Source organism: Rhizobium ecuadorense (assembly GCF_001187535.1).
GTDB lineage: Bacteria > Pseudomonadota > Alphaproteobacteria > Rhizobiales > Rhizobiaceae > Rhizobium > Rhizobium ecuadorense.
Window position 1 is genome coordinate 1 of record NZ_LFIO01000120.1, and the last position, 57,545, is coordinate 57,545.

Here is a 57,545-nt window from a genome sequence, read left to right on the forward strand (position 1 = left end):
GCAGCCGGGTCGTTGCCCTCGTCAGCTCGATTGTCGATGAAGAGATGGAAGAACAGAAGCCGGTTGGTTCATCTGCTGGTTCTTAGCTCCCTACCGGTCGATTTTCTCCGCTGCTTCAAGCGAAAATTCGACGCGCAATACCGCCTTCTGTGCTCGCGAAAAATCGGCGGCGACGTGTTCTGCCCGCTCTTGCGCGGCGCGCCGGGCGGCTTTGTGTTGCGCAAGCGATAGGCCGGCATCGGCTTCATGGCTGCGCAATACGGATTGTCGCATCAGCGCGTCCTGAAGCTCGGCGGCGGCGATGACACCACTCTTGCGCAATACGTCGACGACAGGATTGCCGGCGGCCCGGCTTGCCGCGATGTCGAGCGCTTCGGAGGCTTTCGTTTCCCGCTCCCGCGCGCTTTCGGCATCCGCCCGCGCCTCGGAGAGGCTGCGGGAAAGATTGTCCGCCCGCAGGCTGCGGATCTGCAGCAACTGCCTGAGAGATTTCAACGCCTTCATATCAGCCGCTCAGGCACCGTTGTTCGTCGTCAGGATTTCCAGCTGGCCGCCCTTGATGACCTTGATGCTGTCGGCTTGCTGCCGGCTCAGCACGTCTTCGACGGCCTTGGTGAAGACGGCGGGCCCGCGCACCAGCACCAAGCCGCTGGCGGGATCTTCACGCAGCGCATCGTCCGGCAGCAGCGGGAACAGCGCGCGAATGGCGTTTTGCTCGGTCTTCCAGCTGCGGCCGCCGCGATCGAGGACAACGGTGGAGACCTCCTGCTTCGGCGCGATGATGATGCGGCTGCCGTCATAGGCGACGAAGAGATTGCTGGCATCGCCAAGCTTGACAAAGGCCTTGGCTCCGCTTTCCCGGACGGACCAGTGCTCGACCTTGCCGCTCAGCGTCCCGACTGTCGTGACCGGGATGCCGGACATGAAGGACAGCGTCTGGACGACATCGCCAAGCGGCAGGGAGACGACATCCAGGCGCACCTCCCGCTCGCTGGCGCCGGCCGGTGGAGGAAAGGAGGCCAGCAGTCCGATAGCGGCCATGTAAACAAAACGCGCAAACATCTGAGTTTACCTCACGATCCGGATATCGCCCGACAACTAATGAACGAATGAAGGCAGGGCTGCGAAATCCAATCTATTAATAATTATCTGATCTACTGTTGCAGATCATCGGTCCGCTGGGAACAGGACGGATATCCATTTCGCGCATTTGTTGTACATATCGCGAATTAATAACTTTTTAACATAAGCTATTGAATTCGATCTTGAATTCTGCAAGGCTCTGGCCGCCAAAACCATGCAAGGAGTTCAAGACATGGCTAGTACTTCGACACTTGATGCGGGCATCGGCTCGGCGATTTCCGCCTTCAAGTCGGCCCAGAACGAAGCGACCGAGCAGAGCCTGAAGGTTGCAACCGAAATCACCAAGATCAACGGCGTCGCAAACGCCATCAAGAAGATCGGCCCAGGCTGATTGAAACAATGGCGAGACGGGTTCGCCCGTCTCGCTTCCCCGCTCTCGAAGACAATAAAAGCCGCTCGACGGACGGTTCGGGAACAAGATGGTTATGGATCTAGATTCCTCTTCGCCGACATTCAGAGGTAACGCCGGCAACGCTGCGTCAGGCAGCGGCGGACCGGTCTTGCGCATCACGCGTGCCGGGCGCAGCTCCAATCTGCCGCTGACGGCGGAGCGGCAGGTGGTCGGCGGCAGCGCCGATTGCGACCTGATCATCCTCGGCGCCAAACCAGAACCCGCCTTTGCCATCAGTTTGCAGCGCTCCCGCGGCTCCGACACGGTGTCGTTGACCGCGCTGCGGGATGACGTCGTGATCAACGGTCGTTCCATCCCACGCGATCGGACGATGACCCTTACGAAGAGGCAGACCATCTCCTTCGACGGCACGGCCTGCGAACTCGAAGGTCTCGGCGCCGGGCGCGTGCGGTTCGCGCCACGCCGGATTGCGGCTGCCGGCCTTCTCGGGCTGGCGGCGTTGCTTTTGCTGGCCGGGCTTTACAACAGCGATGCGCCGGCTCACGAAGCCCCGCTCGTCAGGGTTTCCGCCGCGCCGGAACCGGCGCCGTCATCGGCGGCAATTGCTGCCGAAATCCGCCAGGTCATTCGTATGGCTCAGCTTCCCCAAGATCTGAGCATCGTCGCCACCGCCGACGAGATTCGCATCGGCGAAGGATCGCGCCCTCTCTGCCTGCCCGACAAGGCCAAGCTGCGCAGCATCATCGCCTCGATGAGCCGGCGCGGTTCCGTTTCCATCGTCGATCTCACCGCCCTCTCTTCCGGTCTCGACGGCTTCGTCGCCGCCGCCGGCTATACGCCCGTCAGATTCATCATCGGCTCCGACGGCCGCCGCTACGAGGAAGGCGATGTCGTTTCGAGCGGCTGGCGGATCAAGGAGATCGGCAAAGACCAGATGACCGTTTCCCGCGACAGTGAGGACGATACGGTCAATTTCGCCCCCGCCGGCAGTGCCGAGCCGAAGCTCGCCGAAATTTCCAGCAGCGAACAAGAATAGGCGATGGCGTCGGAAGCCGGATCATGAAGGTAAGGTCATCCGCCATCGCCATGCTTGCGCAACGCACCGATATGCTGCTTGCGGTGTTTTTCGCCTCCGTCGTGACGATGCTGGTGCTGCCGCTTCCGACAATCGTTCTGGACGTGCTGATCGCTTTCAATCTCTCCTTCGCTTTCGTGGTGCTGATCACCACGACCTATCTGAAGAGCGTGCTTGAAATCTCGACCTTTCCCGCGGTCATTCTGATCGGCACGCTGTTCCGCCTGGCCTTGACGATTTCCTCGACCCGGCTCGTGCTGGCGGACGCCGATGCCGGCGAGATCATCATGGCCTTCGGCGATTTCGTCGTTGCGGGAAATGTCGTCGTCGGGCTGATCATTTTCCTGATCGTGGCGCTGGTGCAGTTCATCGTGGTGACGAAGGGCGCCGAGCGCATCGCCGAGGTCGGCGCGCGTTTCACGCTCGACGCCATGCCCGGCAAGCAGCTCGCCATCGACAGCGACCTGCGTAACGGCCATATCACCACGGAAGCCGCGCAGAAGCGCCGGTCGCGCCTCGAACAGGAGAGCCAGTTCTTCGGGGCGATGGACGGCGCGATGCGCTTCGTCAAGGGCGATGCGGTCGCAGGATTGGTGATCGTCGCCGTCAATCTCATCGGCGGCCTGGCGATCGGTATCTTCCAGAAGGGCCTGAGCTTCGCCGAGGCCGCCCATCTCTATACGCTGCTGTCGATCGGCGACGGTCTGGTGTCGCAGATTCCGTCCATTCTGATGGCAGTCTCGGCCGGTATCGTCGTGACCCGCGTGTCCGATGACGGCAACGGCAGTCTCGGCAGCGATATCGGCCGCGAACTCTTCCGGGAGCCCCGTGCATTGGCGATTGCGGCGGCGCTGACGATCTGCGCGGGCTTCGTGCCGGGATTTCCCACAGGCGTGCTCGGCGCGATCGGCCTGTGTCTGGCGGGCCTTGCCTTCATGGTGCATCGCCGGCGCGCCGGCCCAGCCGCGGCCGGATCGGCAAATGCCGTGGAAAGCGCCAATTCCTATCCGCTCGACAGGACGAAATATGGCGATCCCGTCATCGCCACCGTCGCGGTGGAAACGCTGGCGCGGCTTGAGGCGATGCGACTCGGCGAAATGCTGGACGGGCGGATCCGCATGGCGGCGCGCGCCGTCGGCGTCTCCGTGACGGTGCCGACGTTCAACGCCGATCCCCGCATGGCCGAGGATCTGATCCACCTTCAGGTCGAAAACGTGCCCGCCGGTCTCGTCAGCTGCGGTCCCGAACGGACGGCCGAACAGATTGCCGACGACATCGTGCGCATCGTCCGCCGCCATATCGGCGCCCTGTTCAGCGTCGACGACGCGGCACAATGGCTGGGCAGCCTCGAACCGCGTCTCGGCAAACTGGCGATCGACGTCGCCACCCAGGTGCCGCTGATGCTGACGGTCGCGGTCGTCAGACGCCTGCTGGATTCCGGCCTGACGCTTTCCCAGCCGCGCGGACTGCTGGAAGTGATGCTGCACGCCGGCACCGATCACGCGCCGGATGCCCTGGCCGAAATGGCGCGCGCCGCGCTGGTCAAGCAGATCGCCTTCGGGCTTCTCGACCGGCGCGGATTGCTGCCGGCGCTGGTGCTTCCCGCCGAATGGGACCACTTCATCCGCTCCTATGACGCCGCTGGAGCGACCGAGAAGATCGAGATAGCCGAAAGGCTGCGCCTGCTGGCCGAGAAAGCCAGGCAGGCTCTCGAGGACGCCAACGAGCGGGGATACGATCCCATCATCATCGTGCCGGGCGAGTGGCGCCTGCTCACCCAGACGCTGATGATCCACCACAACTGCCGCATTCCGGTGCTGGCGGCGGAGGAGATCGACAGGGATATAACGATCGAAACCATCGGAGAGATCGGGCAAATCCGGAACGCTGCCGGCTCCAAACAAAGGCCGGGCTGATAGAGCAAGTGAAGTAGACGAGACCAACTGGGGATGAATGCAATGTGTGGCGTAGATGGACAAAGGCCCATAGACTTCGACAGAACCTCCCGTTTCGACCTTGAGTCCGATTGCCTTGGCGGCAGCAATAGGGCCGACACGGATTTCACCGCCATCCGAACCCGCAAGGTCTCGCCCTTCGAAGATTTCTCCGGCAACCCGCCGACGCTGACCTCCTATGTGCCGAAGTCGCGGGAAACGTCGGAAAACGGCATGGATTCCGACCCCAAGGATCTGCTGCGCAAGCACATCAACTGGCAATCCCACTCCAAGAAGGTGGATCCATCCGACGAGAAACAGGCCACGACTTTGCAGACCACGACGGAAAAACCCGACCTCTCGAAAGAGGGCAGCGTCATCGTCGTCAACGAGCCGATCGTCGTGGATGGCGGCGTGTTCGACGGCAAGGGCGCGACCTATACGGCCTCGTCCAAGCTCGGCGATGGCGGCCAGTCCGAAACCCAATCGCCGCTGTTCATTCTCAAGAACGGCGCGACGCTCAAGAATGTCAATCTCGGCGAGAATGGCGCCGACGGAATCCACGTTTATGGCGGCGCGACGCTCGAAAACGTCAATTGGCAGAATGTCGGCGAGAATGCGCTGACGGTAAAAAGCGCCGGCGACGTCACTATTGTCGGTGGCTCCGCCAAGGGCGCGACCGACAAGATCTTCCAGATCAATGCCGACACGAGGTTCTATCTGAAGGATTTCGTCGCTGACGGCTTTACCACGCTCGTGCGCACCAACGGCGGCAAGCAGATCGACGCCGACGTCACCATCGATGGCGGGGCGTTCTCCCACGGCAGCAACGTCTTCCGCACCGACAGCTCACTTGCCAGTGTGACGTTCCTCTCCGATATCACGCTGGACGATGTGAAGAACTGGACGCGTGTAGGTGACAACCAATCGGGCGTCTGAGACGCCCGACCACCGGAACCGCAAAGCGAAGATCAAGCGGGCGGCTTAGGCTCCCGCTTTTCATTGCCGGCCTGGTCCTTGCCTGCGCGGCGGGCTGCTGCGCATTTCCGCGCCGATTTGCCGGCGCGCCGATTTCAGCTTCGGGTCGCCCTGGGTATCCTTGTATTCGCGCCGCGCCTCGGTCTTGGTCATGCGGTGTTCGTGCCTGAACAACGCGCGCGAAATGCGGATATCGAAAAACGCCGCGGCCACCATGATGCCGGCGGCAATGACGAGGATCGAGCCGAGGAGATGGGCTGTCGCGGAGAGCGTGCATGCTTCTCCGCAAAGAGGCGACCAGAAGATGCTGTTGAGGAAATAGAGGATCGCACCGCCGCCGGCGGTGGCGAGCAGGACAAACTTGACGAGCCCCTTGACGAACTCGGCGATGCTCGCGAGCGAAAAAAGCCTCTTGATGCCCTCGAACGGATTGAGCCGGGTGAAATCGAAGCTCATATGTTTGAACGATACGGGAAACCCCTGCCCGTCGAGGATCGACACCAGGATGGTCGCGGCAAGACCCGTGGCAAGCGGCAGCCAGATGAGATCGAGCAGCGCCACGCCGGTTTCGCTCAAGCCGACAGTGACGGCGTCGGAGAGGTCGGCCCGTCCGGCGGACTGCAGGCCGCTATCGAAACTGCGGGTGAAATCCTCGAGGATAGCAGGCAAGCCCCAGGTGACGTAGACGGCGATGGCAAGGACGGAGATCGCAACCGGGATTTCCTTCGAGCGGGGAACCTGGCCCTCGCGCCGGAGCCGATCGAGCTTCACCCGGCTCGGCGGCAGGGTTTTTTCCTCGGTATCGTCATTTTTGGCCATGGGTCACCTCCAGCATGGCTTTCACCTCGTTGAATCCGTCGATCCAGAGATCGTGGAAATAGCTGGAAATAAAGGCCGTGTAGATGACGAGAATGACCACGACCGCGAAGTTCTTGATGGCCGGCAGGCTATCGTTCAGCGGGAATTGTTTCGACGATCGGCCAACGAAGGCCAGCGACAATTCGAGCGCGCAGGTGACGATCATGAACGGGGCGGCAAGCAATCCGGCCGCTTTGAACAGCCGGCCGAATACACCGAGGATCATGTCGAGCGGATCGTCGGGCATGGCGGGCATGAGCTTGAAGAGCGGCCAGAACTCGAACGACTTGTAGAAAATCGCGACCAGATCGATGATGCCGCCGGCGCTGACGAAAAGCACCAGGGCGATCGACATCATCAGCGAACCGAGCGGCGCGGTTTCCAGCGCGTTGATCTGGTCGAAGAGATTGGCGGCATTGGCGCCGCGATAGACATCGGTCATATCACCCGCCGCCTGGGCCGCCCAAAAGGGAATGCCGAGCCCCATGCCGATAAGCGCCCCGAAGCAAAGTTCCTTCATCGAAAGGGCGGCCAGATCGAACCAGGACGTATCTCCGAGAGCCAGCACCGAATAGGCGAAGGCGACGGAGGGCGCCGAAAGGCCGATTGCCAGGCCGAAACGCAGAATGCCGACGATGCTGAACAGCGAGAAGATCGGGAAGATCAGCAGGATCCCGAGCGCGCGGGCGGCGCCGAGCATCGCCGCGGCCGGTACCGCGACCTCGATGCCGACGAGCGGAAGATGATCCGGCCCCATCCGCCCCGCCTCACTGAACCATGGTCGGGAAGTCGTTCAGGATATGAACGGAATGTTCGATCAGCGGCGTTGCCAGCACCCGGCCGAACAGCAGCAGGGTGATGGAGATCACGAAAATCTTGACGATCTGCGCGATGGTCTGCTCCTGGATTTGCGTTGCCGCCTGGAAAATGGCGATGATCAGCCCGAGAAGCGCGGCCAGGCCTAGAATGGGGCCGGCCAAGGCGAAGGTCGCCATGACGGACATGCCGATTTCGGCTGCGACCTGGTCTTCACCCATGACGGCAGGCCTTTCGCGTGGGCGCGGCAGGCGCTCGAACCGGGGCTTTCGTCAAGGCGCGATGCTCACTGCGCATAGGACAGCACCAGACCTTCCAGCAATCGCCGCCAGCCGTCGATCGAGACGAACAGCAGCAGCTTCAGCGGTGTCGACACCACGGTCGGGGACATCATCTGCATGCCGAGCGCCACCAGAATGGCGGAGACGGCGAAGTCGATCATCAGGAAGGGCAGATAGATCAGAAATCCGATTTCAAAGGCCCGCGTCAGTTCCGAAACGAGGAAGCTCGGCGTCAGCACGGTGATATCGTCGGAGGCAATGGGGGTTGCCGGCGCGTTTGCCCAGATCTTCTGCGACGCCTGCACGAAAGAGTCGCGCACCTCGGCGTCGGAAAATTTCAGCATGAAATCCTTCAGCGGCGCTGCCACTTTGATCATGCCGTCCGCCATGCCACTGACCGTGCCGAAATCGCCGCTATGGGCGAGCAACAATTGCCAGCTGTTTTGCAGCACCGGGTTCATCACGAAGGCCGATAGCACGATGGCAATCGCAAAGACCAGGAGATTCGGCGGCGTCTGCTGGATGCCGATCGCATTGCGCACGATCAGCAGGACGACTGAAATCTTGGTGAAGGAGGTTGCGATCACGGCAATGACCGGCAGCATCGAGATCGCCGCCATTGCCGCGAGGCTCTGGGCAAGAGGAAAGCTCTGTTCCATCAGTCGTGCAGCGCCGTGACGCGAACGGCGCTCAACCCATCCACGGAAATGATTTCGCCCCGTCCGATAATGCGGCCCTGGGCGATGATATCGACGGCGTCCGACAATGGCCTGTCGAGGTTGAACACATAGCCCTCGCCGATCGTCTCGAGTGCGCGCAGCGGCAACTCCAGCCGTCCGGCATCGAAGACCAGCTTGATCGGGATGCTATCGACAGGCGACGGACGCGGCTCGCCCTGCAATTCCTGATCGACGGTGTCATTCGTCATGAAATGCCTCATTGGTCCGGTTGGCGTCGACAGGAGCGGCTCGGTGAGGACCGCGCCTTTGTCCGAGCGCATGCAGGTTGCAAGGTAACGTTCACCCGTGATCGCGACCACGGTCTCCGCTGCCCCCCCATCGATGACGATGCCGTCCCCCAATCGCAGGGATTTGATCTGACCGACCGACAGCACGGCATAACCGCGCCGGATGTTGACCGCCGTCGTCAGGGCATTGAGCGTGCGGCGCGGTAGGCGGCTTGCCCAGCCGACGAGGCCGGCAAGGAAGGTTTCATCGAAACGGCCGCTCAAGGGCAGGCTCATGCCGCTCCAGCCGATTTCGAAGCCGAAATTGCCGCTGAAATCCGGCTGCGGCTCTGCACCGATCTGCAGCAGCGACAGGCTGATGCCGATCTTGTTCTCGATTTCCTCGAAGGCCTCGACGAACTGATGTTCGACCACCGCCGCCTGTTCGTGCGGTGACAGTTTTTCCCAGAGGAGCAGCGGTTCAAGCCTTTCGGCCAGCAACCACAATGCGCCGGCCGACGCAATCAGCATCTGCTCCCGTTCGCCGACGCGGCAGAGAATGCCGACTGGATCGGCAATCCGCGCGGCTGCGATATCGGGGGACAGCGGGCGAACGGAAAGCGTCTGCTCCCGGACCGGAATTTGCCAGGCGGCGCGCATCGTCGTGCCGGAACGGGAAAAGAAGCTCCCGGCCATCGATGAGCGGGGCCATGCGGGCGCGGCGATATTCATCGGACAAGCTCCTCGAGCGCTTCGACGATCGCGCCGAACGGCTGCGGCTTGCCCTGGCCGTCAAACAGGAAGCGCTGGATGAGCCCGTGTTTGGCGACGGCCTCGTCGACGGCGGCGTCGCGCCCCTGGCGATATTCGCCGACGCGGATCAGCAGTTCCACCTCGTCATAGAGGGCAAGCAGGGCGCGCAGCCTGTCGGCTGCCTGGCGATGGCTCTCGCTCACCACTGCGCTCATCGTCCGGCTTCGGCTGGCCAGCACATCGATCGCCGGAAAATTGCCTGCCTTGGCAATCTTGTCGGAGAGCACGATATGGCCGTCCAGCAGCGATCTGGTTTCTTCGGCAATCGGATCGTCTTGCTCTTCGCCTTCGACGAGCACCGTATAGAAAGCCGTCATCATGCCGTTTGCGCTGTTGCCGGCACGCTCGAAGATTTGCGGCAGGACGGCGAATACGGAAGGCGGAAAGCCGCGCCGCACCGGCGGTTCGCCGGCGGCAAGCCCCACTTCGCGCAAGGCGCGGGCCATGCGGGTGACGCTGTCGATGACGAGCAGCACGTGTTTTCCCTGCTCGCGAAAATATTCGGCGATCGCCGTTGCCGTCATCACCGCCTTGAACCGCTCCAGCGCCGGGCGGTCGGATGTGGCGACAACCAGCGTCACATTCGAGGGGACGCCTTCCGGCATGTTGCCGGCAACGAATTCGCCGACCTCGCGTCCGCGTTCGCCCACCAGGGCGCAGACGATCACATCGGCCTTGTTGTTGGCGACGATCTGGGACACCAGCGTCGACTTGCCGGCGCCAGGCGCGCCGAAAATACCGATGCGCTGGCCCTGCCCGCAGGTCAGCAATCCGTCCAGGGCGGCAATTCCCGAGGTGAACGGCTGGCGGATGGGACGGCGCGACAAGGGGTTGACCGGCTGGCCGTAGAGCGGCTGCAGGAAACGCGCGTCCTCGCCGGCCGGATTGGCGGAGGGACGCAGGACGTTGCCGTGCGCATCGACGATCGCGCCGAGCAGGAAGTTGCCGACAGAGATCGCCGGCTCCCGGCCGGTCGGGACGATTTCCGTGCGCTGGGAGATGCCGCGGGTTTCGCCGTGAAGCGAGAGAAGTGCCGTCTCGCCGTCGATACCGACGACATCGGCGAGGCCGATGCGGCCCCTGCCCGGCTCATGCAGTTCGCAGAGCTCGCCGATCCGAACCGAGGGGATGAGCGCCCGCACCAGCAGGCCCGAAACACTCGTCACGCGGCCGCTCTGCCGTCGCACGTCCGTCTGTTCGAGCGTCCGCTCCATGCGAAGCAATGCGTCAGCCATGGACGAGGGCCTCGATTACGGTGGCGAGCTGGTCTTTCAAGCCGATCTGGCTTCGTCCCGCCGATGTCTCCAGGACGATCTCGCCGGCAGACATCAGCGGATCCGTTTCGATAGTGATGCGATGATCGATATCCGCAATTGCCTGGGCGATCATGGCGGCATCCTCGGGGGCGACATGGAGGGCGATCTCCTGGGCCTCTGCGGTCTGGGATATGGCGTGGCGGACCAATCGCCTGGTGCGTTCGTCGGCCTCCATCGATCCGAGGATCAATCCGACCGATTTCAGAACCACCGCCTCGACCCAGCTGTCGAGATTGGCAATCTCCTGTTCGGCTTTTCCGAGCGAGGCGGCAAGCCGTGCGGCGGCATCACGAACGCCCTGTTCGAACCCGTCGCGATAGCCGTTTTGGGCGGCCTGCTCGCTGGCGGCTGCAAGTGTGGCCTGGGATTGGGCGGCGTCCTGGCGGGCAGCCGCCAGAATTTGCGCCGCCTCCCTGATCTGGCCGAAGTTTTCCGCCGGAATGATGCGGTCGTGGCGTGCAAATCCCGAGCTCATCGTCCGGCGCCTTCCTGTGTGGAGGCGACCTCGTCGACGGCGGCCGTCGCCAGAACGAGCGCCGGGCTCTTCAACAGGGAAGCCGAGCCGTTTTCGGCCATGTCGCGCCAGCCCGCCCACCGCCATGCCGCAGAGATCCGATATTCGTCTGCCAGAAGCGCCAGCATCGACCAGCCATCGGCCTCGACGACATGCCTTGCCTGCTCGCTCAACAGATCAAGCGGCGGCGTTGCCGTGGAAAGATTGATGTGGCCGAGGGCGAATGCGACCGCTTCCTCGCCGTAGGCGGCCCTGAGCCTCGCAAGGGTCGGGCGATCGACCGCGGGGCAGAAGGCTGCGAGATGATAGGCGAAGCCCGCCCGGAACGCGGCCTTTGCGAGTCCGTCCGCGTCCATGGAAATCAGGCGGCGGGCGCCGTCGGCAAATGTGGCGGGGTCGCCATGGGCTTCTGCGATCTCCGTGAAAAGCCGCCGGTGCAGCCGCCGCGACAGGGTAGACCCATCGGCAAGGAGCGGCGCGGTCCCATCCCATCGGGCGGCCGTCAGCATATCCGCGGAAAGCAGCGCTGCCCTGCGGATCCTCGCCGCATCCGAGATCGCCTCGCCGTCCGAACGCGGCGTGCGCATGCTCAGCGCTCCTTCCGCTGCGGCAACAGCAGCAGCAGGCATGCCCCGATGGCGAGGATAATTGCGCCGATCACGGCCAGATTGGGGGCCTTGAAAGCCGAGAGAGCGCTTTGCACCATCGAGAATGGCGCTGCGGCGGGTGCCGGCGTCACGGTTGCCGCCGGGGCCGATGCTGCCGTTGCCGGCGGGGCCGCCGGCGCGCCGACCTCCGACCAGGGGCTGACCACCACCGAGACATCTTCGTAAGAGAGATCACGGATGCTGTTGACCAGAACGGACCGGCTTTTCATGTCGATCTCGTTGAGATTGGCGCCGGGGCGATATTGCAACACGGCCGCCGCCCTCGCCTTTTCCTTGATGAGCCCGCGGCCGTTTTCCTCCGGCAGCACCACATGGACGCGCGCCGTCGCCACGCCGTCAAGCCCCGAAAGCGTTTCGGCAAGCTGCTGCTCGATGGCGTAGCTCATCCGGGCTTTTTGTTCGTAAGGCGTCACAAGGAAGCCGTTGCCGGGAAAGAGTTCGGCGACATTTCCGAACGACTGACGCGGCAGACCGGCGTCCGCCAGCAACTCGATCGCCCGGGCATGATCGGCTGATTCAGCGGCGATCGCATAGGTCCCGCCCTTTTCGCTCTTCATGGTGACGGAGATGCCGGCGCGTTCGAGCAGGACCTGAGCATCCAACGCATCGCGCTGATCGAGTCCCGTCAGCACGTCCTGGCTGCAGGCGGCGAGGAACAGGCAGAGGGCGAGCATGGCGGCCTTCGGAAGGACTTTGCGCGCGGGCGAAGTGATCGGTGATCTCGCAAGGGCCGATGTGATCATGATATTCACTGGCCCTGCGTCAGCCGTTTGGACGACGACATCACCGACTGGGTGAGTGACGACAGCAGCGTCGTGCCGGTCGCGAATTGCTGTGATTTCTCCAGCCGGTCGATCGATGTCGTGATGTCTTCGATCTTCGGGCCGCTGTGATCCTTGTCCGCGGCAAATCGCACCAGCGGCGTCTCCGGCTGGCCGTTCCCGGCCACCGGCATGAAGAATGCCGACAGCCGGTCGAGAATGCTGGAGGGCCTGGTATTGCCTTCCGGTGAATAGGAGGGCGGGACGGCGTCGGACTCAGGCGCGATCTTGCGGCCCTGGATGTTGGGAATGGAGGTGAGTTCGGTTGGCCGAAGGCCGGCGAAATCCGCCGGCTGCAGCCCGATCCGTTCCGCCACGATCTCCGAGGTCTTCAGCACATTGCCTGTCGATACGCCATCAACGGGCGGCGTAAAGGCGCGGCCGGTAAGTTCTTCTCCGCTCATTGCAATTCCTCAACTCGGTACACGTCAACTGCAAACGATGAACGGGAACGCTACTCGTCGCTGCCTTCGTCGATCGCCTCCTTGGCGAAATTGAAAAGCGAATTGTTCAGCATCAGGGTGTTGGAAATCATGCCTGGCAGAAACGCGTCCACGGCAGCGGAGAGTATCTCGCTCTCGCTGTTCGGATCGACCTTTTTCGTCGTGCTGCCGGTGGTGTCCTTGGAACCTGTCTTATCAGTCGTCAGCCCCACCGAGACAGGGTTTGCAGGCGCCAGGTTCAGGTCGGAATTCACTGCATCTACGGCCATATGAGCACTTCCATCAAGGAGTTATCAAAATGAATGCATGATTTGATATGGATAAAAAAACGGCCGGTCAATTGTTTAAACTTAACCGATGGTTAATTTTCGGAAATTACAATCGGCTTTGACAACTTTCTCGACCTTTATATTAAAATTGAACGTTTTTATCCATAAAGCGCAGCAGATATCCAGATTGCGCATGAAATTCATACTTAAATTTATTGCTATCAAATGTTCACAGGCCCGACCGCCTCTACGCCAACCGGGCCTGTGAGTACCCAGATATTTGGTGTTGCGAAAGCGTCCCGGATCAGCCCACCGCCGTACCGCGGCGCTTCTCGATATCGGCGATGATCGCGTCCCAGTTCTCAGGGGTCAGCTCGCGCTGTTCCGGGTCGCGGGGCGCGGGGGCGACGCCGCCCTTGGCGCCGACGCGCTGACCTGTTTTGGCGTAGATGCCGACCGTGTCGTTGACAGTGCGCTTAAGCATGTCGTTCATCATGTCGGTCTGCTTGTGGAAGGCTTTTTCCTGCTTGATGCTCTGGTAGATGGCAAAGCCCGCCCAGGCCGCCCAGGACACCGCGCCGGCGATCGCGAAGGCGAGCGAGAAGCCGCCGGAGACGAGCGCTACCGTTGCGCCCGTGCGCCCGAGGAAGGTGGAATTCACCAGCATATTGGCAACGCCTGCGATGCCCTCGATCGCGCCGACCGTGTCCGCCGCGGTTCCGATACCCATGAAGATGAGATCGACCGGATCGCCCTTGCCACTGGTGAGCCCCTGCAGGAACTGGTAATATTCCACCGGCAGCCAAGCGATGCCGGCAACGGCGCCAACCGTCGTCCCGGTATTCTTGAAAAAGGCGGAGAGCACGCTGCGCTGCGCCCGCGCCAGCTCGTCGGAAACGCCGACGAGTGAACTGATCCCATCCAGCAGCGAAAAATTCGAGGCTTTGATCGCCGAGCCGAGCGCACTGCCCATGTGCGCGAGAGCGCCAAGGGCGTGCAGAACCACGATGCCGATGCTGTCCCAGGTCGGGCTCGTCATGTTGAGGCCGGCATAGATGGAGCGGGATGCGGTAAGCACCGACATCACGCCGGAAGAGAGCGCCGCCTTGTATTTGACAGGATCGACCCCTGCCGGCGCCGCCGTCGCGGTCTTGTCGATCAGCTTGGCAAGGTCGGCCTTGATCGTTTCGACGCTGCCGCCCGGTCGCATCGTCGCCCAAAGCGCGGTGAAGATCGTCGTGAAATTGGTCTTGTATTGCGCCATGGCATCGGCATTGCCCTTGAACAGGGTTTCCGCCAGCGCGTCGAGGCTCGGGGCGATGATCTTCTTGATCGCCTCTTCGGCGGTCTTGCCGTCGACGATGATTGGATCGATCACATCCGTGCCGGGCATCAGCGTCTTCATCAGGCCTGACATGGAAAGTCCCATGTCCTTGAGGCTCGATGTCAGATATTCGCTGTCGATATAGGGCAGATCGAGACTTTGGATGGTCTTGCTCCAGCCATTGTCCGTGGTGGCGAACATGCGCTCGGCGATCCAGGCGTCGCCGCCGCTGCCGGCGAAGAAGCGCCCGCCGTCTGAGCCGTTGGCGGCAATGCCCTTGCCGGCCAGCCCGGTGCCGATCATGATCGCCGCCATGACGTCGTTGAACGAATAGCTGGCGAGATTGCTGGAGGGCAGCGGCGAGACGCTCTTGTCCCACTCGGCATTGGCCGGCAACTTCGAGACCAGGCTGGCGCCCATGACGAGCCCTTCCAGCGCGGTCTGCACCGCATGGCGGTAGCCCAAGACCTCCTTGCCGCCGGGTGCGCTCAGGCGCGACGTCAGGCGCTCCAGATTGCCGGCGAGATCGCCGATGCCGATTTCTCCGGCGCCTACCTTGTCGAGCAGCGGACCGAGAAGCGCCTTGACGTCGGCCTTGAACTGATCGCGCACCTCGGGGCTGTCTGACCCGTAAAACTGGTTGGCCATCGCCTGGATGGTCGGGTTGAACAGGTGGGTGATATTGTTGGGAACGGTGCTGCCGAATTCGGAAGCGGCAACCTTTTTCAAACCGTCGAGGTCGATCTTGAGATCGGGGAACAGGCTCCCGCCGAGCCCGAGCGACTGGTCGAAATCCACAACCGGCAGGATGGAGCCGAGCCCCTTCAGTTCCCGCTCGGTCTTGTTGCCGGCCAGTCCCATGCGGATCAGGCCATCGAGCGCCGTCGTCGGATCGGAGATCGTCGGCAGCACGTTCTTGTCGAAGAATTCGGCATAGGTCTTGTCGGCAATCGCCGAGCGCTGCTTTACGAAATCGTCGGGAAGCACCATGGAATAGAAGCCGAGGGCGGCATTATATTCCTTGAGAATGGTGGTGACGTCCTTGCCGGATTTGAGACCGTCATTCAGCAGGCCGCCATTGACGATGTCGCGCTCAAAGGCATCCTCGACCTTCGTACGCAGGTCCTTCATCTTCTCGTCACGCGTTATCGTGTCGTTGATGATCTCGGAAGCGTCCTTGTTCGTATCGGGCGGCGCCACGCGATAACCGGAGAAGATCAGCTTGAAGGCCTTCAGCGCCTTCTCCGTCATCAGCGAGTTGACGTCGGGGTCCGAGCCCAGGATGGCGATCGACTTGTCGAGATCCTTCAGGATCTCCTGGTCGTTGTAGATGCCGCGCTGGTTGTCGCCGAGGCTGTCCTTGTATTGGCCGAAGGTCGCCTTGGTCTGAAGCAGATCGAGATACATGATCAGTTTCTGCTCGGCAGTGTAATTGTGAGGGTTTTTGACGACGTCGATGCTCTCGAAGGATTTGTCCTTGTCCTTCAGCCCTTCCATGAAGCCCTGATTGATCTCGCTCATGAAATCGGAATTGAACAGGAGATCGATGACCGGCTGGATCGGCGCGGTAGGGCGGGACGTGCCATTCGACGTGGCGGCCAGCGAAACGAACTTCGGACTGCTCGTCTGCGCCGATATAGAGGAGAAAATCGTCAGGGCTGCCGTCGTGGTCCCGTCAGAGGCAAAAGGCGATGCCTTCTTGACCGTGGTGCTCGTGGTTTTGCCCTGGCTCGTGGAATTTTCGGACTTTGGATCGGAATTGGCGTTTAGCCGGAGAAATGAAACCGTATCGATATCCGAAGATGCTGGTGCGATCGATGACATGCGTTCCCTTTGATTTTCTTTTTCCGCTTTTCGCGGATGACGTCGTTTACCTTACGTTAGGCATAAGATCGACCTTTGCGTGATAATTCAAGCCCGATCGCGACATCGCGGTTGCATAAAATGCAGCGGCCTCGCGCCTGGAGATCAAAAATCACATTTTTACCGAGGGGTCGCAGGGTATTTCCCAGGCTGTGGCGGTCATCGTTGCCGCCCCTCTGCCTCTACCAGATGAATGACGGGTCTGGCCCAAATTCGAGATGCACGGACTCGCCGGTGTAGCGTTCAAGCTTCTCGTTCAGCTGCTTTTCCATTTTGTCGAGCTTCTTCACGCCATTGGCCATATCCCACAGACCAAGCGCCAGCCCGACGGCCGAGGCAACGAGGCCGGTGACCAGTCCGGCCGCGGCAAGGCCGGTTTTGGCGGCGCTGCTGAAGATGGTCACGACTTCCGGCGCCACCGTTGCGAGTCCGGAAAAGGCACGGGACATGGCATTGGTCAGATAAAGCATCGCCTCGGAGAAACCGATCAGCGCGTTGCCGGTACCGGCAATGCCGCCGATTATTTCGAGCGCGCCCTTGGCGCGGTCGCCGGCCTTCATCGACCGCGACGCCGAATAGAAGCCGAGGCCGGCCATGGCGAGGCCGCCGGCCGCGCCGAGGATCTTGCCTGCCGCTTCAATCGTCTTCGGCGAGAAGTTCATCGAGATCCCCTTGCCCCAGCTGCCAGGCTGATTGCCGAAGGCGCTGAACGGTTTGCCGGCAACGTCGAGGTTCTTGCCGAGACCTTCCATCGTCATGCCGACGATCTGCGTCGCCGAGCCGACCGCGGCGGCGATATCGGCCGGCGTCCACTTGCCGCCGGCGCCGAGGCCGCGCGCCACCAGCACGCTCGACATCGTCAGCATCTGCACGGCGTGCACCAGACCGGCCTTGTACACCTCGGCATCGATGCCGGCAGGTGTCCGGGTCTGGCGCGGCAGATCGAGCGAATCCTTGAAGGAGGCGAGCGCATCGTCGAGCTTCATACCGCCGCGCACCATCCGCAGAACGCCGTCGACGTCGCGCGCTATATCCTGCGCCAGGTTCTGTTTCAGCGTTTCGCCGCCATCGGCCGGGCCGTTTTTGCTGATGAAATCCTCGGCGAACGTAGTTGCCAACTGGCTGATGGCGTCATTCGTCGCCCCGGGCTCGAAGGTGTCATCCGGCCCCGACAGCAGCGGCTCGAGATCGACACCCTGGCCGTCGCCGATATAATGTTCCTTGACGATATTGGCGAAGGTGACGTTCGCGGCGTCGAGATGCGCATCGATATAATCCTGGGGCAGGAGATCGACGAGGGTGTTGAGTTCGGAATAATAATCCTTCAGGGCATCTTCGAAGCTCTTGCCGGCGCTCAGCGCCCGGTCGATCGCCTTGCCTCCTCCGATGTCGATCAGATAGGCGTCCTCGATGTTGGTGAGCAGATCGGAATTCTCCGGTCGCTGCAGATATTCCTTCATGCCGCTCGCGAAGATATCCGAGAGATGCTGCTGCGTCGCCGGATCGGCCGTCAGCTTTTCGATCCGCGCATCGAGGTCCTTGCCGACGCGCTCGCCATCGGGCACGCTGTCGCCATACTGGTTCATATAGCCATTGAACTGCTGTTTGATCTCGATGAGATCGTAGAGCAGCGTCGCCTTCTGTTCCGGCGTCAGCTGGTCGAGGTGGTCCATGTTGTCGGGCGCGACGAAATCCCGGTTCACGTCTTCACGGCGTCGCCGAGAATGCCGTATTTGAGTTCGTCGAGCTTCTTCAGCGTCGGCTCATAGGCGGTCGACGGAGCGTAGCCGCGCAGCACCTTGCTTTCCAGGATGTCGTTCTCGTCGATCGGGCGCTCCACGACCGGCTCGATGGCATCCGAGCCCGACATGACAAGGTCCATCTTCTTGAGGCTGGATGTCAGATAGTCGCTGTCGATATAGGGCAGATCGAGACTTTGGATGGTCTTGCTCCAGCCATTGTCCGTGGTGGCGAACATGCGCTCGGCGATCCAGGCGTCGCCGCCGCTGCCGGCGAAGAAGCGCCCGCCGTCTGAGCCGTTGGCGGCAATGCCCTTGCCGGCCAGCCCGGTGCCGATCATGATCGCCGCCATGACGTCGTTGAACGAATAGCTGGCGAGATTGCTGGAGGGCAGCGGCGAGACGCTCTTGTCCCACTCGGCATTGGCCGGCAACTTCGAGACCAGGCTGGCGCCCATGACGAGCCCTTCCAGCGCGGTCTGCACCGCATGGCGGTAGCCCAAGACCTCCTTGCCGCCGGGTGCGCTCAGGCGCGACGTCAGGCGCTCCAGATTGCCGGCGAGATCGCCGATGCCGATTTCTCCGGCGCCTACCTTGTCGAGCAGCGGACCGAGAAGCGCCTTGACGTCGGCCTTGAACTGATCGCGCACCTCGGGGCTGTCTCCCCCGTAAAGCTGGTTGGCCATCGCCTGGATGGTCGGGTTGAACAGGTGGGTGATATTGTTGGGCACGGTGCTGCCGAATTCGGAAGCGGCAACCTTCTTCAAACCGTCCAGGTCGATCTTGAGATCGTTGCCCGGGTCGGTTTCGGGCGTGCTCACCTTTGCATCGACCAGGATCGCGGTGGCGCCGCTTTTGCTCTGGGTAAACCCGACGAAGCCCCGCGCAGCGGAGATGTCGAGTGCCTGCCCGTTACCGCTCGGCGCGATCTTTCGTATTTCGCCGGCGTCGATGGTTTTTGTCGATGCAAAACGGCCAGTCACGTCTTTCTGGCCGAGGTCCACGACCAGGGTTTCGACCTCTTTCGATCCGCTGCCAACACGTTGCAACATGATTTCGTCACTCCTGATCGACGGCCGCACCCTGAACGGAGGCCCGGAAAGCCTCGTTAGGTCAGAAGTTTTTCAGTGATATGACAAATGGGTGCTATCGGAGCGGCAAAATTGAACCATTGACCCCCACATAGCGCTTCCAAATTATACCGCAGTACAAATGCTGGTGACACCGCAGTCGCCAAGGTGCGGCGCAATAGAGCACGGTCCCGTAGGGAATGCGCTCACGAGACAGATCGAAGTCGGTCCTCGGGCTCGGTTTTCAGACTGCATTGTCCGGCAAATCGGTATAAGCCGTCCTCTCGAACAAATCAGGAGACAACATGGAAACCGTGGAAATCAGCAGCCGCAGCGACTTCGGCCTTTGGGCAATTGAGCGGGCGCGGGAAATCGTAACGTCCGAGGGAACTGCTTTTGCGATGGCCGCTCGCGATATGGACGACGAGGCGCTTGCAAACGCTGCAGCCGCGCTAGGCAAGGCCATCAGCGATGCGATGGTGGAAGTGTTTGACGGCCTGATAGATGAATCGTGATTGTGAAGAGACAGCGGGTCACTGACCGATAAAAATTGGTCAGCACCGTCCGGGCTCGCCGTCTTCCCCTCTCATTGCAAACTGTCAGAAATTTGCATATATTTCTGACAAGAGAAATGCCATGCAAAAGCTGACATCGCAAATCATGGGACATGCTGAACGACTGCCGGAAGGATCCGCGCTTTCGGCAAAGAGCTTTTTGCATCTCGGAAATCGAGCCGCCCTGGATCGGGCTCTGTCGCGCCTGGCCGAGCGTGGCGAGCTCGTCCGGGCGGGCCGTGGTATCTATATGCGGCCCGTCAAAAGTCGCTTTGGCAGTCGGCCGCCGACGGTCGAACAGGCCGTAGAGGCGGTGGCGCAGCAGCGCGGTGATGTCATCGTCTCGAATGGCGCCGCCGCGGCAAATGCCCTGGGCCTGACCTCCCAGGTCCCGGTCCGCTCCGTCTACCTGACATCCGGCCGTAGCCGGACGATGACCCTTGGACAGCAGACGGTCGAGCTCAAGCACGTGCCGCGCTGGCAATTGGCCTTGGCAGATCGACCTGCTGGCGTGGCGGTCCGCGCACTTGCATGGCTTGGGCCGGAGAGGGCCGATGAAGCACTGTCGCGGATCAAGCGAAAGCTGCCGCCAGACGCGTTCGGCGAGCTGGTGGCGGCGGCTCCGCAGTTTCCGACCTGGCTTGCAAGAAGCGTAGGAAAGGCTGCGCATCGCTGATCTGTTTCTGACCTTGTCAAAGGATAACCGACGCGAAGCCTTGGCGGTGGCGGCCGACCGCACCGGACGGCCCATTCATCTCCTCGAAAAGGATGTCTGGGTCGTCTGGACGCTGCAGACGCTCTTTTCGTCCAAGCTCGGTGAGCATCTCGTCTTCAAGGGCGGCACTTCGCTATCGAAAGCCTACGGTGTCATCAAAAGGTTCTCCGAGGATGTCGACCTGACCTATGATATCCGCGCCCTGGCGCCGGACTTGGTCGGCGACAATGATGAGGCGCTGCCGAAAACCCGCAGCGAGGAGAAGCGTGGACTATGACGCGGTGAGCAGCGGATCCGGTTATGTCGCCCGGAGCGTCATGCTCGAATTCGGGGACCGATCCACCGGCGAGCCGGCCAGTATTCGCGATGTCGACTGTGACGCGTCGGGTCAGGTTGATGGTGTCGAATTTCCGAAAGCGACTCCCCGCGTCATGCACGCGGAGCGGACGTTCTGGGAGAAAGCGACCGCCATCCATGTCTTCTGCCTGCAGGAGCGCCTCCGCGGTGATCGTTTTGCTCGTCATTGGCATGACGTCGTCCGGTTGAACGATGCTGGTTTCGCCGACAAGGCATTCGCGGATCGGCAGCTTGCCAATGCCGTGGCGAAACACAAATCCATGTTCTTTGCGGAAAAGGCGGCCGACCGCTCGCCCATCGACTACGCCGCAGCCGTCAATGGCAATCTGGTTCTGACACCCTCCGGAGAAGGTCTGCGCGCACTCGGTGAGGATTACGCGCGCATGGTCGACGACGGTCTGCTGCTCGGCGATTCCGAGCCGTTCGAGCACCTGTTCGAGCGATGCACGCAAATTCAGGCGCATGCCAACAAAAGCGACGCGTCAAAATAAGCAATTGCCGGCCCACAGCCGCACCTGCCCATTACTGTGAGTGCCCTGTCACCGACGCGGTTTGGCTTCGCGCCAATTATTAGGCGTTTGCTCGTGGCAGGCACCCTTGATGTGATGAGAGTGAAGCTCGGACCCGGTTATTCCGGCTCCGGCCTCGGCGAGGATGTGGCCAAATACCGCACGGGTGCGGGTTCGTTTGAGGAAAGTTGCGCCACGTAAAATGAAGATCCGGTGTGTTTGCAGTGAAGGCATTCTAATTCCCAATTTCAATCTCGCCGGAAGCCCGAGCAAGCTCAAAATCGCTGACGCGAGAATCGACACGGATGTTCCACTTGCCGCAACGGCACGCGTCCTCCCACTGGCGCGCCGCACGCTTGATTGGCTCTATTCCCGCAGGGGGGGGTCGACAAGACGAAGGTCACTTCTTGGCGTCCAGCGGATCGATGTCGCCTTTCATCAGGAAGGCCGCAATCTCGACAGGGCCAGCGCGCCCGGGCGTGACGATGATTTTTGCCATCGCCTTGTCTGAATGAAGATGCGTCGAAGCCGGCTGTGCTGCCGCAGCGATAGGCGCGCGGTGGCGGCGTGAATCGCCAAGTTGCCGCAACGGCCAGCACGAGGAACTCGACCAACGTCTCGGCGGCGAAATAGCGGAAGGTGCATTCCGGTAAACCACGGCGATCGAAACTTAAATCCGTCGCAATCTTCTCGACACTCACGTAGCATGAGCCTCGCGAACAAACGCCGCCACGCCACTATCGCAACTTCACTTCTCCTCCTCGGGATGCCGACTAACACGTTCGCCCATCCCCATATCTTCGTTGATGCAAAATTCGAGGCGGTCGCGGCGCCCGATGGAAGCCTCCAGGAGCTGCGCGACACATGGCAGTTCGATGAGGTGTTTTCGTCGTCAGTGCTGCTCGACTACGACAAGAACCGCAACAATGCCCTCGACCCTGCGGAAGTTGCTGCCGTCGCCAAAACAGTCCGGGAGTCGCTTGCGCAGTACAACTATTATATGAACATCACGATCAATGGGAAAACACTCGCGCTTGCGAAGCCGGACATCCTGCATGGGACCTATGAGAACGGCTCCCTCACCCTGTCTTTCGCACAGAAGCCAATGGCCAAGACGCCGCTCAAAGGATTGATTGTTTTCGGCGTTTATGATCCGACACTCTATACTGCTCTCGATTTTGCCAGCGATGCCGATCTGAAAATCTCGGGCGAAGGCTTTAGCGGTTGCACTCACAAAGTCGTCAGGCCTGGCTCGAAAGAAATCCTTTCCGAAAATCAGGCGATGCTGACGACGATGTTCTTCAACGATCCAGTGGGCACAGACTACTCGCAGATTGTTGCGACCCGATTGGAAGTGCGCTGTTAAGGAGTGTCGAGGCATAATTGCGAACTATCGAACCTCGTTGTCGCCTCTGTCATGATGATCGATGTCATTCAGGTCTTTGTTTACATCACGGAGAGCACCAGATGCGTTCCAGGCTCAACCTTTTGCTAGCAACGGGGTTGGTCATCCTGGCACCAATGCTGTCCGGATCAACTCCCGCACGTGCCGCGGGCAAGAGTTCGCCTTTCCCGGCTTGGATAGCAGACTACGTCGGCGACGGGAAAGGCCAGATCACGCGCGTGGTTCTGGAGCGGGCGCGGAGGTTATATCTGGAGAAGGTCGCGGAGGGAACGGTCAAGAACGCCTGTTACTTCGCAATGGATGCGACACGACCCAACGATCTGACAGTTGGCCGGTTCTACGTGATCTGCGAGGCGAAGCAGTCGTTTCGGGTGATCTCGGCAGGGCATGGTGGCGGCCTCAACCTCCCTGGCGTGGTCAACTTCTCCAACGGCCGGGAATGCGCTAAGAATTTTGGCAACGCGCTGGACTCAAACTTGACCGCCGGTGGCGCGTATCTGACAAGCGAGATCAAGACCTCGTTCAAAGGCTATTATCTGGCGCCTTCTAACAGAGAGGCGGTTTTGACCCGCTCGTTTGTTCAATTCGATGGGATCGGCGATACCGCCAACGCCAGACAACGCGCAATCGGCGGGCATGCTGCGGCGCTCGTCTCTGGGATCTGCATGCAGAAAAAGCCGGAGAGCCCATATGCCGATCGGAAAGGCTATGTCCCTGTCGGGAAGTTGGTCACCTATGCGGGCGGGCGAAGCGACGGATGCACCAGCTGGTCGCCGGAAGAGACCCCGGAAGTCTTGTCGATGGTCAAGGATAATCCGACGACGCTCTATATCTACCCGGAGGCGCGCGACATCGCCGCGGTCGGCCGGGCAACGACATCGGGCAAGTCGCCAGTAAGCGCTGGATCATACTGGAACGCTACCTGCCTTGGCGAGATCGGCTCTCCGCAGTTCTGGCCGAAAGAGCGGCTGGAGCCGATCATCGCAAGATATAAGCAGGATCATCCAGCACCACCGCCGCGTCCAATTCCCCTCTGCCAAGCATCCAATTGAAAAGCGGGTGGCATCTGAGAAAACGATCGTCGTTTTGAATGTCACCTTTAGCTTTGACGACCAAAGTCCTCTGCGTATAACATTGCTGCAGCAGCCTCCTCGTCGCCGCCAATGCTTGGAGCACACTGAGATGGAACTCGCTCGTTCTATCCTGAATGCCGCGACACTCGCAACCTTGGGAACCACAGGCACAAACACGCACGAATTTTGCTTTTCCTCGCAGGGCAAAATTATTCTGGCAGGGTGCTGCTGGCGAGCGCCCGGCAGGAGAAGCTGGAAAGTGGCAAGGTCGTGCGCGTCGACAGCACGTCACCGCCGCACTGATCCATGAGCCGAGCGACAGTAGCCTATTATGGGACGCTGTCCGGGTGACGGTGCGGCTGTTGCAGCAGGCCGTGGCACTGGGTAGCGCCATCCCATGGCACGACCACCGCCGCGCGGCAAAGAAGCGGGCTCGAGCGATCGAATACCCGCGGCCGCCCCAAACGGATCAAGCACTACCGCGAACTGCTCAAGATCACGCGCACGACCTTGAGTTATCTGCAGCAGGCGAGTGAACAGTTGCCCCTGACGGCTGGCCCGGCCGGCGAACTGTGGCAGACCCAGCTCCGCCACTATAAGCTGCTGATCGACCGGATCATCGGCCAGACCGAACGGCGGGTCCTGGCCGGCGAGCCGGTGCCGGCTGGCGAGAAGCTGGTGAGCCTCTTCGAGCCGCATGCCGACATCATCGTCGAAGGCAGCCGCGACGTCGACTACGGCCACAAACTCAATCTGACCACCGGCAGAAGCGGACTGGTCCTCGACCTCGTCGTCGAAACCGGCAACCGGCAGACAGCAAGCGTTTGCTGCCGATGCTGGAACGCCACATCGCCTTTTATGGCCAGGCGCCGCATCAGGGCCGGCTATGCCAGCCGCGATAATTTGAGCCGAGCCAAAGCCTGCGGCATCCGCGACATGGCCTTCCACAAGAAGTGCGGCCTCAAGATCGAAGATATGGTCGGTAGCCGGGGTCGATCGCAAGCTCAGAAACTTCCGCGCCGGCATCGAGGCCGGCATCTCATGTTTGAAACGCGCTTGTGGCTTGGGGCGCTGCACCTGGCGTGGGCTCGACCACTTCAAGGCTTATGTCTGGTCATCGGTGGTCGCTTACAATCTCGCCCTCTTTGCCCGCCTCCGGCCGGATCGTCGGCGTTGGTGAGGCGAACAATGCTGTCCGCGATGGCGAGGACGTTCTTCGACCGGTGGCCGACCTCCGTCAGCAGCCGATGCTCGGACGCTTCCAGCGCCTCTATCCGCCGGTACTCCGTCATGTCGATTTACGATCCAAAAAAATAAAGCATCCTTCCGTCGTCCCCATGGATGGGACTTAAATGCAAGCGGTTCCAGAACTGCTCCCCGTTCTTCTTATAATTCAAGATCTCGACGCTCACCTCCCGCTCGTCGGCGATGCAGCGCGAAGTTCGGCGACGGCGATCGGAGACGTCGCCGGGCCCTAAAGGAAACGACAATTCCGGCCCAGCACCTCTCCGGCGGCGCAACCGGTCAGCTCGAGGAATGATCTGTAGGCCAGCACGATCGGCAGATCCGGCTTGCGCGCGCCATTGACGACCATCGGCATCCTATTCGTTCGAACGCGACCGCCGCAAGTTCTTTCCGGTCGGCCAAGGCTGCTTCTGACGATACCGAAGGTAAGTCGCCGTGCAGTTGTCAAATTGGGTCGTCATGCTTCCACGCTCAATAAGAGGTCCGATAACGTCGCACGCCGTCTTTTTCCTAAAAGACGATCGACCGACTGGCCTATGCGGCAGGCTTCCCGACCAGCCCGTCCGGGAGTCACGATTCGATGGCGTTGTCATTGCGCCTGTATGGGATGAGGTAAGGCAATTCCGCTTGCGCGACCGGAAGGATCAGGCGCAGAATAAAATCATGAACCCCATTTCCACCTCCAGTCGCGCTCGGGAGCGCTTTCTCGAAGCAATCCTTCAGAGTGCCATCGAATATGCGATCATCGCCCTGGATCTCGACTCCCGAGTGATCACCTGGAATGAGGGTGCCCGCCGAATTCTCGGATGGGATGAGACCGAAATCGTCGGCCATCCCGTGGCCGTTATTTTCACTGAGGAAGACCGCGCGGCGGGCATTCCTCAACGGGAAATGACCGCCACACTGACCCAGGGCCATGGAGATGATGAGCGCTGGCACCTTCGAAAGGACGGCTCGTTATTCTGGGCGTCGGGCCAGATGATGGCGTTGAGATCGGATGATGGCGAACTCGAAGGCTTCGTGAAGATCCTCAGGGATCGAACCGAGCAGCGGGAAAATGAGGAGCGACAGCGCGTCCTGATGCACGAACTTTCTCACCGCATCAAGAACACGCTGGCAGTCGTTCAGGCGATCACCAACCAGTCATTCCGGAACGCCGCCAGCATCGAAGCCGCGGAGCAGTCGATCTCGTCGCGCATCAAGGCATATGCAAACGCGCACGATATTTTGCTGCAGAAGAACTGGTTATCCGCAGCCGTCGATACGATCATCGAAGCGACCACGGTGAATCTCGGCGTTGAACCGAGCCGCATCAAAGCAAGCGGTCCGGCAGTCAGCCTGAACCCGCAAGCGGCTCTTGGCTTCGCCCTCGTGCTGCATGAGCTTGTCACCAATGCGACAAAGTACGGGGCTCTATCAGGGGATACAGGAACTGTCGAGATCGAGTGGTCCGTGCGCAAAAATGTCGGCGACGATCGCTTCAATCTCCATTGGCAAGAGAGCGGTGGCCCAGCCGTGGAAGCCCCAAAGAAGAAGGGCTTCGGCTCCCGCTTGGTCAATACGAGCCTGTCCGCTTTCGGAGACGTCTCGTTTGACTACGCCGCAACCGGCTTCAAGCTCGACCTCGAGGCATCGCTTCAGAAACTGCAATATCAAAATTGTCCGGATCTTGAAGTATGAAGAGATGTCAAATGCTGCCCCGAGGCTCCGTGTCGTCGCCGATGCCAAGATCAGCGAAACAACTGGCCTTCATGCGCCTACTCGGCCTTCGATCTCCTGAGGAGACAGGTGGTAGATGACGAGTTTTTCGACGACGTATTCCAGGTCCTGGTCCATCCTGAGAAGGTCGGTTGATTTGCCCAGGTGGCCGCATTCACCGAGATAGTCGAAGCACATACCCCACACCGCATTGCGAAGCTTAAGAACCTTCCTCGTCGTCTCCGGCGAGAAATATGGTTCTTCACTGAAATCGAGGGCATCAGACACGTCCCGCGCTCGCCGCGACAGAGCGTCCGACGAGACCTCGAACCATCTTCCGCGAACACTTCATAGCACTGCCTGCAACGTGCTTCGCGTAGACTGCAATCTTCAGTACATCGTTAAGCGAGATGTCTTGGTCGTGTCTGAACAACACCGTAGGCATGCCGGATCCTCCGTATTCGAGATGGAATAGAGCGCCTCAGGAATGTTCCCATTTTGTTCCTTTCAAAAAAGGAGTCAGGGGCGCTTTTTTCGATGGTCGTCATAAGGCGCTCACTATCCAACGGGTCCACCGGATTTCGTCGGCTATGCCTTGCACCATGGTCTCGGCCTCGGAGGACAGCTCTTGCGGCCGCAGACGAATGGTACTGCAAGGCCTTCGCTGATCAGAATGCTGCCGACATCCTTCCCGTCAACCAACAGCATCCCGAAAGAGCGCCATGGTCGCATTTCTTCGTACCTTCGGTGCCCGGCGGACAAAAGCACGCGACTTTTCTCAGTTCGGTGCTGCCGCCGGCAACCAGCTCTCGAAGCCGCGCCGACGCCCGCTCGCCCTGTTGGCGCTCATATTAGCATTGGGGCGAGAACTTCTCCGGCGTGTTGAAGCCCACCAAACGTGTTCCGGCGGCATCGCCAACGACGTGTACGGTGTCTCCGTCGGTCACCGTGAATTCCTGGGCCACAGATGTCCTCGCTGTGCCGGAGTTGACTGAAATTGCCCTCCCAAATCGGATACCTGCTGTGCGACGGCCACAGCAGCAACGATCAGGAGCCCAATGGCCAGCCGTCTGCCTGCTCTACCAAAACTGGGGACGAACATTTTCTTGGGCTGGTGGCGAGATCGGGGAAAGGGAACGACCGCGGATTGCGATGGGGCGGGCCGAGCGCTGCCTTAGAATCTCGAAAGTCTTTCGCCACTGTTGAGAGGCGAGCATTTCCGCCAGAACGCTCAAGGCGAGCGTGAATGTCGGCAAGAAACGTTCGCTGCCAACCCGTCAAGTTTTGACGTTGCAGTGCCGCCTCGATGTCGTGTCGCAGGTTTCCAGCCGGTTCCATGGCTCTATCGCTTCGTGCGGATAATCACACCTAAGCAGGAGGACCGGAAGAAATTGTAAACTGCAACCTCATTCAGCGACCAGGGACGGATTTCAGCCCATCGCGGGCGTGAATTGGCCGCTACGGGTCGTAGCGGCGCCGGCGAATTATTGCACCTCATAAACGCCTGCGTTATCAGCAGCGTCGCGCAGCCCCTTAAATGACGCGTGCCGCAGCTTCCCGTCGTGCGTCCACGCTCGATATTTGATCTCGGCAACAAGCTTCGGATCGACGAAGACCGCATTTCACTTCCGTCCGTATCGACAGGGGGCTTGCCGATGGTCAGTTTGTCTATCTGTTTCCGGAACTCACCCGCAGAACATTCGCTGAAGCCGGTTCCCACTCCCCCGACATACCAGCTCTTTTCCTCTGCGCGGCGAGCAGCAGCCGCCCAATGCCCGCAATGACGCCGTCGACTTCTCATGCCCAATGATTAAAAAGCCATCGCTCTGGACACATTTGATCTTCACCCAGCCGACCGGGTCGATAGGTGGCGTCCCTTCGCTTGGCGATGATCCCCTCAAGCCCGTGGTCGCAGGCGATGCGCAGGAGAACCTCTCCGTCCGTCTCGATCCTCGGACAGTCGAAGGGCGTCTTCGCCGCCTGCCGGCACCAGCCCTTCCAGAAGATGGCGTCGCGAGGCGAGTTCGGTTCCAGTGAGGTCGTGGCCGTCGGCTGGAAGCTGTCGATCGATTAAGAATGCTCAGGGCGAAGCCTGGTTATGCAGTCAATCGGGCAGGTCAGTGAACGGCAGCCGACGTCGGCGCGTTTACACGTGTTGCCCACCTGCCGACATAGGTGCCGATGAGCAGCGTCGTGACATCCTCTAACGATCTCGCGCCTTCGTTGAAGAACTCGATGGCGGCCGAGCACAAGGTTTGCGACGCCTGGTCGTCGGGTTCGACTTCGTAATAGCGGTACCAAGCCTGTACCGCTTCCGAAAGCATGCGGAAGTGTTTGTCGTGCGTTGGCATGTGACATCCTCCAGCTATCGACATAGCGGAGGAGCGATCTACAACAAGACCTCAGTCTCCAACTCTTCGGGATCCTGACGGCGGTCGTTCCCCACTCAAAGGACGCCACAGTCGAGAACGGTCACCTCATGCGGCTTCGGAACATGAACAAGACGAGAGATCCGGTGAGGTCTGCTGCGGTTGCGGCGAACATGAAAGCTCGCTTCCGGAACCCCTGCGGCCCAATCTTCGGGTGCCCAGCTTAATGGCAGCGGCCTTCCCGGCATCTCGTCCAGCACCCGGCCGAATATCGCCTGCTCACAACCGGGCGGCCAGTCGACGACCCTGCCCTTCTCCTCAGTAGTGAAGATGGCATACTCAAGCGCGCCGCTGACGGAAGGTCTGAGGATGTCGCGACTACGCGAGGAGAAGAGCAAGAGGGCGCCTGCGGACTAGCTCGCGGCACTAGGAACTCAATGCCTCTTAGGACATTTCTTGCACGCAAAATTGGAGATAAAGAACATGGATCAGATTGTCATGTCAGATACGACCCCGGCAGCAAGCCGCAGGGCTGCTCGTATCTCCAGAGGCTACAGCCTCGAGGAGCTTGCAATTGCGACCGGACTTGCACGCGCGCATGAGCTTTTCTGATCTGGTGGGTAGACGCGTCCTCCTGGTAGCAAAGAGCAGCTTTGAATCAGAGTTCAGCTCATTTGGGGATCGTTAGCGTTCAGCTTCGGTAGGCGGACGTATATTATTGCGATGGTGGAAGGTTGCAAGCGCCGGATTCTGCGAAATTCAGTCGCGCTTGGACCAGCGACAGCGGGCCGTTCGGACCGCCTCGGACCAACTCAGCATCATGATCGTCTTGCCCATCATCTTCCCAAAAACACACAGGGCGAATCTCGTAGCCGCCTCGCTCTGAAAGGGTCGCGAAATGGCAGCACGGGCACCGGTATGCCTGCCCCTCAACGTAAGGCTCAATGATGTTGCGAAACTACATTGCGAGAGGTTCACCTCAGTCACAGACTTTGTCAACAGGGCCTAGTACGCCGCGCAGTGCCTATTACTTCGTCGCCGAATCGGTCGGCAAATTGCTGCCGCACCGCGTGTTCTGGTGACTATCCCGGCAATCGGATTACGGCAGGAGGGCAATCGCGACGCTCCACGGATTGATGATCTCCGTCACCCGTTTCGCCGTCCAGACCCTGATCAACTGGCGTTGCCGAAGAGATTGAGGTCGATCACAATCGAAGCAGAACAACAACTGCAGGCATATGAGCAGTATTTGCAAGATGCGCGCGCGCTGTTTCGTCAAACGATCGTAAATTATCAGCCGGTTGTCCGGGTTTTCTCTACTTTTGCTTCACTGATGGTGAGATCGCTCGCAAAGAAATCTGTGCAACGTCGGCCATACGCCGGTACTCGTATTCGTTCAGCGGGGCCGGAAATGCGAATTGACGAAACACGATACGGCGGGAACGCGGCTCACAAATGCCTCTAGCTGGAACCGAAGATCAAAGGCCTGGCGATGTGGGCAGAAATAGGCGTTTACGTCGGAAATGGAGTTATTGTCCAATCGATTTGATCGACGGCATTCTGAAGGATCGCCTCGCACTGGGCTAGGCTCGGTGAAACCGCTATGACGTGCCCGATCCAGTCTCGGGCATCTCCTTTCCTAATGATCGGCGTGTTCGTAGCTAGATACAATTTGACCTCGGCGACACCTGGTAAAACGGCCAACCGGCTCTCGCTATCAGACCACGTTAGTGTGCCGTCGCGGTCAGGAACTAGTATTCGGGCGGCCGCAGTGTGCGAACGTCTCCTGTGCAACGTCGACTCCTCGCCGATAGCAAGCTTGATGTGCTCGGTGATGAGGTCGATACCGTATGCTAAGAGAATCAATTGTGGGTCCGGCGTTCCAGCAAGGCGCGGATTGACTTCTATAACGACGGGTCCACGACTCGTCCACCGGAGTTCGATATTGGCCGGTCCCCATTCAAGACCGAGAGCTCGCAAAGAACTCTGTGCAACGTCGACGATACGCTGGTACTCGTATTCATTCAGCGGGGCCGGAAATGCGAAATGACGATACACGAAGTGCGGCGGTGGGCCGAAATCAGCGGCACAGACCCCTATAACGTCAGTCCCCATTGTTTCAACCGAAAAATGTGGGCCTCGCGCCAATTCTTCAATCAGTATGCCTGACGAGAAATTTCGCACGTCAGTGCTGTTCAGCAAATGGCTCGTCTGCTCACACAGCTCATCGACATTGCAGCAGAGTCGTACACCGGCACTACCAACACCTACGACTGGCTTAACAACTACAGGGAAGCCAATCTCTGCAGCGGCGGATATAACTTCGGTAGTATTCACTGCTAGAAAATATGACGGTACGGAAACGCCTCCTTCCTTAAGGAGCTGACGTTGCGTGAATTTGTTGCAGCATCTTTCTACCGCCTCCGGATTGGGGCCTGGTAGCCCAAAATGCCGACAGAGTTTGCCACTAGTCGCATAGAATGCCTCTCTGGCGCAGGTGATCCCAGCTACGTCATACGTTGAACGGAGGCGGGAACATTCGCGGATAAGCGCATCAAGATCTTTCGTATCAACTACGATTGCCTCGATACATTTTTCCTTAAGATAGTCGTATTGGACGGGCGGAGCTGCCAGGACTATTGGATGGAGCCCAAGATCCTGCGCGGCCCGGACATAAAGTTGTCCGGTACCGGCGGTATTACCTTCGATAAAAACTAGCGCTCTTCTCGTCACTCTCGGCACTCTCGTCGGCTCCCGCTCTTCAATTCACACCAGCAAGAGTTGTGCCAGCCGCACAAACATCGGGGCACTTTCTATCATTAATGTTCAGTGCTCAGATGAGGGAGAAAGGGACGATGGCTGACTATCGTCAATGTCATATATCCGACAACGGCATTTCTTTGGACGTGAGAAAATTGCTGAGTCTGCGGGGTTACGCTCGTCCGCGATATATCCGTCAGAGATTGGTCAGCCAAAGGAAGAACGAGGGTGGAACGAGTCTTGCGCTGTGATGTACGTCGCAGCAACTCAAACCGCTGGAGCGAACTCAAAGCTGGATAAAACTTGGTGGCAAGGTCAATGTGGGAAGAGGTGCTCGGGATAGGTCGACGGTCGGCATAAATGGGGAAGATGAACAACGTCGATCCACTTGCCTGGCTCACTCAGCCCCTCAACCCGCGCAACCTCGCAAGAGCTAACTGACGTTAGCCTACGACTTCTTGCCTCCTTCTATAAAGCCATGACAGCAGAACGCGACAGGCCCGGTCATGACAGCCATGTCTCCGTTTGCGATCTCGATTTTCAGCAATCCGGCCGGAAGGTGGACCGCAATTCTGGTGGAAGTGACGAGGCCTCGTTTCAGTGCCGCATAGGCGGCGACGCATGCGCCGGTTCCGCATGCCTTGGTCAATATGCCCGGACGCTCCCAGACGGCGAGCCGCAGTGTCCGCCCGTCCAGAACCTCGGCGGCGTCCACATTAATGCCCTCGGGAAAGAGGGGGTCGTTCTGCACCACCGGCGCATGGTGAGCCATGTCAAAGAGTTCGAGGCAATCGACGAAGAAGACAGCGTGCGGGTTGCCTATATCGAGCGCGAGGCCGTCCTTCAGTGGTCCGCTTTGTACTGGCAAGTGAAGCGTATCTACCTCTCTGGACAGGGGAATCCTGCGCCAGTCCATGCTGATTGGCCCAAACGTGACGCTGATTTGCATTGGCCCTGCTCTTCGACAGTGAAGGACACCTGCTTTCGTTTCAATCTGCACCTCGTCCTCGCCGGTCTCCTCGAGAAGAAGATACGCAATGCAGCGCGTGGCATTGCCGCATGCACCGACTTCCTTGCCGTCTATGTTAAAGATTCTCATCGCCGCGTAGGCACCGACGTTGCGCCCCTTGTCCGAGGCCGGTTCGATGGTGAGCAGTTGCTCGCCTCCCGGACCGGTGTGGCAATCGCAGATGCGGACGATGTCCTCACGATCGAAAGACTTCGACCCGTCGCGCCGATCTACGATCACAAAATAGTTGTGTAAGCCGTGCATCTTGATAAATGGCCACTGCCCGGGCAAGTCAACTGGTGGAGGGCATGAGAGAAAGTTGATGTGTCTCATTGTTCTGTCCAGCTAGATAAAGTGTTCAACTCAAAGCAATCCAATCGTGTTACGCTAGGCTGCGATTCACCCGCTCCTTGGCTCGTGTGGCAGGACCATGCTGAGCCCTTGAGCGTTTCAAGCAGCGCTCCAGATTGCGCCGATGTTAGTGCACTCCAAGGTCCCCTCTACCAGCCCCGCAATGGCACTTACGCGTCTAACACTCGGTGGCAGAGCCAGCCGTCACCCCTTAGCCAGGAGGCTGCCTAGCCGGCCTCAGGCTTGGTACTCAAGCCGCGGCCGTCCCGTGTCTTGGCAGCCAATCGGCGCCGGCGCGCCAGCGTAGCGCCCCTAATGACAGACACTCGCGCAGTTGACGCCGATCTATCGGGCGATGTCAGTCTGGGGAAGCCGCCCCTAGCGTAACGCAGCCGCGGCTGTCAGACAGCACTCCTCCATCTGCTCCGGCGTCAAATGCGCGGGCCGGAGACGTTTCCATTCATTACGCACCTCCTCACGACACTAGCCTACGTCACACAACCTTAGTAGAGATCATCAGCTGCCCGGGTATCTGCGCAGCAGTGCTTAGTGTGATGAGATCTTCGAATGAGAACCGTGATTGGAACGAGAGCGGCGCATTGCTTTCAGGGAGCAGTCCTGGGATGGTGTTAACCTCGAGGTAGACGGGGGCGCCGTCATTATAGATAAAGTCGAAGCGTACAAGCCCCTTACAGTCCAGCTGTTTATAAAGCCTGAGGACATCATCGCGGATACGTTCTGCCGCCGGTCCTTGGAGTATCTTGGGTATAGCATGCTCATCGACCGACCTCTGCTTCAGCCGGTCATCGTAGAAGCGCCAGCCGATTGGAAGGTCGAATAACACGACATCTCCGATGATAAGCTCTGATCCCACTTGAAAGATACCGACGGTGCCAGATGGCCCTTCGATGAATTCTTCAAGGCGCCACCTGGAGCAATCAGTAGGTTCGATTCGGGCAATCGCCTCCGCGGCTGCAGCATGGCCATCCAGCATCTTGATTCCAATACTGGACCCCTCGCCAATCGGTTTAAGGACCAGTACCTGCGACTGCTGTAGTTCGAGCGGCCAGGAGCGAGGGTCTCCCAGGGCTGCTACTAAACGGCCTCGCGGGACTGGATAGCCCCAATCTCGAAGCAATGAGACAAAGATGTCTTTGTTCATTCCAATTGCGGAGGGCAGCGTTGATGGCCCGGAGTAGGGAACGCGCAGGATGTCAAGGAACCCCTGCATCGTACCATCTTCGCCTCCTGCGCCATAGACCACACTGAGCACGAAGTCGCATTGGAGGACGGCGCGGAGCAATTGCTCTACATCGTTCGGCTCAACAAATTCAACTGAACGGCAAAGGTTCTGGAGGTGCGGCAATAGTACATCTTTAGTTTCAAGAGATGCTGCGCGCTCAGTTGATGATCCTCCAGCAAGAAGAACTAGCCGCAACGGGGATAGAACTTCTCGTGCGGCCGATAGCAGTTTCGCGTCATGCATTTTGTCGTCCTCCTTGCTGGCGAACTCGTTCTGATTACCCGCCTGGGCGGCATCGTCGAACAACTCGACGTACCTTTTCGTACACATCGCTCCAGACCCGGACGCCGTCCCTTCAATGGCTCTGGGCTGGGCGTGAGGGCCTACAAGTGAAACAGCGCGTTTCTCGGTTTGAATGACGATGCTACCCTGACTTCGTGCTTTTCTCCTCGGCTCGTCGCTCACACTGTCGCCCAGACCTAAAGTCCGGTTGGCAGCTGCACGCAACTTGCATCGATTGCAGCAACAGGCGTGCCAACTGGGCCAAAAAGAGCCACCACGAAATGTCTGCTTTTTATTGAATGGCTTCGATGAGAGTACGGCAGGACGCGGGGCTGAACACCGCCGTGTCATCAATTGCACAAAGTCGACGGAAGGTGTGTCGGGGTGCTGTAGTCTCAGCGTTTCGGCCCAGTTTGTCCTCGCCTCCAAGAGGGCGAAGTTGACCTCCGTCTTCCCGGTTTCCGTCGGTGGCGCAACCAACTCCGATGACAGTAAGCGTCCGGTCAAGCCCTCCGCGGGGAAGTTGGAGCCTCCACGGCAGAAGTTCATCGATCCGGTTGATGGAGTGATCGGCGATGCGAGTGAGGCCGTCTCCTAGGTAAGCCTCTGGATCGCCGCCGTTCAGCTTTGCGGTTTATGCCGACCGTCGAACTATGCCGAGCGCCTCTTCTCTTGTTTGCATCAAACCGTGCGTTCCCGGCCGGTTCGGCGGGTCGCCGTTGTTTGGCGCTTGGCATAGTCCTCATGCTCAGAGGGCGTTCAGGAATTCGAGAAGCCGGTCGCTTGGTCGAAATCGCTCGGCCTTGGCGCGTTCGTACGGCTTCAGCTCTGCGAGTGCAGATCCCTTCAGTACGAGATGCGCATGAAGATAGGTCAGCGTCGTTTCCATCGCTTCGTGCCCAACCACAGGGCAATGACCGAGCAGTCGACGCCCGCCTGCAGCAACTGGCATGCAGCGGCACCAGCCGTGACTTGCCAAACTTTGTCTCTCGGATGGTGAGGACGCCCTGGTCGAGATCGACATCGGCCCGGAGCAGGCTGAGCGCTTCGGAATGGCGCAGTCCGGCCACTGCTATCAGCCCGAACAGGCAGTGATATGTCCAGCGCCGGAGGGCGTTGGCCGGCGGCAACGACAGTGCTGCCGCCAGAAGTGCCTGAATCTCGACCTCACTATAGATGTAGGGTTTTGTCCGCCGTGTCGGCGCCACAGCGTCGCTCGGTGACACTTCCGTCAAAGGATCGAAATGAGTCAGGTGCTGGGCAAAGCAGCGCACATCAGCCAGTCGGATTGACCAACTCGGCTGCCGGTCCATCGAGGTGACCCACTCCATTGCCAGATCATTCTTGATGGTCTCGGCGCCGCAGGCTTCCATGAAAGCGACGAACTCCGACAATCGTTTTGCCGGACCGTCATATTTGTATCCCAGCCCTTGGCGCATGCCGATGTAGCGCTCAAACGCGGTGCGAAGCCGGCTCATTGGACACCTCCCGGCCAGGGTAGGCTCAGTTCACGCAGCTTCTCAATATCGAGCTTGGCATAGATTCTTGTACTGTCGATGCTTCGATGGCCGAGCAGTTGGCCGATCTCGGCAAAGCTGGCGCCCGACCGCAAAAGGTCGGTCGCGAGGCTGTGGCGAAAGAGGTGAGCACCTTGGTGCGCATAGCCGTCAATGCCTGCCAGTTCGAGCGCCTGCTTCGCGATCATTGTGATGGCGCAGCCGGAGGCAAATCCCACGTGCGGCGCAAGTGTTCGCAAGAAAACGGCGTCGACACGCCGAAGCGGGCCGCCCATGCCGGATTATAAGCGACGATCGCTGTTCCGACGTCGTGACGCAGCAGCGCCAAGCTCAATGACCTCGATCCACAAGCGTGGCTCGCCGATGTGCTCGCTCGCACCCGACACCTCGATCAGCAGGCTCGAACAATTGCTCCCCTGAAATTGGCAGCCACCGAAGTCCCTACAACCCTACAACACCCTAGCCGGATGGTTACGGAGTTTCAGAAATCCCAACCGACATGAAATGTCGAGCTTCTGTGCATCACCCCATCGACGCCGCCGTTCGTGACCAAGAATTCCACGCGCATCGCGAGCCTCGCCTAAGACACCTCGCAAACGAGTCGTAAACACGTGTCTTAAGCCATCACAACTACAGCCGGCAGTCGACCGTCACCGGTGACAAGGGCCGTTAAAGTTCACCTAGTCCATCGGCAGGACCTCTAGGTCCAGCTTCAAGCGCAGGGCCTCCGGGTCATAGGCCCGGCCAAACCGGTTGTTCAGGAAGTCGGGCAGTGCGACCTCTTCTTGCCGAACGACGCCATTCTGAGGCAGCTTTCCGTCGGCCAGAAGGTCAAGAACCGTTGTGATGCCGGCGGCGGTCGTGATCTGAATGGAGCTCATCGCTTTACCCGCCACCACGCCAGAGTAAACCTTGTTGGCATAGGTCTCCTGCAAATAGCGACCGTCTTTCCATCCGCAGACGGTGACGAAGATGACCACAACGTCTTGCATCGTAGCAGGCAGAGCGTTCTCGAAGACGTCTTTCAGCAGGTCTCGGCGATTCTTCAGATTGAGGTCATTCAGCAGAGCCTTGATGATCGCCTGGTGACCGGGATATCGGATTGTCCGATAGTTCATATTGCGGACGCGGCCTTCGAGCGTCTTGGCCAGGGTGCCCAGACCGCCGGATGTGTTAAAGGCCTCATAGGTGATGCCATCCAAGGAGAATTCTTCCCGTTCCTCCAGTGCAGGGACCGTGACGAATTTGCCCTCTACAATAGCTTCGCACGGTTCAATGTATTCGTTGATCAGACCATCCGTGCTCCAGGTGAGATTGTAGTTGAGAGCGTTGGACGGGTATTGCGGCAGTGCGCCGGCGCGCATCCGAACGCTATCCAGCGTGTCGAAACGCTTTGCGAGGTCATTGGCAACAATCGAGATGAAACCGGGAGCAAGACCGCACTGAGGAATGAAAGAAACGTTGGCGCACTTGGAAAGCTCTTCGACCTTCTTTGTCGTTGCGACATCTTCCGTGAGATCGAGGTAGTGAACGGAAGCTTCCAATGCGGCCTCGGCCACTTTGCCGGTCAGGTTGAATGGCGCCGCGGACAAAACGGCGAATTTTCCCTTCAGCAACTTTACGAGCTCAGTCTTGTCGGTGATGTCGACTACCTTACTCGAAATCGCAGTATGCTTGTCGAGCTTATCTAGCTGCGCCTGATCGCGATCTGTTACCACGACGGTGTAGTCGTTCGTCGCAGCCAACATCAAAGCGATAGCGCCGCCAATCTTGCCTGCGCCAATGACCACTACATCCTTCATATCAGTTCCCTTGCAACTATCCACCTTCTGCGATCGCGGACGTAGTTCATATCAAGATTGTCACCAGCGCCGTTTAAAGATTTATCAAAAGTGGCGGCACCTGAAGCGGGTGTCTCTTCCAAGTTCACGACATGAGGCTCCCTGATATTTTGGAGTTGCAAAGCAAAGATAGCAAGTCGATGACATTCATGCCGTGCCCACTGATCATAGCCCGGAATATGCTATTTTTTGCCAATCCCCAAAGTTGCACTCGAGGAGATATATCTCCTCAAACAACGAAGTCAAAGCGCGGCATCTTGCAAGTACTTGTTTGCGGACGCCGCGCAATATCACTGATCGCGACGTTCGGGATAGTCGGCTAGCAACTTCGATAATGTCCCAGATTGCGTTCTGTCTAGGACACGTTCGCCATGAGGCATGGCATCAAAGAGGTCCGAGTTACGGCCGCCTTACTCAGTATGCTGAACCCGACTGGTCATTGAGGTCGTGGCGCTCTATCCCCGTGAGCGGCGGGTTGAAGATGCTGACGAGGATCAGGTCTCGGTCGCCGCCCCCGCGCAAATAGTGCTTGTCGTGCTTGTCGAGCACATAGATGTCGCCTGGGCGGACCGGATAGATATTGCCCTCCATGTCCTCAACCTCGCCCTCCCCGGCGATGCAGTAGCAAGCCTCGAGATGGTTGCGGTATTGAAGCAGCGACACGGTGTTCGCCCTCACCACCGTATGGCAGACGGTGAAGCCCATGCCGTCCTTTTCCGTCAGCAGACGGCGGCTAGTACCGCTGCCCCACTCCACGAAGTGATCCGTAGCTTCGACGTCCAGTAGGCTGCGCACAAACATCGCGTCCTCCTCATGTCAGAAGATTTCAAAGTTGCCGTAATCCCAGTTCAAATATTCCTTCCTATCTGGCAGCATTTCGCAATCGCCTCACGATGGCAGCCCGATACGGCGAGATCGCCCAAAGCGTATGCAGTTACGGGCAGCGACTGCCGCTTCTGATGATCTCCTTTCTACTAAACTGCTTCGAACAGGCCCGCGCCGCGTCCGGGCATGCCTCAATGGCCTCCAGTCTTGTAACGGCCCTCAGCGAGCTGCTTAAGCGTCTGACGCATTGCTTTCCTTAGTGATTGCGGAATCAACGGTGGACGGCTCCGGACTCGCAATTGGCTGTTACAAAACTTGTGCCAATTTAGTGGTCGAGGCCTAGAAGAGTGATTCTGACGGCTCTTCAGCTATTTAAACTAGGGTTGACCATGAGATTTGGCCATACAAGCCTATGTTGCGGACCCGACAGTACCAACACAAGATGTCGGATGTCGGTCAAGCAGATGCTCCACGACTATGTTACCGTCGGAGAAAGGGAAAAAGATAAATCGCATAGAGGCCGATTTGTCTGGCCGGCGCGTGCCGCCGCATCTCCCAGGCCTTTTCGCCGGCGACGCGGCGGACGATCGGTTCCACCCATGCCCTTGCCGGTCGTCGACAAGATATTCCGTGGTAGATCAAGTTTCTGAATGAAGGCAAGTTTCGCCGTCATGCTGAGGTTGTTGTCGAGAGATGCCTGGCCAGCATCACCGCTCATCGTATTGAAGCCGGTCTGCCCGTCTGCCTCGGCAATAGACCCTTCCAGCAATGCGACAGTAGTTGCTGAAAGGCGAGCGCTCACCCCGGTCAACCAGCTATCGAAATAATGCTGCCGTTGCGAACGCACCAGGCGTTCCAGTTCCTTGTGTGACGGGCCGTATATGCAACGGTCCCGGCACCACAGGAAAACCTGCTCGAGCATGGCGCCAATCGATTGTCCGGTCGGACATGCCGGTGTCGTGGTCTCCCGTCTGGCAGAGGTGGCGGACGCAGTTGGCGTAAGCTACGGGGTTGCGTCCTATAGTTCCTCATCCAAAGCCGCGGTTGACGCCCCAACGCTAGCAGCCGCCGAAACGTTCACGTCGGGTTCTGCGCTCTCCGCAACAAACACTGTCTTGGGCAAGCCGGCCTTTGCCGATCGTTGAGCAAGTTGGCCCGGCTTCCGGCACCAGACTTTCATCAAGGTGATCACCTGTCGGCGGCAGCGGCGGAATTGGACTGATGAGGCGAGGGCACAGATTCTTGCCCACAACGTTCTTCAACTCGGCCCAGTCCGGCGATATGTTCCCTCATCCTGGTTTCAGGCATGCCTTCAAGGCCCTGTCGGCTCGACACTTGGATTTTACAGGCGCCTGGCTGCTGGCCGACTGCCGCGCCCGTTCCGTGATGATAAAAGTATTGTGCCGTGTTGGGTTCTTCACAAATATGTCCAGCACCCTACGTAGTTCTCTGCTCGGAAGCGGTTAGGGTCTGCGCCTTGACGCCGAAGATGGCCCTCTACAAGTTGGGTGACAATGTCCCGAGAGTTCTGCTCGCGTTGGTTAGACGGGCAGGCTGGCTCTTTTAGCTATTTTGCATCGATGGCAGGCTCAAGGTTCTCTTGGAAGTCAGCATTGTAGCTGCCTCACCATGGCGTTGAATAGGCTGAGTCGACCAAAGTGCTGCGCCCATTACCGAAGATTGCGATGAGGCATCAGCGTCCTTCAGCAATCTTGCCAAAGAATGCAGGCTTGCGAGATCGACGTGCGGGACCGCCAGGCTGCGCCAACGACCACTCACTGATCGGTCGAAATCCACGATGGGACCTCAAGAAGTCGACCAGAAGAAGAACCAGAAAGGCTGCAGCGGAAATATGCGTCCCTTTGGACACCGCCTCATGCACGTGAACGGGTTGCCCGGACCAGGGATGCCACGGATACAAAAGCTCGCGAACCTCGGTCCCGTGGGTGTTCTGTCGTCGTGTTGTACAACCATTTCCGGCCGCACTGATCGCTCGGATACCAGACCCCGGCAAGCTATGCCGATACAATGCCGCAACCGGCTCCAACGCTACGCAAGATGAAGGCTTCGCGTTTCCGCCGGTTGCTCACACCGCGCCACTTGGCGTATTCAAAACCGCCGAGGCTCTAATCGCCGCCGGATGAAAATCCAGTGGCAGGTCACTTCTTCCATCCCTTGGTGTCCACCTATTTGGGTGGACACCTCATGCCAAAGCTCACTCAATTGCAGAAGGTGCGGGGAAAATCGCGCTTACGATCGTTCAGAAAACATTGCCTGTTTTTGGAGGCGCAGGCGGTGTTTGGCCAGGCCATTAACCAAGTACCGGTTTTGAGGCATTCTCTCACTCAACTCACCCAGCTTCACCGCCAAAACTGCATACGTTGGAACTCAACCACTGCCCAATATGGTCATTGATTTGCGGCACATTCAGAGCGCCAAGACAGCGCCCTTTTGCGTGACAGTTAAACTCAAACGGATGTCGGTGGCCGAGAACCCAGCCATCACTGCAAATTCCCCCGCCTCTATCCGCCAACGCCGCTCGGTCGTGTCGAAGAAGGCAAATGTTCGGGCGTCAAGTACGAAACGCAACCTTCGTTTCTCACCGGGTTCCAGGGCAATTTTCGAGAAGGCTTTCAGCTCTTTAACCGGTCTGGGTATAGATGCTTCAACATCGCCGACATAGATTTGCACCACTGCCGAACCTGGCCGCTCGCTGATGTTGGTCAATTCCAGTGTCACTGTCACCGCGCCGGCAGCGTCCGGTAGCCCTACCGTCAGGTCCGACATCGCAAAGCTTGAATAACCGAGACCATGACCGAACGGGAACAGCGGCTTAATGCCGTGGCGGTCGTAGTGCCGATAACCGACGAACACACCTTCGTCATATCGCACATGGCCGTCCTTACCTGGATAGACCGCGTCATCCTCGGTATGTGTGGGGTTGTCAGCCCAGCGCACGGGGAAGGTCTGTGCCAGTCGGCCCGAGGGCTCGGCCTTGCCGAGGAGCACATCGGCGATCGCGTTGCCAGCCTCCTGTCCGGGATACCAGCATTGCAGTACTGCACGAGCACCGGAAAGCCAGGGCATTTCCACCGGTCCACCGGTTTGTAGTACGACGATCGTGTTCGGATTGGCCGCAATTACCGCCTCAACAAGCTGGTTCTGCAGACCGGGAAGTGCAATACCGCGAAGATCGGAGCCCTCGGTATCCCAGTCGCCCGTTCTGCCCACGAAGACTACCGCATGATCAGCCTTTGCCGCGACGGCTGCTGCCTCGGCAATCTCCGCTTCGGCCGAAAATCTGCCTATTCCTACCCGAATTGCAGCGATATAGAGGTTGACGTGGTCGTGCCGGGCGTACTCGGCGACGACCTCGTATGTACGGCCGGCTTCGAGCGTGATTTCACCCACGACCTCTTCGCAGCCTTCTTCAAAGAATGTGGTACCACGTATCCAGGAAGCCCAAGCGTCCACCACAAGTCTGCCGTCCACATAGACCCGGCCAAGCCCGGCCGAGGTTAGTCCGACGCGATAGATGCCGGCTTCCGAGGCTGTGAAGATGGTGCGCATTCTAGCCGAAAAGCGAAGGGGATCGACAAAGCCCTCGGCCACGGGGGGCAACCATACACCAAGGCTCGACGGTTCCTCGACGACCTTCACCGGTTCGCCAGCTAGCTCCCTTCCTTGGAAAAACTCGAAGGTTGTGGGGTTTTCGATTAGCGGCTGAAACCGATAATTGTTGCAACCCTGAGCGTAGCACAAATTCTCCTCACCCAGCGCGTCCACCAGCCCCTGCCACGGACTGATGACATAGTGAGGGTTCAACTGCGCCGAGCCGCCTCCCATCACCTGCGCGACCTTAGCATTGGGTCCAATGATGGCGACCATACCTTGCTGAGCCAATGGCAGGATCCCGTCATTCTGTAGCAGAACTGCGCTTTCCGCTCCCGCGCGCCTGATCAATGCCCTATGTTTCGGTCGATCAATGGCGTACTCCTTAAACTCGCGATGATCGTTGATAGCGCCGGTGCGTTCCATCAAAGTCAGGATATTGCGCACACAGGCGCGGATCGTCTCGACACTAACCTCGCCGCCTTCGACCGCAGCCAGTAGCTTGGAGCCGCGATCGCGAGTCGGGCCCGGCATCTCCAGATCCAGCCCGGCATTCACGGTGGGTGCGGTCGAACGCGAGCCGAACCAGTCCGACATCACCACGCCGTTAAAACCCCAGTCACCGCGCAGAACCTCGTTCAACAGCCAATGGCTTTCCGCCGTGTAAGTACCGTTTAGCTTGTTATACGAAGACATCACGGCCCAGACCTTTGCCCGCTTCACCGCCGTCTCAAAGGGTATCAGGTAGACTTCGCGCAGCGTGCGTTCATCGATATCTGAAGAGATGGTTGTACGTTCAATCTCGGACTCGTTGCCGACGAAATGTTTTATCGTGGCACCGACTTTCGTGGACTGCAGACCTTCGATATAGCCGACTGCAAGTTCCGCCGTCAGGATCGGATCCTCAGAGAAGCACTCAAAGTTGCGGCCGTTTGTGACGCTACGCTGGATGTTAACGGTGGGGGCTAACGAGACGTGGGCACCTTTTGAAAGAACCTCGTCACCTAGGGCACTGCCGATTTCCTTGGCTAGATCCGGGTTCCAACTCGCTCCGATGGCGATGCCCACCGGGAAAGCCGCTGCAGTCACACCTCCGACAAAAGACCCCGCCCCGCGGGCGCCGTTGGGGCCGTCGGTCAAGCGCAATCTCCCTATCCCTAGGCGGTCGATGGGCGGTAAAGACCAGAACGTATCGCCGGAAAGTAGCGAGACCTGCTCCGCCAAGGTCATATTATCGAGCAATGCTTTCTTATCAATCATCTTCTCTGCTTCTTGAATCTCAATACTTAGCTGTCCCAGATCGGCATCTCGAGATGCATATTGGGGAAGCTAGTGATCTCGGCGCCATGGAGCCGTCCATCCATAAAAAGGACGCCCGTTTGTTCATCAAGGCGTCGCGTCCCGCCGTCGCGAGGACGACGACATGTTCGAAGCCTTCACATAGCCGAGATGCGGTCACCGCTTTCCATTGAAAACAAGGGACATCGCGGCAATCGATTTCAGCAGTGAAAGTTGTGCCGGCTGCGGCAGCGCCGGTTCTGTTACGGAGTTATTCCTCCGCAAGTTTGTGAGACAGTTTGAACCTTAGCAAGCTTTATCAGACAATCTGTTGACAGACAACCTCGGTCGCGCAGCTTTCGTGTCGTCATTGATGATTCGATGCTTCCCTCGGAGGCGGATCCCGATTGATGAAGTTTCTTCACCGCCTATGGACAAGGATCGACCACAATGGACAGGCTGTTGTCCCGTGTCCGGCTACAGAGTAATCATTTTCGTACTGTCTTTCATAATCAGCATTTGCGCGGTGGGGTTTTCGGGGCACTACGCCGCGGGTCTCCTACAAGGCCGCCTGGAAACCTCGAGCGAGGTGATGCAGGTGCTCTCGTGTTTCCGTGACGTCTCCGCCTCGTCCGTCTGCATCGCCCTCACGCCGTGCTTGAATCCTCCCTACATATGCAGGCATTTCCGGTTGATATCGATCCAGATTGTCTGAGAGCTACCAGTATTCGTTGATCCTGCCGTTATAGCTTTGCCTGCTCGTCTGCACAAATTTAGATATCGAGAGATCAAAAACGGGCGCCTGGAGGAGAGCCGTGGCAGTACCGCATTCGTACCGGCTGGTTGTGTCAGACAGCCGAAGACTTGCGGATTCTCTATCATCATGGATGGCCTCGGCTCAGAGAGGGATCGGAGGCTGTCACGTATTTTTTTCCGCTTTCGGCATGTTAAAGGATGCCAGGCGATCTTGCTGCCAATTATTTTTCTGGCTGCGAGCGACCGCTTTCTGCCGGCACTCAAATTCCCCTGGTGAAGCAGGGCTATCGCATATGAGCGATGATAGAGATGAGGAACTGATCGTCCCACCCTGCCTTCTTGATCTTTCGACGAATGGAGGCCTTATCTGGATGGGCTCGGATGAGGTTGAGGGCAATCTTTCGTAACAGAGCAATGTTTGCCGGTCCGTGATCCTTACGGTTTCTGGCGGCATCCTCGCGGAACTGGACGTCGAGCACCCAGTGCAGTTTGTTTTCGATCTGCCAATGAGTTCTGGTTACCTCGATCAGGGCGGCAGCCGACATGACGGTGGAGAGCAGGAAGTAGCGGACATGGCTGGTCAGACGGCCATCGGCATGACGGCTTGTGGCCTCGACGGATCCGATGGCCTGCAGGCCGGGGAAGTCGATGTCATTGACGGCGACGATGCAGGCACGGCGTCTTTCGCAGCGGTCATGGTCATTCTGACGGGCCTCCAAACCCCTGATCGAGTGGCTGAGGGCAGACCCGGAAACGCCGCGAAGCGCGGCGGCCTTTCGGCCCCCCCCCCGCACGCGCGATCGCGACGAAAGTTTCAAGGTCGGCCAGATCGGCCCGCGTTGATACCATGAGTTATGGATACTCGCACTTGTACTGAAAAAGATCGCCCTTGCCGGCGCCGACCTTGCTTCAGGCCGGCCGGCACCTTCAATCCTTATTTAACTGGCCCTGTATTTGGTATGTGATGGCCGAGGAAGCAGTCAAAAATTTGACCTAGTGATCCATGTTGGATCCTGCGAAGGACGGCGGAGATGGCCCGGTCGCTGAAAAACGAAAACGTCCGGGATTAGATCGTCATGCAATGAAGATCTTCGTGTCCACAGCCACGAGAGACGGCACCGGTTGGTTCCGCGAGGCGGTCTAACAGTCCCGGAGGTTCTAGTTCTGAGCTCTCGAAAACGCGGGCTACCAGTCCTGCCGGGTTGCATGGACGAAATGTCGTTGATCGTGATCTCCGGGGGCTGGTCTAGTGCATAGACCACGGCTTCAGCCACCGACGACGGCGGAATACCCTGCTTGTTGAGCTCTCCGGCGATCTTTCTGCCCGTCTCGTCATGAACCTTGTCGGCCCAGCCGGTATCGATCACGCCAGGGCTGATCATAGACACTTGGATCCCGCTACCCACGCCCACCTCCTTCCTGAGGCTTTCGGTAATACCGCGTATGAAGAACTTCGTGGCTCCGTAAACCCCTGCCGCCTCGCCGACATGAACGCCGGCGATAGAGCTCATATTCAGGATGCGGCCGGACCGGCGCTCCAACATCGACGGCAGCACCGCGGCGATCGCATGCAGATAGCCACGCAGATTGGTATCATCTTGTTCCAATCGCCGACGGCGGCATCCTTCCAATAGGAAAAGAGCATGAGGCCGGCATTGTTGACCAATATATCGACCGGGCCGTACGTCGTTGTGGCGAACGCGACGAGGGCCTTGGTACTCTCAAAATCCGTGGCATCAGCAACCTTGTAGCTGGCAATACCTCCCGAACCGGTGATGTCTTCGACGATCTGACTGAGGCGTTCCTCATTGCGGCCGGCAAGGACGACGCGCGCACCTTTTTCCGCCAATCCTCTGGCGGTCGCCGCTCCAATGCCCGAGGAAGCCCCTGTGACGATGGCGACCTTGTTTTTCAGATGTGACATGCTCCTTCACTGCGGTTGGGTCAATTCGGCTTGCCGCGCGGCTTTGACGGGCTCGGGGGTCGTCCGGTTTTCCAACACCTGGCGCTTGGTTTCCTGATCTCCGCCGACGATATGGTCGATGCCGTTCATGAGAGCCTCGAACCCCTGCTGGGCGACGAGCGTCTTGTCGTTTTTTTGTTGGCCACCGAGCTTCGTACCGCCCATTCCAGCGTTCGCGTGGAAGTCGCTGTTGGTGGCGCCCGGAAGGAGTGCCGTCACCGTGACCCCGGTCGAGCGCAACTCCTCGCGCAGAGATTCCGCGGACATATAACCAAATGCCTTCGACGGGCCGTAAACGGTTTCGTATGGCGTGGGCAGGGTCGCCGAAACCGAGGAGGTGATGAGAATCCTGCCGCGGCCGTTCTTGACCATATGTTGGACGACGCGTTTGGCCATATGGACGGTCCCGGTTACATTGATCGCAAGCAGGCGAAGCTCATCCTCGAGATCGTTATCGACGAAGGCGCCGCCAATACCGATACCGACGTTCAGAGCCGCGGCTTCCAAGGGGCGCCCCAGCCCCTGCGTAAAGGTCCAGAACCTCTCGACGCCATCGTACGTCGAGGCATCCGCTTTGAACGGATATGCTTCGGCATCAAGGCTTCGTAGCGCATCGGCGGCCTCGTTCACCTTGTCGCTTGAGCCTGAAATGGCGACATCGAATCCATTCTTGGCGAATTGTTTGCCAAGCTCGAAGCCTATTCCAGATGAGCCGCCCGTGATCATTGCGAGTGGTTTATTCCCTGTCATGATTTCACTCCTTTGGTTTGGTCAGCACTACGATCGTCTCGAGGCGCTGGTGACCAAATGCCCGTGGAGCCGATTGGTTACATGAGCAAAATTGATCGGGGCGGTGAGTGAAAATCATCCACCGATCTGGCAGGGACCAGGAGTGCGTTACCTTTTTGGTCCCGTCCGCGGTCGAACTGGCCAGGCATTCCCTACGTCACGAAGGCCCTTGAGTGAACACGGCTCATCGGTGCGTGCGATCCCGCTCACTTCAAGTAGCCGTCGCGCTACCCTATTCTTATAGTGCGATCGAACGGTCGTTCGCAGCCTGCGGATATGATCCGACGACCCAAGCGCCCGAGTAGCGTTGATGGACTTCTCTGCGCTGGTGCCATCGGCCGGCACGCTTCTCGGAGAAAAATTCCACGGCGACGGCTTGTCCGGCACACCTTCCAGCGGTGACGGTCCAATGACGGGAAAGACAAAAAATGAGCGAGAGAATGAACAGCGTCGTTGCTCCTGGCCGCGTTGCGGTCATCACGGGAGCTGCGAAGGGCATCGGCTTGGCAATCGCGAGGGCTCTCGCGGCCCGCGGCATGAAGCTCGCGCTGCTGGATCTCGACGCCGACGCACTTGAGGATGTTACTTCGACACTCGACACGGACATCCTGATCGTGAGCGGCGACGTATCAGATTTGTCGGCACTGACCAGGTTGCGGGACGAAACGATTTCGCGGTTTGGCGACGTGGCCGTCCTAGTAAACAACGCGGGCATAACGCAAGGAGCCGGCCCTTGGGACAATCCTGCAAAGTGGCGACGCCAGATCGATGTAAACTTCGGAGGTGTTCTGGCCGCGCAACACGTCTTCGTGCCCTACATGATCGAAGCCGGTCGCCAGTCGGCCGTTGTCAACCTCGGCTCCAAGGAAGGTATTACGACTCCTCCAGGTAACGCCGCATATTCGGTGGCGAAGGCAGCTGTCAAAGTCCTGACCGAACAGCTGTCGCACGAGCTTCTGAAGGAGACGGGAGGTCGTGTTTCGGCTCATCTCCTCGTCCCTGGCTACACGTGGACACCCATGAACACCGCACTCAAGCCGCAGGGCATTGCGAAACCCGATGAGGCATGGACCGCAGAGCAACTGGTGGAATACTTCCTGGTCCGTCTGCTCGACGAGAATTTTTACATCATCTGTCCGGATAACGCGGTTACGTCTGCGATCGATGCCAGAAGGATCCGCTGGGCGGCCGACGACATGATCCTGAACCGGCCGGCGCTTTCACGCTGGCACCCCGACTGGATGGATAAACTCGCAGCCTGGTTGAAGTCAGGTCACTGACGGTGGAATGTTTGTAGAGGAGAGTAATCCAATGCCCAGACCCTATGTAATCTGTCACATGATGTCGCCGCTGGATGGCCGATTGATCGTCAATGATTGGGCCGAGGCAACCGGCCATTCGGTCGATGAGCTCGTGAAGATCTATGACGGCCTGCATGAGAAGATCGGTGCCGACGCCTGGCTTTCGGGAAGAGCGACGGGAGAAGAGTTCGCGGACGCCGTCGACCGCCCCTATCAAGCAACCGGCACAGCCGCGCGACCGATCCATATCGCCAACCCGGACGCCGGCGAGTTCGCTGTCATCGTGGATAAGGACGGTCGGCTACGCTGGGACAAGAGCGACATTGAGGGAGCTCACCTTGTGGTCCTGACAGGATCTGACGTGGATGATGCTTACCTGGCGGGCCTCACCCAGGCTGGCGTTTCCTATATCGTCTCGGAGAAAGATGGCGTCGATCTGAAAAACGCGCTCGACCTTCTTGGAACCGAGTTCGGTGTGAAGCGCTTGATGCTGGAAGGCGGGGCGCAAACCAATGGCCATTTCTTGAAGGCGGGTCTTGTTGACGAGGTCAGCCTGGTCATCTTCCCTGCGATCGGAGGCAAGTCGAGTACACCGGCCATATTCGAGGGCGGCGAGGATGGGCTTGACGGCAGGGCGAGGCTCACGTTTATCAGCGCCGAAGCCGCTGGCCTCGGCTCCGTGCATCTGAGATATCGCGTTGGACGTCCATAAGAGACGTCCATAGGAGAAGATTGTGGAAGGGCTCCCTCCTGCCGTCGTCGAAATGATCGTCGAGGAGCAGGGCGCGATACTCCTGAGCAAGCAACCTAGTTTCGAGATCATCGCGCAGCGCAGAGAGCCGGAAGAACTGGCGTAGTCTGCCCGTGGTGTCTCTCCGATTAGGCGGTGTGATGAACGGTATGTGACGCCGACATTAATGCCCGCGGCGGTGACCGCGATATGAGCGTCAAGGCGTTGCTCGAGTGCAGCTCGACAAACAAACAAGGTGAGACGCGTATTGCCGCACGTAACGATGCTCCCCACAAAAATGTCGGGCCTACTACACCTGCTGTCAGGTTTGTCAGGTGCGCGCCATGGTGCTGTTCCGCCCGACTTCCTACCGCGCTCTCGTGGAAGTCCTTGAAGCATAGGCACAAGATTCCTTCTGAGGCTCGATCCGGCCAGAGTGGCATGAGTCTTGAAACTTTCTCGTCGCGCGGCGGCAGCTGTCTTCTCCCGAGAAAGCGCGCGAGTCAAAGTCGAATTGCAGGTGAACGCATGGTGACGCAGTAGAACTTTGTGGATGCGGTTCGACCCGGGGAGAACAAAACTCCGGGCAGAGGTTTGGGAGGGTTGTTTGTCTGTGTCTGACAAAATTGCGATCTTCGGTATGGCGAGCGTTTTTTCGGTCACCCATGCGCTATTCGCAGTCGCTCAAGAGGCCAGGGCCGTGACTAACCCCCTGGCCTATATGCTGCAACCTATCACAAAATCCCAGGGGATGCTGAAAACCTTCGAACAAAGCCGGGAGACATTTCCGGGCGAGGTTCTGCTCGATATGAACGCTACCTATCTCGACCGACAGATCTACAATCCGGCCACGGCGCGCTACGACCACGTTAAACTGCGCGGCTATCAAGACGCCCGCCAGACCGGCTTATCCGGTGCCGACACGCCATTGGTTGGACCGACCATCGATCTACGGCCCGGTCAGACGGTGCGGGTAACGCTTCACAACCTGTTCCCTCAGGATTCCACCTGCGGCATCGGCGGTGGCAGTGCCAATACCCCCCATTGCTTCAACGGTACCAACCTGCATTCGCACGGTCTCTGGGTAAATCCGTCTGGCAATGGCGATAATGTGCTGATCTCAATCCGTCCCGGCGTTTCGTTCCAATATGAATACAACATCGCCGTTGAGCATCCCGCCGGCACCTTCTGGTATCACCCACACCTACACGGATCAACCGCATTGCAGGTGTCGAGTGGCATGTCCGGGGCGTTGATCATCCGTGGCGATCGCATGCCGACACCGACCGAGACTGGCGATATCGACCGCCTATTGAAGCGGCCGGGCGGCTCCGATATCGCCGAACGGGTTTTGGTGCTACAGCAGATTCAATATGCTTGCACCGATAACAATGGCGACATCACTTATGATTGCCAGCCAGGACAGGTGGGCGGCATCGAAAGCTACGATCAGTTCGGACCTGGCAGTTGGCCGGCTTCGGGCCGCTTCACCAGCGTCAACGGCCAGGTGCTTGGTCAGTTGGCATCAGCGGAGGCTGGCTCGGTCGAGCGGTGGCGGATGATACACGCCGGGGTTCGCGACACCATCAATTTCGAAATCCGGCGCAAGACCGGGACGACCGCGTTCCGCACGCTTGCGGCAGCGGACACCGACAGATGGATCGACCAGAATTGCGGCAAGGATACTATTCCGTATGGGGTGGTGGCCCAGGACGGGCTGACAATGGCGCAGGTGCAGATGCGGCAGCAAGCGATCCTGCAACCGGGCTACCGCGTTGACGCGCTGGTGGTGTTGCCAGGAGCGGGTGACTACTGCATCATCGATGGCGCCGCACCGGCAGCGGCCAGCGTCAACCAGGAGGCTCCAAGCCGACGGCTTCTCGGCATAGTCACTGCAGTAGGCGGCCATGCCGTCAATGGCGAGATCGGCACCTATCTGCAGGATTGGCTGATTTCGGCGGCTGAGCGCACGATGTCACAGAATGTCGCCGGCAAGGTTATCGATGACCTCAAGAACGAGATGTCGCTCTCAAGCTTTATTCCCCATCCGGACATCGACGCGGGCGAGGTCACCGGCGAGCAGCAACTGGTGTTTAACATCGATGTGAAACAGCCGGGTGCCGCCTTCTTCGAGGTTGACGGCAAACCTTATGATCCCAACCGCATCGACCGGACGTTGCCGCTGAGCGGAGTCGACGAATGGACGCTCCGCTCGGATTTCGTCAGCCACCCATTCCATATCCATGTCAATCTCGTTTCAGATCATCAAAATTGTCGATGCGGCCGGCAACGATGTCAGCGCGCTTGGCGCCGATGACGACGGCGATCCGCAATATCCAGGCTTGAAAAATGTCTGGAAGGACACGCTGTGGATCAAGAATCCCGGCACCGATCCGTCGGCGCGCTACACGATCACCGTGCGGACGCACTACCAGCGCTATATCGGCGAGTTCGTTCTGCATTGCCACATCCTCGATCATGAGGACCAGGGCATGATGCAGAACATCAGGATCACCCTGCCGGACGGCCAGGGTGGCACCGTTTCCGGCCATCATTAGGGCGTCGATCGCCATTGGGAGGAACTATGAGCTTCACTGGCACTTGGAGTTATCGCAGCCTGATCAACAATCCCGATTTATCGGTTGATTTCAATGCACTGGAATTTGGCCAGGGAACGCTGGTGCTGACCGAGTTGGCTCGGCGCAAGGTCGGCGGAACCATTGGTGGGCCCGGGTGGTCGCTGGAATTGACCGGTACGGTGCGTCCGGGAGACCCTGTCGAGCTGCAATTCACTGGAAAGGGCGATGTGGCCGGCGAGACCTGGATCTACAGCTATCGCGGCTACATCGTGCCGAACTGGCCGAATGGCGTCGATCAAAGGGACGCCATTGTCGGTAGCATCGTCCGCGACGTCCCGCATTCGCATGGGGTCGCCGCAGCCGGCTACGTTGCCTCCTGGTATGCCGTGCGACAGTGATGCTCCAGCATTTGCCGCAGCTCGAAGACATTCGGATCAACATTCACCGGCCAGGGTCTGGGTCGACGGACCGATGCCTCACATTTGAACCGCGTGCTCTGGCGGTTCAGCGGGATGTGCTGCCCGAACTTGTCGAACACGATCGTCGCCAGCAACTGAGGGCCGATGAAGCCGCGCGGGCGTCGCATGGAACGGTGCGGGAGCCTGACTGATCGCCTCGCAATCGCGGCAGGTAAATTTCTCGCGCACCGTCTCGATCACCTTGAATCGGCGCGGGATATCCTCCAGCGTTTCCGTCACATCCTCGCCCAGCTTCGACAGCCGCGAGCCGCCACAGCAGGCACATGCCGTCGGCGCTTCGATGACGATGCGTGCGCGCTCGACGTCTTTGGGCCACGCCTTGCGCACTGGACGCTTGCGGGCGAAGGCGCGCACGGACTGTGTTCTGACTGCGGCCTCTTGGACGCTCAGTTCGTCCTCGGCGGCCTACGCCACGAGCTCTTCGAGCTGCAAATTCCAACTGATCGATCAGCCGCTGCGTGCGCTCGCGGCGCGGCCCGTGCTTCTCGCGCTCCAGCTTGCCGATCAGCAACTGCAAATGCACGTTGAGCGCCTCAATGCTCGACAGCCGCGCCTTCGCGTTGGCCGCTTCCGCCTCAGCTTGCAGCCGCGCAGCACGTTCGGCCAGCAGCGCCGGATGAGCGCTGGCAAGGTCCGATGGCAGGGTAAGCGGCGGCAATGTCATAACGACATTGAATCAGATTTCTCAACAATCTCAATGCAAAAATTGAGTCAAACCCGGCTGGGGCGCCAGGTTTCCTGCCGTGCGCGCCAGTCAATTCCCTCCAGCGACAACGCATGTTGATGCCCCTCCTGGTGAGGCTGAATGATTCTCAGATCGAGTTGATGAATGGTACGGTTGCGAAGGTCGCGAACCGCGTTGACGACCGCCGGGGAATTTTGGAACAAATATGCTCCGGTTGATTGCTGGTCGATGAGCAGGCGCTTCCGCCTGATTTGAACGTAAATCCAATTGACGGGAATATCGAGCCTGGCGGCAAGTTGTACGGCGCTGAGCAAACTAGGTTCGTGTGTCCATCTGTTGCGCTGTGCCTTTACCTAGATGCCCGCTGCAGGCGAAGGCGTTGCACAGTGATTGGCAAAACCTTCTCCTCACAATTGGGCGAATGGTGTCCTTCGCGCGTCAGTATTTCAGGCTTCGACATATCCCTGTGTCGCAGACACGGGTATCAGCAAGGTCGATCCACCACGATGTTCAACCTCATACGACGGCGCGAAGTTGCCGCCTCTACGTCCCACCTCACGGATCACATTAAAGGAGCGTCCAAATAACGGATGGCTCGGATCCAGCACCTCGATCTTGTCCGGTGATGATTCGTCAGACTCACAAGCAGGGATATTTCTGTAGACCTTCGAGCAGATAACAGAGCTGCGCCGGTGTGATCACCACCGTGCCGTCAGCGGCTGACGGCCAGATGAAGCGGCCGCGCTCCAGCTTCTTCGTGAACAGACAAGCGCCCTGGCCGTCACGCTAGATAAACCTTCCTCGCTCCAATTTTTTCGTGAACAGGCAGGCCCCCTGGCATCGTGCCAAACGACCTTGATCAGATCGCCGCGTTTGCCCCAAGGCGGCGCATCCTCGGATGCTTACTTTTGTCCGGAAAGCTTGCCGTTTTGGCCGCATTGAACTCATCAAATAAGGATTTGCGCCGCGCGGACGAGCACGCGGCGCTTTTATTCGGCAGGGAAAGCAGCTTCGTCTAAGCCTTTGGCCATATTCGATGAATTCTTGCTCCACAATCTCTGACGGGCCAGCGCCGGCAGGGCAGAGGAGATTAATCCTTCAAGAGGCTTTTGTTCTCAGTCATCGGCACGTACTGGAAAGTGTCTTGTCCTTGCTCAATGGCCGGACCGGAGCCGCCTTCGTAAGCGAGGTTCCAGCTCGTGACTATCTCAGTGTTGTTGCCGTTGACCTGTGCGTAGCCGGTCCATCCGGTTGCGGAATTGCAGTTCTCCGTCGAATTGTTCCAGCCGACCGAAAATGCGATGAACGTCCCGTTTACCCTTCCTGTTAGCGGATAGGGCGAGTTCTGGCATCCGGTGCCCTGGGCTCTGTTTACATATTGGCCGGAGACATTTCCGAACGAGTCGACTTGAATGATCATCGTCGAGCCGGACTGGTTCTGCCAACTGCTGGAAGCCGATGCGATGCTTGAAAAATCCTTGAAGTTGCTTGCATCGAAAGCAAAAGCTGAGGTTGCTACAGCAAACACAAGTGCTGCAACTGCAGTAGTACGGATCATGGTTTTTCCTCCTGATGTGCGCCGACCGTCGGCGATCGTACCGAAGGTTGCATATAAACTCGTAATAATCAATCAATCCGAGTAGCAATTTCCCGGGTTGAGAAAACCGAAAGACGGGCCGCGCGTTGCGTGGCGCGGCCCGAGAACGAGCATCAGGAGTGAAGACTTACACGATGCAAATTACGAACGGGATAGCGCAACGCTAATATCTTGACCATCATTGGAACGGACAAACTGCATGGCCGCAACCCCGAGAGCTACCTCACGGACGTCCTAACCCAGATCAAAGATTAACCGGTAGATAGGCTTGAAGACCTGTTGCCGTGGAATATGCTTCCGACGGTCTCCACTGCGCAAAAGGCCGCCTGATGGCTCGTTCGATGCATATCTGCACGATCGAAGACGTGGCCACCATGACCGGCGAGAACCTCGAACTGCTCAGAGAGATCGTATCCATCCGAGCAGGGCCGCGGGATTTTGGGCGCCGCGCGTAGTAACGTCGGTTCATGGAGATCGGATCGAACTGCACGGAGATCGGGTGAGAATCGGCGCCGACGGTACGCCATCACATGACCGCGACAGACCCGATCATCCGCCAACACTTGCCGATCGTGCATGAGGCGATGCATCACGTCACCCATATGACCGTGCGCAACCGCGGCACCTTCGGCGGCAGCGTCGCGCATGCGGATCCAGCGACCGAGATGCCGATGATGACACGGTTCCTCGGTGGGACGGTCATCGCCTCCTCTCAGCGCGGCAGACGCGAAATACCTGCAGCCGATTTTTTTGTCGGATCGCTGGTCAACTCGTTGGAACCGGACGAGTTTGTAATTCGCGTCGAGCTCGACGCGATGAGACCGGATGCCGGATGGGGATTTGAGGAGTTTGCAAAACGCCACGGGGACTTCGCACTCGCTTGCTTTGCGACGACGCTGCATTGTGTAGATGGCAGGGCGTCTGACGTTCGCGTTGGCATGATGGGCGTTGGTGAAACCCAGCTGCGGCTTGAAGAGATCGAGGGCATCATCGAGGGGACGGATGTTTCCGAGCCGGTTCTCGATACGGTGGCGGATCGCCTGGCTGGAATCCTCACGCCCAACACGGATATCCATGCCTCTGCAGATTACCGCAGGCATCTCTCAGGCGTCCTTGCCAAACGGGCCCTTCGCGCCGCCTGGAGCCGCGCGAACCACGAAAGGCTTCAAGCAAGATGAGTGAGAAGACGATCACCGTCAGCGTCAACGAAGCGTATATGACGCGCACGATCGAAGCACGAACGCTGCTGAGCCACTTCCTGCGCCAGGATCCTTTGCCTGACCGGAACCCATGTCGGGTGCGAACATGGCGTTTGCGGTGCCTGCACCGTCATTCTCGATGGAAGGAGCGCACGCTCCTGTCTGATGCTTGCAGTGCAGGCAGACGGGAGCGAAATCGAAACCATGGCCAGGGAAGCGTCGATACTCGGACGAATCCAAGAAGCGTTCCGCCAGCATCATGGCCTGCAATGCGAATTTGTAGGCCCAGTTTCATCGTTGGCGATCATCGACCTTCTTCGCCACCATCCGCTGGAAACCGATGATAAGATCAGGGAAGCGCTCTCAGGAAACATCTGTTGTTGTACGGGCTATGAAAACATCGTCACCGCCGTCCGCGAACTGGCTAGCAAGAGAGGACCTTTAAGATGAAGATGCATTTTCTCGAGGCCGGCCGCCTTCGTATGCGCCGGTCCATCTACGTCCCTGGGGCGCTGAAGGAAGAAGCGATTGAATTGCCGGTTCACGCCACCCTGATGCGCCATCCCCAAGGCAACGCGCTGTTCGATAGCGGATGCAATCCAGAGGCCGCCATCGATCCAGGCGCGCGATGGGGTGGGTTAAGCAAGGTTATGACCCCGATCTTTTCGCCAGAGCGGACGGTCGTTCATCAGTTGAAGACTCTTGCTCTCGACCCCGAGGACATAGATGTTGTGATCTGTTCACATCTGCATCCCGATCATTGCGGCTGCAACGCGTACTTTCGGCGCGCAACGATCCTCTGCCACGAAGCGGAGGCGCAGGCCGCCACGGCAAGCGGTGCAGAAAATCAAGGCTATCTTCGAGGAGAATGGGACCAGCCCCAGGGTTTCCAGACCTTCAATGCCGAGCATGACGTCTTTGGCGACGGGCGCATCGTCTTGCTGCCCATGCCGGGTCATACCCCCGGAATGACCGTCGCCCGTGTCGAGCTGGAAAAAGATGGTTCATTTATACTCGCTTCAGATGCTGCCCCGCTCCAGGCGAGCGTCGACACCGGTATCGCTCCGAGAAATACTTGGAACATCGAACTCGCCGCAGAGGCACTCACTCGCCTGAAAGCTCTTCGGGAGCGGGGAGCTTCTATCATTTTCGGCCACGACGACGCGCAATGGCAAGAGTTGCGAAAGGGTGTGGAGTTCTACGAATGAGCCAGCAGGACCATTCCGTCGAGCTGCGGCCCAAACTTGTCGGCAAGCGGGACAAGCGCACCGAAGATCCACGTCTGCTGACGGGTGTTGGTCAGTATGTCGATGACATGGCGCCGCGGTATGTTGCATATCGCATTGCGACGCTCCGACCAGCCACATGCCCGAATCCTGAACATCGATGTCGGCGATGCGTTCTCGGTGCCCGGCGTCGTCGCGATCTATAACGCGAGCGACCTGGAAGGAGAGATCAAACCTGCCATACCGACCTCGCGTATGCGTGGTTATTACGCCACCCCCATATGGCCACTTGCACGCGGGAAAAGGTGGCCGTTCTATCGGATCGTGTCCCAGTACGTGGCGTAGGTGACGGTAGGGAGTAAAGCCGAGCGCCCG

General features: G+C 59.1%; 47 protein-coding genes and 17 pseudogenes. 25 read left to right on the top strand and 39 right to left on the bottom strand.

Annotation, left to right across the window (positions count from 1 at the left end):
• Positions 1-90: 90 nt before the first annotated feature.
• Both AF337_RS03975 and AF337_RS03980 read right to left on the bottom strand, forming a co-directional pair.
• Positions 91-504 carry a hypothetical protein gene (locus AF337_RS03975; RefSeq protein WP_008534291.1) on the bottom strand — a complete coding sequence of 138 codons (414 nt, stop codon included), beginning with the start codon at positions 502-504 and terminating at the stop codon, positions 91-93.
• Between the two features lie 9 nt (positions 505-513).
• The gene (locus AF337_RS03980) at positions 514-1,062 is read right to left on the bottom strand and encodes a hypothetical protein (protein WP_008534289.1); all 549 of its coding nucleotides are present in this window, start codon (positions 1,060-1,062) and stop codon (positions 514-516) included.
• A gap of 253 nt (positions 1,063-1,315) precedes the next feature.
• On the opposite strand from AF337_RS03980, the gene AF337_RS43535 reads away from it, so the two are divergent.
• The 4 genes from AF337_RS43535 (at position 1,316) to AF337_RS03995 (ending at position 5,443) form a co-directional block, all read left to right on the top strand.
• On the top strand, positions 1,316-1,474 hold the full coding sequence (locus tag AF337_RS43535) for a hypothetical protein (RefSeq protein ID WP_004672595.1): 159 nt from the start codon (positions 1,316-1,318) through the stop codon (positions 1,472-1,474).
• 169 nt (positions 1,475-1,643) lie between these two features.
• Complete coding sequence (locus AF337_RS03985) at positions 1,644-2,531, top strand: SctD/MshK family protein (protein WP_225882925.1); 888 nt, start codon at positions 1,644-1,646, stop codon at positions 2,529-2,531.
• A gap of 23 nt (positions 2,532-2,554) precedes the next feature.
• Entirely contained in the window at positions 2,555-4,486 is a 1,932-nt protein-coding gene (locus AF337_RS03990; protein WP_049731150.1) for a flagellar biosynthesis protein FlhA, read from the top strand.
• Positions 4,487-4,528: 42 nt separating this feature from the next.
• Positions 4,529-5,443: a pectate lyase gene (locus tag AF337_RS03995; RefSeq protein WP_049731151.1), complete on the top strand. Its 915-nt coding sequence runs from the start codon at positions 4,529-4,531 to the stop codon at positions 5,441-5,443.
• Between the two features lie 60 nt (positions 5,444-5,503).
• Here AF337_RS03995 and AF337_RS04000 read toward each other — a convergent pair whose 3' ends face one another.
• The 12 genes from AF337_RS04000 to AF337_RS04055 all read right to left on the bottom strand — a co-directional run bounded on the left by AF337_RS04000 (position 5,504) and on the right by AF337_RS04055 (position 16,072).
• The gene (locus AF337_RS04000) at positions 5,504-6,301 is read right to left on the bottom strand and encodes an EscU/YscU/HrcU family type III secretion system export apparatus switch protein (protein WP_012489462.1); all 798 of its coding nucleotides are present in this window, start codon (positions 6,299-6,301) and stop codon (positions 5,504-5,506) included.
• A complete protein-coding gene (locus AF337_RS04005; RefSeq protein WP_049731152.1) occupies positions 6,288-7,097 on the bottom strand; it encodes an EscT/YscT/HrcT family type III secretion system export apparatus protein in 810 nt (269 codons plus the stop codon). Before AF337_RS04005 ends, AF337_RS04000 begins: the two co-directional genes overlap by 14 nt.
• A 10-nt stretch (positions 7,098-7,107) precedes the next feature.
• On the bottom strand, positions 7,108-7,377 hold the full coding sequence (locus AF337_RS04010; RefSeq protein WP_004672590.1) for a flagellar biosynthetic protein FliQ: 270 nt from the start codon (positions 7,375-7,377) through the stop codon (positions 7,108-7,110).
• Between the two features lie 65 nt (positions 7,378-7,442).
• Entirely contained in the window at positions 7,443-8,096 is a 654-nt protein-coding gene (gene sctR, locus AF337_RS04015; RefSeq protein ID WP_049731153.1) for a type III secretion system export apparatus subunit SctR, read from the bottom strand.
• Complete coding sequence (locus AF337_RS04020) at positions 8,096-9,115, bottom strand: FliM/FliN family flagellar motor switch protein (protein WP_049731154.1); 1,020 nt, start codon at positions 9,113-9,115, stop codon at positions 8,096-8,098. The genes sctR and AF337_RS04020 overlap by 1 nt, the downstream gene beginning before the upstream one ends.
• Positions 9,112-10,431, bottom strand: a complete 1,320-nt coding sequence (locus tag AF337_RS04025) for a FliI/YscN family ATPase (protein WP_029875511.1) — start codon at positions 10,429-10,431, stop codon at positions 9,112-9,114. Before AF337_RS04025 ends, AF337_RS04020 begins: the two co-directional genes overlap by 4 nt.
• A complete protein-coding gene (gene sctL, locus AF337_RS04030; RefSeq protein ID WP_004672586.1) occupies positions 10,424-10,987 on the bottom strand; it encodes a type III secretion system stator protein SctL in 564 nt (187 codons plus the stop codon). The genes AF337_RS04025 and sctL overlap by 8 nt, the downstream gene beginning before the upstream one ends.
• The gene (locus AF337_RS04035) at positions 10,984-11,613 is read right to left on the bottom strand and encodes a hypothetical protein (protein WP_049731155.1); all 630 of its coding nucleotides are present in this window, start codon (positions 11,611-11,613) and stop codon (positions 10,984-10,986) included. Before AF337_RS04035 ends, sctL begins: the two co-directional genes overlap by 4 nt.
• Before the next feature lie 2 nt (positions 11,614-11,615).
• Positions 11,616-12,446: a type III secretion system inner membrane ring lipoprotein SctJ gene (gene sctJ, locus AF337_RS04040; RefSeq protein WP_049731156.1), complete on the bottom strand. Its 831-nt coding sequence runs from the start codon at positions 12,444-12,446 to the stop codon at positions 11,616-11,618.
• Positions 12,443-12,919: a hypothetical protein gene (locus AF337_RS04045; RefSeq protein WP_004672583.1), complete on the bottom strand. Its 477-nt coding sequence runs from the start codon at positions 12,917-12,919 to the stop codon at positions 12,443-12,445. The genes sctJ and AF337_RS04045 overlap by 4 nt, the downstream gene beginning before the upstream one ends.
• Positions 12,920-12,969: 50 nt before the next feature.
• Positions 12,970-13,227, bottom strand: coding sequence for a hypothetical protein (locus AF337_RS04050; protein WP_049731157.1), 258 nt, complete (start codon positions 13,225-13,227; stop codon positions 12,970-12,972).
• 304 nt (positions 13,228-13,531) lie between these two features.
• The gene (locus AF337_RS04055) at positions 13,532-16,072 is read right to left on the bottom strand and encodes a hypothetical protein (RefSeq protein WP_225882926.1); all 2,541 of its coding nucleotides are present in this window, start codon (positions 16,070-16,072) and stop codon (positions 13,532-13,534) included.
• A gap of 25 nt (positions 16,073-16,097) precedes the next feature.
• Here AF337_RS04055 and AF337_RS44940 point away from each other — a divergent pair, with 25 nt between their 5' ends.
• Positions 16,098-16,388 (top strand): hypothetical protein, encoded by a 291-nt coding sequence (locus tag AF337_RS44940; RefSeq protein WP_004672580.1) that lies wholly within the window; start codon positions 16,098-16,100, stop codon positions 16,386-16,388.
• 208 nt (positions 16,389-16,596) lie between these two features.
• Here the strand turns inward: AF337_RS44940 and AF337_RS44945 are convergent, their stop codons facing one another.
• Positions 16,597-18,117: a hypothetical protein gene (locus AF337_RS44945; RefSeq protein ID WP_225882927.1), complete on the bottom strand. Its 1,521-nt coding sequence runs from the start codon at positions 18,115-18,117 to the stop codon at positions 16,597-16,599.
• 134 nt (positions 18,118-18,251) lie between these two features.
• Positions 18,252-19,205: pseudogene (locus AF337_RS44950) on the bottom strand (hypothetical protein); the annotation flags it as partial.
• Positions 19,206-19,528: 323 nt separating this feature from the next.
• Between AF337_RS44950 and AF337_RS04065 the strand changes: the two are divergent.
• The 7 genes and pseudogenes from AF337_RS04065 to AF337_RS04095 form a co-directional block, all read left to right on the top strand.
• Positions 19,529-19,738, top strand: coding sequence for a hypothetical protein (locus AF337_RS04065; protein ID WP_004672578.1), 210 nt, complete (start codon positions 19,529-19,531; stop codon positions 19,736-19,738).
• A gap of 121 nt (positions 19,739-19,859) precedes the next feature.
• The gene (locus AF337_RS04070; RefSeq protein ID WP_049731159.1) at positions 19,860-20,453 is read left to right on the top strand and encodes a DUF6088 family protein; all 594 of its coding nucleotides are present in this window, start codon (positions 19,860-19,862) and stop codon (positions 20,451-20,453) included.
• Positions 20,446-21,340, top strand: a pseudogene (locus AF337_RS04075) (nucleotidyl transferase AbiEii/AbiGii toxin family protein). Before AF337_RS04070 ends, AF337_RS04075 begins: the two are co-directional and overlap by 8 nt.
• Positions 21,341-21,433: 93 nt before the next feature.
• Positions 21,434-21,559: a hypothetical protein gene (locus tag AF337_RS46025; protein ID WP_257784634.1), complete on the top strand. Its 126-nt coding sequence runs from the start codon at positions 21,434-21,436 to the stop codon at positions 21,557-21,559.
• 505 nt (positions 21,560-22,064) lie between these two features.
• Entirely contained in the window at positions 22,065-22,724 is a 660-nt protein-coding gene (locus AF337_RS04085; protein ID WP_012489448.1) for a DUF1007 family protein, read from the top strand.
• A gap of 101 nt (positions 22,725-22,825) precedes the next feature.
• Complete coding sequence (locus tag AF337_RS04090; RefSeq protein WP_012489447.1) at positions 22,826-23,815, top strand: hypothetical protein; 990 nt, start codon at positions 22,826-22,828, stop codon at positions 23,813-23,815.
• A 240-nt stretch (positions 23,816-24,055) separates the two neighbouring features.
• Positions 24,056-25,016, top strand: a pseudogene (locus AF337_RS04095) (ISNCY family transposase); the annotation flags it as partial.
• Here AF337_RS04095 and AF337_RS41730 read toward each other — a convergent pair.
• A pseudogene (locus AF337_RS41730) lies at positions 24,994-25,522 on the bottom strand (PAS domain-containing protein); the annotation flags it as partial. The pseudogenes AF337_RS04095 and AF337_RS41730 overlap by 23 nt on opposite strands.
• Before the next feature lie 222 nt (positions 25,523-25,744).
• Here AF337_RS41730 and AF337_RS04100 point away from each other — a divergent pair.
• Positions 25,745-26,761: a sensor histidine kinase gene (locus tag AF337_RS04100; protein ID WP_012489446.1), complete on the top strand. Its 1,017-nt coding sequence runs from the start codon at positions 25,745-25,747 to the stop codon at positions 26,759-26,761.
• 69 nt (positions 26,762-26,830) lie between these two features.
• On the opposite strand, the gene AF337_RS44955 is transcribed toward AF337_RS04100, so the two are convergent.
• The 11 genes and pseudogenes from AF337_RS44955 to AF337_RS39615 form a co-directional block, all read right to left on the bottom strand.
• A complete protein-coding gene (locus tag AF337_RS44955) occupies positions 26,831-27,067 on the bottom strand; it encodes a hypothetical protein (RefSeq protein WP_049731160.1) in 237 nt (78 codons plus the stop codon).
• Between the two features lie 1,196 nt (positions 27,068-28,263).
• Positions 28,264-28,829: pseudogene (locus tag AF337_RS39585) on the bottom strand (ATP dependent DNA ligase); the annotation flags it as partial.
• 67 nt (positions 28,830-28,896) lie between these two features.
• Positions 28,897-29,130 (bottom strand): hypothetical protein, encoded by a 234-nt coding sequence (locus AF337_RS04110; RefSeq protein ID WP_016737406.1) that lies wholly within the window; start codon positions 29,128-29,130, stop codon positions 28,897-28,899.
• Between the two features lie 733 nt (positions 29,131-29,863).
• Positions 29,864-30,097 (bottom strand): CPCC family cysteine-rich protein, encoded by a 234-nt coding sequence (locus AF337_RS46440; RefSeq protein WP_086004647.1) that lies wholly within the window; start codon positions 30,095-30,097, stop codon positions 29,864-29,866.
• A gap of 563 nt (positions 30,098-30,660) precedes the next feature.
• The gene (locus AF337_RS04120) at positions 30,661-31,881 is read right to left on the bottom strand and encodes an ATP-grasp domain-containing protein (protein ID WP_012489441.1); all 1,221 of its coding nucleotides are present in this window, start codon (positions 31,879-31,881) and stop codon (positions 30,661-30,663) included.
• A gap of 475 nt (positions 31,882-32,356) precedes the next feature.
• Positions 32,357-33,250, bottom strand: a complete 894-nt coding sequence (dapF, locus tag AF337_RS04125; RefSeq protein ID WP_049731162.1) for a diaminopimelate epimerase — start codon at positions 33,248-33,250, stop codon at positions 32,357-32,359.
• Positions 33,251-33,761: 511 nt separating this feature from the next.
• Positions 33,762-34,817 (bottom strand): D-alanine--D-alanine ligase family protein, encoded by a 1,056-nt coding sequence (locus AF337_RS04130; protein WP_225882928.1) that lies wholly within the window; start codon positions 34,815-34,817, stop codon positions 33,762-33,764.
• A gap of 508 nt (positions 34,818-35,325) precedes the next feature.
• Positions 35,326-35,427, bottom strand: a pseudogene (locus AF337_RS39600) (transposase domain-containing protein); the annotation flags it as partial.
• Positions 35,428-35,541: 114 nt separating this feature from the next.
• Entirely contained in the window at positions 35,542-35,745 is a 204-nt protein-coding gene (locus AF337_RS39605) for a hypothetical protein (RefSeq protein ID WP_225882931.1), read from the bottom strand.
• A gap of 43 nt (positions 35,746-35,788) precedes the next feature.
• A pseudogene (locus AF337_RS44960) lies at positions 35,789-36,271 on the bottom strand (tyrosine-type recombinase/integrase); the annotation flags it as partial.
• Positions 36,268-36,585: a tyrosine-type recombinase/integrase gene (locus AF337_RS39615; RefSeq protein WP_225882929.1), complete on the bottom strand. Its 318-nt coding sequence runs from the start codon at positions 36,583-36,585 to the stop codon at positions 36,268-36,270. The gene AF337_RS39615 and the pseudogene AF337_RS44960, both read right to left, overlap by 4 nt.
• A 45-nt stretch (positions 36,586-36,630) precedes the next feature.
• On the opposite strand from AF337_RS39615, the pseudogene AF337_RS41745 reads away from it, so the two are divergent.
• Positions 36,631-36,730: pseudogene (locus tag AF337_RS41745) on the top strand (transposase domain-containing protein); the annotation flags it as partial.
• Between the two features lie 260 nt (positions 36,731-36,990).
• Here the strand turns inward: AF337_RS41745 and AF337_RS04145 are convergent.
• From AF337_RS04145 to AF337_RS39620, 3 genes and pseudogenes are all read right to left on the bottom strand, one after another.
• Positions 36,991-38,112: a saccharopine dehydrogenase family protein gene (locus tag AF337_RS04145; RefSeq protein ID WP_049731164.1), complete on the bottom strand. Its 1,122-nt coding sequence runs from the start codon at positions 38,110-38,112 to the stop codon at positions 36,991-36,993.
• A gap of 453 nt (positions 38,113-38,565) precedes the next feature.
• Positions 38,566-38,952, bottom strand: a complete 387-nt coding sequence (locus AF337_RS04150) for an ectoine synthase (RefSeq protein WP_049731165.1) — start codon at positions 38,950-38,952, stop codon at positions 38,566-38,568.
• Positions 38,953-39,477: 525 nt separating this feature from the next.
• Positions 39,478-39,925: pseudogene (locus tag AF337_RS39620) on the bottom strand (Tn3 family transposase); the annotation flags it as partial.
• A gap of 1,016 nt (positions 39,926-40,941) precedes the next feature.
• Between AF337_RS39620 and AF337_RS41755 the strand changes: the two are divergent.
• Positions 40,942-41,120 (top strand): annotated as a pseudogene (locus AF337_RS41755) (IS3 family transposase); the annotation flags it as partial.
• Between the two features lie 283 nt (positions 41,121-41,403).
• Here the strand turns inward: AF337_RS41755 and AF337_RS04155 are convergent.
• From AF337_RS04155 to AF337_RS04175, 4 genes and pseudogenes are all read right to left on the bottom strand, one after another.
• A complete protein-coding gene (locus AF337_RS04155; protein ID WP_012489435.1) occupies positions 41,404-43,848 on the bottom strand; it encodes a beta-glucosidase in 2,445 nt (814 codons plus the stop codon).
• 1,058 nt (positions 43,849-44,906) lie between these two features.
• Positions 44,907-45,326 (bottom strand): annotated as a pseudogene (locus tag AF337_RS04165) (ISAs1 family transposase); the annotation flags it as partial.
• A 276-nt stretch (positions 45,327-45,602) separates the two neighbouring features.
• Positions 45,603-46,546: pseudogene (locus AF337_RS46445) on the bottom strand (SDR family oxidoreductase).
• A 6-nt stretch (positions 46,547-46,552) separates the two neighbouring features.
• Positions 46,553-47,335 carry an SDR family NAD(P)-dependent oxidoreductase gene (locus tag AF337_RS04175; RefSeq protein ID WP_012489432.1) on the bottom strand — a complete coding sequence of 261 codons (783 nt, stop codon included), beginning with the start codon at positions 47,333-47,335 and terminating at the stop codon, positions 46,553-46,555.
• Between the two features lie 467 nt (positions 47,336-47,802).
• Between AF337_RS04175 and AF337_RS04180 the strand changes: the two genes are divergently transcribed.
• The 5 genes and pseudogenes from AF337_RS04180 to AF337_RS04195 all read left to right on the top strand — a co-directional run bounded on the left by AF337_RS04180 (position 47,803) and on the right by AF337_RS04195 (position 52,382).
• Positions 47,803-48,654 (top strand): SDR family oxidoreductase, encoded by an 852-nt coding sequence (locus AF337_RS04180; RefSeq protein WP_041684022.1) that lies wholly within the window; start codon positions 47,803-47,805, stop codon positions 48,652-48,654.
• A gap of 31 nt (positions 48,655-48,685) precedes the next feature.
• Positions 48,686-49,387 carry a RibD family protein gene (locus AF337_RS04185; RefSeq protein WP_012489430.1) on the top strand — a complete coding sequence of 234 codons (702 nt, stop codon included), beginning with the start codon at positions 48,686-48,688 and terminating at the stop codon, positions 49,385-49,387.
• Positions 49,388-49,409: 22 nt separating this feature from the next.
• On the top strand, positions 49,410-49,532 hold the full coding sequence (locus tag AF337_RS46030; RefSeq protein ID WP_257784633.1) for a hypothetical protein: 123 nt from the start codon (positions 49,410-49,412) through the stop codon (positions 49,530-49,532).
• 480 nt (positions 49,533-50,012) lie between these two features.
• Positions 50,013-51,963, top strand: a pseudogene (locus tag AF337_RS04190) (multicopper oxidase family protein).
• Between the two features lie 26 nt (positions 51,964-51,989).
• Positions 51,990-52,382, top strand: a complete 393-nt coding sequence (locus tag AF337_RS04195) for a hypothetical protein (protein ID WP_004674379.1) — start codon at positions 51,990-51,992, stop codon at positions 52,380-52,382.
• Positions 52,383-52,424: 42 nt separating this feature from the next.
• Here the strand turns inward: AF337_RS04195 and AF337_RS39645 are convergent.
• The 4 genes and pseudogenes from AF337_RS39645 to AF337_RS04210 all read right to left on the bottom strand — a co-directional run.
• A pseudogene (locus tag AF337_RS39645) lies at positions 52,425-53,127 on the bottom strand (transposase domain-containing protein); the annotation flags it as partial.
• Positions 53,128-53,174: 47 nt separating this feature from the next.
• Entirely contained in the window at positions 53,175-53,462 is a 288-nt protein-coding gene (locus AF337_RS04205; RefSeq protein WP_008534161.1) for a hypothetical protein, read from the bottom strand.
• 325 nt (positions 53,463-53,787) lie between these two features.
• Positions 53,788-53,919, bottom strand: a pseudogene (gene tnpB, locus AF337_RS39650) (IS66 family insertion sequence element accessory protein TnpB); the annotation flags it as partial.
• A gap of 319 nt (positions 53,920-54,238) precedes the next feature.
• On the bottom strand, positions 54,239-54,706 hold the full coding sequence (locus tag AF337_RS04210; RefSeq protein WP_012489429.1) for an avidin/streptavidin family protein: 468 nt from the start codon (positions 54,704-54,706) through the stop codon (positions 54,239-54,241).
• Positions 54,707-54,901: 195 nt separating this feature from the next.
• On the opposite strand from AF337_RS04210, the pseudogene AF337_RS46450 reads away from it, so the two are divergent.
• From AF337_RS46450 to AF337_RS39660, 5 genes and pseudogenes are all read left to right on the top strand, one after another.
• Positions 54,902-55,075 (top strand): annotated as a pseudogene (locus tag AF337_RS46450) (transposase domain-containing protein); the annotation flags it as partial.
• A 200-nt stretch (positions 55,076-55,275) separates the two neighbouring features.
• Entirely contained in the window at positions 55,276-55,923 is a 648-nt protein-coding gene (locus AF337_RS04215) for an FAD binding domain-containing protein (RefSeq protein WP_041684021.1), read from the top strand.
• Between the two features lie 186 nt (positions 55,924-56,109).
• Positions 56,110-56,394 (top strand): 2Fe-2S iron-sulfur cluster-binding protein, encoded by a 285-nt coding sequence (locus tag AF337_RS46200; protein ID WP_012489426.1) that lies wholly within the window; start codon positions 56,110-56,112, stop codon positions 56,392-56,394.
• The gene (locus AF337_RS04225; RefSeq protein WP_049731167.1) at positions 56,391-57,152 is read left to right on the top strand and encodes an N-acyl homoserine lactonase family protein; all 762 of its coding nucleotides are present in this window, start codon (positions 56,391-56,393) and stop codon (positions 57,150-57,152) included. The genes AF337_RS46200 and AF337_RS04225 overlap by 4 nt, the downstream gene beginning before the upstream one ends.
• Positions 57,149-57,473 (top strand): annotated as a pseudogene (locus AF337_RS39660) (xanthine dehydrogenase family protein molybdopterin-binding subunit); the annotation flags it as partial. The gene AF337_RS04225 and the pseudogene AF337_RS39660, both read left to right, overlap by 4 nt.
• Positions 57,474-57,545: the final 72 nt, after the last annotated feature.

Bases quoted from the DNA above. Each gene is read 5' to 3' on its own strand.
- AF337_RS03975 (WP_008534291.1), bottom strand. From the start codon at position 504: ATGAAGGCGTTGAAATCTCTCAGGCAGTTGCTGCAGATCCGCAGCCTG.
- AF337_RS03980 (WP_008534289.1), bottom strand. From the start codon at position 1,062: ATGTTTGCGCGTTTTGTTTACATGGCCGCTATCGGACTGCTGGCCTCC.
- AF337_RS43535 (WP_004672595.1), top strand. From the start codon at position 1,316: ATGGCTAGTACTTCGACACTTGATGCGGGCATCGGCTCGGCGATTTCC.
- AF337_RS03990 (WP_049731150.1), top strand. From the start codon at position 2,555: ATGAAGGTAAGGTCATCCGCCATCGCCATGCTTGCGCAACGCACCGAT.
- AF337_RS03995 (WP_049731151.1), top strand. From the start codon at position 4,529: ATGTGTGGCGTAGATGGACAAAGGCCCATAGACTTCGACAGAACCTCC.
- AF337_RS04000 (WP_012489462.1), bottom strand. From the start codon at position 6,301: ATGGCCAAAAATGACGATACCGAGGAAAAAACCCTGCCGCCGAGCCGG.
- AF337_RS04005 (WP_049731152.1), bottom strand. From the start codon at position 7,097: ATGGGGCCGGATCATCTTCCGCTCGTCGGCATCGAGGTCGCGGTACCG.
- AF337_RS04010 (WP_004672590.1), bottom strand. From the start codon at position 7,377: ATGGGTGAAGACCAGGTCGCAGCCGAAATCGGCATGTCCGTCATGGCG.
- sctR (WP_049731153.1), bottom strand. From the start codon at position 8,096: ATGGAACAGAGCTTTCCTCTTGCCCAGAGCCTCGCGGCAATGGCGGCG.
- AF337_RS04020 (WP_049731154.1), bottom strand. From the start codon at position 9,115: ATGAATATCGCCGCGCCCGCATGGCCCCGCTCATCGATGGCCGGGAGC.
- AF337_RS04025 (WP_029875511.1), bottom strand. From the start codon at position 10,431: ATGGCTGACGCATTGCTTCGCATGGAGCGGACGCTCGAACAGACGGAC.
- sctL (WP_004672586.1), bottom strand. From the start codon at position 10,987: ATGAGCTCGGGATTTGCACGCCACGACCGCATCATTCCGGCGGAAAAC.
- AF337_RS04035 (WP_049731155.1), bottom strand. From the start codon at position 11,613: ATGCGCACGCCGCGTTCGGACGGCGAGGCGATCTCGGATGCGGCGAGG.
- AF337_RS04045 (WP_004672583.1), bottom strand. From the start codon at position 12,919: ATGAGCGGAGAAGAACTTACCGGCCGCGCCTTTACGCCGCCCGTTGAT.
- AF337_RS04050 (WP_049731157.1), bottom strand. From the start codon at position 13,227: ATGGCCGTAGATGCAGTGAATTCCGACCTGAACCTGGCGCCTGCAAAC.
- AF337_RS04055 (WP_225882926.1), bottom strand. From the start codon at position 16,072: ATGAGCGAGATCAATCAGGGCTTCATGGAAGGGCTGAAGGACAAGGAC.
- AF337_RS44940 (WP_004672580.1), top strand. From the start codon at position 16,098: ATGACCGGCTGGATCGGCGCGGTAGGGCGGGACGTGCCATTCGACGTG.
- AF337_RS04065 (WP_004672578.1), top strand. From the start codon at position 19,529: ATGGAAACCGTGGAAATCAGCAGCCGCAGCGACTTCGGCCTTTGGGCA.
- AF337_RS04070 (WP_049731159.1), top strand. From the start codon at position 19,860: ATGCAAAAGCTGACATCGCAAATCATGGGACATGCTGAACGACTGCCG.
- AF337_RS04085 (WP_012489448.1), top strand. From the start codon at position 22,065: ATGAGCCTCGCGAACAAACGCCGCCACGCCACTATCGCAACTTCACTT.
- AF337_RS04090 (WP_012489447.1), top strand. From the start codon at position 22,826: ATGCGTTCCAGGCTCAACCTTTTGCTAGCAACGGGGTTGGTCATCCTG.
- AF337_RS04100 (WP_012489446.1), top strand. From the start codon at position 25,745: ATGAACCCCATTTCCACCTCCAGTCGCGCTCGGGAGCGCTTTCTCGAA.
- AF337_RS04110 (WP_016737406.1), bottom strand. From the start codon at position 29,130: ATGCCAACGCACGACAAACACTTCCGCATGCTTTCGGAAGCGGTACAG.
- dapF (WP_049731162.1), bottom strand. From the start codon at position 33,250: ATGAGACACATCAACTTTCTCTCATGCCCTCCACCAGTTGACTTGCCC.
- AF337_RS39605 (WP_225882931.1), bottom strand. From the start codon at position 35,745: ATGCCAGTTGCTGCAGGCGGGCGTCGACTGCTCGGTCATTGCCCTGTG.
- AF337_RS39615 (WP_225882929.1), bottom strand. From the start codon at position 36,585: ATGGGCGGCCCGCTTCGGCGTGTCGACGCCGTTTTCTTGCGAACACTT.
- AF337_RS04145 (WP_049731164.1), bottom strand. From the start codon at position 38,112: ATGAAGGATGTAGTGGTCATTGGCGCAGGCAAGATTGGCGGCGCTATC.
- AF337_RS04150 (WP_049731165.1), bottom strand. From the start codon at position 38,952: ATGTTTGTGCGCAGCCTACTGGACGTCGAAGCTACGGATCACTTCGTG.
- AF337_RS04155 (WP_012489435.1), bottom strand. From the start codon at position 43,848: ATGATTGATAAGAAAGCATTGCTCGATAATATGACCTTGGCGGAGCAG.
- AF337_RS04175 (WP_012489432.1), bottom strand. From the start codon at position 47,335: ATGACAGGGAATAAACCACTCGCAATGATCACGGGCGGCTCATCTGGA.
- AF337_RS04180 (WP_041684022.1), top strand. From the start codon at position 47,803: ATGAGCGAGAGAATGAACAGCGTCGTTGCTCCTGGCCGCGTTGCGGTC.
- AF337_RS04185 (WP_012489430.1), top strand. From the start codon at position 48,686: ATGCCCAGACCCTATGTAATCTGTCACATGATGTCGCCGCTGGATGGC.
- AF337_RS04195 (WP_004674379.1), top strand. From the start codon at position 51,990: ATGAGCTTCACTGGCACTTGGAGTTATCGCAGCCTGATCAACAATCCC.
- AF337_RS04210 (WP_012489429.1), bottom strand. From the start codon at position 54,706: ATGATCCGTACTACTGCAGTTGCAGCACTTGTGTTTGCTGTAGCAACC.
- AF337_RS04215 (WP_041684021.1), top strand. From the start codon at position 55,276: ATGACCGCGACAGACCCGATCATCCGCCAACACTTGCCGATCGTGCAT.
- AF337_RS46200 (WP_012489426.1), top strand. From the start codon at position 56,110: ATGCTTGCAGTGCAGGCAGACGGGAGCGAAATCGAAACCATGGCCAGG.
- AF337_RS04225 (WP_049731167.1), top strand. From the start codon at position 56,391: ATGAAGATGCATTTTCTCGAGGCCGGCCGCCTTCGTATGCGCCGGTCC.